48 protein-coding genes and 2 pseudogenes (1 of these 50 running past the window's edge) are annotated in these 57,671 nt (G+C 46.8%); 28 read left to right on the forward strand and 22 right to left on the reverse strand.

Annotation, left to right across the window (positions count from 1 at the left end; all coding sequences use genetic code 11):
• Positions 1-204: 204 nt before the first annotated feature.
• From H515_RS0103530 to H515_RS0103540, 3 genes are all read right to left on the reverse strand, one after another.
• A complete protein-coding gene (locus H515_RS0103530) occupies positions 205-741 on the reverse strand; it encodes a hypothetical protein (protein ID WP_154653631.1) in 537 nt (178 codons plus the stop codon).
• Between the two features lie 201 nt (positions 742-942).
• Complete coding sequence (locus tag H515_RS0103535) at positions 943-2,496, reverse strand: PAS domain-containing protein (RefSeq protein ID WP_025875631.1); 1,554 nt, start codon at positions 2,494-2,496, stop codon at positions 943-945.
• 4 nt (positions 2,497-2,500) lie between these two features.
• Positions 2,501-2,803, reverse strand: a complete 303-nt coding sequence (locus H515_RS0103540) for a cupin domain-containing protein (protein WP_028901587.1) — start codon at positions 2,801-2,803, stop codon at positions 2,501-2,503.
• 192 nt (positions 2,804-2,995) lie between these two features.
• Between H515_RS0103540 and H515_RS12875 the strand changes: the two genes are divergently transcribed.
• Positions 2,996-3,280, forward strand: a complete 285-nt coding sequence (locus H515_RS12875; protein WP_051274639.1) for a hypothetical protein — start codon at positions 2,996-2,998, stop codon at positions 3,278-3,280.
• Between the two features lie 173 nt (positions 3,281-3,453).
• Positions 3,454-4,400 (forward strand): annotated as a pseudogene (locus tag H515_RS15350) (IS256 family transposase, variant Zn-binding type).
• A gap of 434 nt (positions 4,401-4,834) precedes the next feature.
• Here the strand turns inward: H515_RS15350 and H515_RS0103555 are convergent.
• The 3 genes and pseudogenes from H515_RS0103555 to H515_RS0103560 form a co-directional block, all read right to left on the reverse strand.
• Positions 4,835-5,152, reverse strand: a complete 318-nt coding sequence (locus H515_RS0103555; protein ID WP_025875636.1) for a hypothetical protein — start codon at positions 5,150-5,152, stop codon at positions 4,835-4,837.
• A 220-nt stretch (positions 5,153-5,372) separates the two neighbouring features.
• A pseudogene (locus H515_RS15010) lies at positions 5,373-5,528 on the reverse strand (IS30 family transposase); the annotation flags it as partial.
• Between the two features lie 518 nt (positions 5,529-6,046).
• Positions 6,047-6,526: a hypothetical protein gene (locus tag H515_RS0103560; RefSeq protein ID WP_025875638.1), complete on the reverse strand. Its 480-nt coding sequence runs from the start codon at positions 6,524-6,526 to the stop codon at positions 6,047-6,049.
• Between the two features lie 147 nt (positions 6,527-6,673).
• Here H515_RS0103560 and H515_RS0103565 point away from each other — a divergent pair, with 147 nt between their 5' ends.
• The 3 genes from H515_RS0103565 to dusB all read left to right on the forward strand — a co-directional run bounded on the left by H515_RS0103565 (position 6,674) and on the right by dusB (position 12,480).
• Positions 6,674-8,317, forward strand: coding sequence for a glycogen/starch synthase (locus H515_RS0103565; protein ID WP_028901588.1), 1,644 nt, complete (start codon positions 6,674-6,676; stop codon positions 8,315-8,317).
• 78 nt (positions 8,318-8,395) lie between these two features.
• Positions 8,396-10,954, forward strand: a complete 2,559-nt coding sequence (glgP, locus tag H515_RS0103570) for an alpha-glucan family phosphorylase (protein ID WP_028901589.1) — start codon at positions 8,396-8,398, stop codon at positions 10,952-10,954.
• A gap of 566 nt (positions 10,955-11,520) precedes the next feature.
• Positions 11,521-12,480, forward strand: a complete 960-nt coding sequence (gene dusB / locus H515_RS0103585; protein ID WP_025875640.1) for a tRNA dihydrouridine synthase DusB — start codon at positions 11,521-11,523, stop codon at positions 12,478-12,480.
• Positions 12,481-12,568: 88 nt separating this feature from the next.
• Here the strand turns inward: dusB and H515_RS0103590 are convergent, their stop codons facing one another.
• From H515_RS0103590 to aroQ, 7 genes are all read right to left on the reverse strand, one after another.
• A complete protein-coding gene (locus H515_RS0103590) occupies positions 12,569-13,489 on the reverse strand; it encodes a tetratricopeptide repeat protein (protein WP_028901590.1) in 921 nt (306 codons plus the stop codon).
• Positions 13,490-13,794: 305 nt separating this feature from the next.
• Entirely contained in the window at positions 13,795-15,366 is a 1,572-nt protein-coding gene (locus tag H515_RS12885; protein ID WP_025875642.1) for a M56 family metallopeptidase, read from the reverse strand.
• 114 nt (positions 15,367-15,480) lie between these two features.
• The gene (locus H515_RS0103600; protein WP_025875644.1) at positions 15,481-15,843 is read right to left on the reverse strand and encodes a BlaI/MecI/CopY family transcriptional regulator; all 363 of its coding nucleotides are present in this window, start codon (positions 15,841-15,843) and stop codon (positions 15,481-15,483) included.
• Positions 15,844-16,234: 391 nt separating this feature from the next.
• The gene (locus tag H515_RS0103605; protein ID WP_025875646.1) at positions 16,235-17,464 is read right to left on the reverse strand and encodes an FtsX-like permease family protein; all 1,230 of its coding nucleotides are present in this window, start codon (positions 17,462-17,464) and stop codon (positions 16,235-16,237) included.
• A gap of 73 nt (positions 17,465-17,537) precedes the next feature.
• Positions 17,538-17,873 (reverse strand): 30S ribosome-binding factor RbfA, encoded by a 336-nt coding sequence (rbfA, locus tag H515_RS0103610; protein WP_025875648.1) that lies wholly within the window; start codon positions 17,871-17,873, stop codon positions 17,538-17,540.
• Positions 17,874-17,994: 121 nt separating this feature from the next.
• On the reverse strand, positions 17,995-18,633 hold the full coding sequence (locus H515_RS0103615; protein WP_028901591.1) for an O-methyltransferase: 639 nt from the start codon (positions 18,631-18,633) through the stop codon (positions 17,995-17,997).
• Positions 18,634-18,686: 53 nt separating this feature from the next.
• Positions 18,687-19,103 carry a type II 3-dehydroquinate dehydratase gene (gene aroQ, locus H515_RS0103620; protein WP_028901592.1) on the reverse strand — a complete coding sequence of 139 codons (417 nt, stop codon included), beginning with the start codon at positions 19,101-19,103 and terminating at the stop codon, positions 18,687-18,689.
• A gap of 42 nt (positions 19,104-19,145) precedes the next feature.
• Here aroQ and H515_RS0103625 point away from each other — a divergent pair, with 42 nt between their 5' ends.
• The 9 genes from H515_RS0103625 to H515_RS0103670 all read left to right on the forward strand — a co-directional run bounded on the left by H515_RS0103625 (position 19,146) and on the right by H515_RS0103670 (position 33,437).
• Positions 19,146-20,069 (forward strand): site-specific tyrosine recombinase, encoded by a 924-nt coding sequence (locus H515_RS0103625; protein ID WP_025875650.1) that lies wholly within the window; start codon positions 19,146-19,148, stop codon positions 20,067-20,069.
• Positions 20,070-20,290: 221 nt separating this feature from the next.
• Positions 20,291-23,107 (forward strand): M16 family metallopeptidase, encoded by a 2,817-nt coding sequence (locus H515_RS0103630; protein WP_028901593.1) that lies wholly within the window; start codon positions 20,291-20,293, stop codon positions 23,105-23,107.
• Between the two features lie 599 nt (positions 23,108-23,706).
• Entirely contained in the window at positions 23,707-24,060 is a 354-nt protein-coding gene (locus tag H515_RS13700) for a hypothetical protein (RefSeq protein ID WP_025875654.1), read from the forward strand.
• 260 nt (positions 24,061-24,320) lie between these two features.
• On the forward strand, positions 24,321-26,498 hold the full coding sequence (locus H515_RS0103645; RefSeq protein ID WP_028901594.1) for a TonB-dependent receptor: 2,178 nt from the start codon (positions 24,321-24,323) through the stop codon (positions 26,496-26,498).
• 68 nt (positions 26,499-26,566) lie between these two features.
• Complete coding sequence (locus tag H515_RS0103650; RefSeq protein ID WP_028901595.1) at positions 26,567-27,322, forward strand: DUF4625 domain-containing protein; 756 nt, start codon at positions 26,567-26,569, stop codon at positions 27,320-27,322.
• Between the two features lie 127 nt (positions 27,323-27,449).
• Positions 27,450-27,944, forward strand: a complete 495-nt coding sequence (locus tag H515_RS0103655) for a DUF4625 domain-containing protein (protein WP_028901596.1) — start codon at positions 27,450-27,452, stop codon at positions 27,942-27,944.
• A 487-nt stretch (positions 27,945-28,431) separates the two neighbouring features.
• Entirely contained in the window at positions 28,432-29,658 is a 1,227-nt protein-coding gene (locus H515_RS0103660) for a nucleoside recognition domain-containing protein (protein WP_028901597.1), read from the forward strand.
• Between the two features lie 22 nt (positions 29,659-29,680).
• The gene (locus tag H515_RS0103665) at positions 29,681-31,162 is read left to right on the forward strand and encodes an oligosaccharide flippase family protein (RefSeq protein ID WP_025875658.1); all 1,482 of its coding nucleotides are present in this window, start codon (positions 29,681-29,683) and stop codon (positions 31,160-31,162) included.
• Between the two features lie 154 nt (positions 31,163-31,316).
• The gene (locus H515_RS0103670; RefSeq protein WP_028901598.1) at positions 31,317-33,437 is read left to right on the forward strand and encodes a S46 family peptidase; all 2,121 of its coding nucleotides are present in this window, start codon (positions 31,317-31,319) and stop codon (positions 33,435-33,437) included.
• 148 nt (positions 33,438-33,585) lie between these two features.
• On the opposite strand, the gene H515_RS0103675 is transcribed toward H515_RS0103670, so the two are convergent.
• The 3 genes from H515_RS0103675 to H515_RS0103695 all read right to left on the reverse strand — a co-directional run bounded on the left by H515_RS0103675 (position 33,586) and on the right by H515_RS0103695 (position 35,941).
• The gene (locus tag H515_RS0103675) at positions 33,586-33,975 is read right to left on the reverse strand and encodes a hypothetical protein (RefSeq protein ID WP_025875660.1); all 390 of its coding nucleotides are present in this window, start codon (positions 33,973-33,975) and stop codon (positions 33,586-33,588) included.
• 727 nt (positions 33,976-34,702) lie between these two features.
• On the reverse strand, positions 34,703-35,257 hold the full coding sequence (locus tag H515_RS0103690) for a DUF3332 domain-containing protein (RefSeq protein ID WP_028901599.1): 555 nt from the start codon (positions 35,255-35,257) through the stop codon (positions 34,703-34,705).
• A 144-nt stretch (positions 35,258-35,401) separates the two neighbouring features.
• Positions 35,402-35,941 (reverse strand): LOG family protein, encoded by a 540-nt coding sequence (locus H515_RS0103695; RefSeq protein WP_025875662.1) that lies wholly within the window; start codon positions 35,939-35,941, stop codon positions 35,402-35,404.
• 568 nt (positions 35,942-36,509) lie between these two features.
• Here H515_RS0103695 and H515_RS0103700 point away from each other — a divergent pair.
• The 3 genes from H515_RS0103700 (at position 36,510) to H515_RS0103705 (ending at position 39,410) form a co-directional block, all read left to right on the forward strand.
• Positions 36,510-38,387: a DEAD/DEAH box helicase gene (locus H515_RS0103700; protein ID WP_028901600.1), complete on the forward strand. Its 1,878-nt coding sequence runs from the start codon at positions 36,510-36,512 to the stop codon at positions 38,385-38,387.
• Positions 38,388-38,392: 5 nt separating this feature from the next.
• Positions 38,393-38,584 (forward strand): hypothetical protein, encoded by a 192-nt coding sequence (locus H515_RS14420; RefSeq protein ID WP_154653632.1) that lies wholly within the window; start codon positions 38,393-38,395, stop codon positions 38,582-38,584.
• 211 nt (positions 38,585-38,795) lie between these two features.
• Positions 38,796-39,410 (forward strand): agmatine deiminase family protein, encoded by a 615-nt coding sequence (locus H515_RS0103705; protein ID WP_025875664.1) that lies wholly within the window; start codon positions 38,796-38,798, stop codon positions 39,408-39,410.
• Positions 39,411-39,433: 23 nt separating this feature from the next.
• Here H515_RS0103705 and H515_RS0103710 read toward each other — a convergent pair whose 3' ends face one another.
• From H515_RS0103710 to rnr, 4 genes are all read right to left on the reverse strand, one after another.
• Entirely contained in the window at positions 39,434-39,619 is a 186-nt protein-coding gene (locus H515_RS0103710; protein ID WP_025875665.1) for a hypothetical protein, read from the reverse strand.
• Positions 39,620-39,832: 213 nt separating this feature from the next.
• Positions 39,833-40,678: a hypothetical protein gene (locus H515_RS0103715; protein ID WP_025875667.1), complete on the reverse strand. Its 846-nt coding sequence runs from the start codon at positions 40,676-40,678 to the stop codon at positions 39,833-39,835.
• A gap of 21 nt (positions 40,679-40,699) precedes the next feature.
• Positions 40,700-41,347, reverse strand: coding sequence for a PAQR family membrane homeostasis protein TrhA (gene trhA / locus H515_RS0103720; RefSeq protein ID WP_025875669.1), 648 nt, complete (start codon positions 41,345-41,347; stop codon positions 40,700-40,702).
• 63 nt (positions 41,348-41,410) lie between these two features.
• Positions 41,411-43,729 (reverse strand): ribonuclease R, encoded by a 2,319-nt coding sequence (gene rnr / locus H515_RS0103725; RefSeq protein WP_028901601.1) that lies wholly within the window; start codon positions 43,727-43,729, stop codon positions 41,411-41,413.
• A gap of 75 nt (positions 43,730-43,804) precedes the next feature.
• On the opposite strand from rnr, the gene H515_RS0103730 reads away from it, so the two are divergent.
• The 3 genes from H515_RS0103730 (at position 43,805) to H515_RS0103740 (ending at position 46,576) form a co-directional block, all read left to right on the forward strand.
• On the forward strand, positions 43,805-44,845 hold the full coding sequence (locus H515_RS0103730; RefSeq protein ID WP_025875671.1) for an NAD-dependent epimerase/dehydratase family protein: 1,041 nt from the start codon (positions 43,805-43,807) through the stop codon (positions 44,843-44,845).
• Positions 44,846-44,985: 140 nt separating this feature from the next.
• Positions 44,986-46,005 (forward strand): phosphatase PAP2 family protein, encoded by a 1,020-nt coding sequence (locus tag H515_RS12895; protein ID WP_025875673.1) that lies wholly within the window; start codon positions 44,986-44,988, stop codon positions 46,003-46,005.
• Entirely contained in the window at positions 45,995-46,576 is a 582-nt protein-coding gene (locus tag H515_RS0103740; RefSeq protein ID WP_025875675.1) for an isochorismatase family protein, read from the forward strand. Before H515_RS12895 ends, H515_RS0103740 begins: the two co-directional genes overlap by 11 nt.
• On the opposite strand, the gene H515_RS14425 is transcribed toward H515_RS0103740, so the two are convergent.
• On the reverse strand, positions 46,551-46,778 hold the full coding sequence (locus tag H515_RS14425; RefSeq protein ID WP_154653633.1) for a hypothetical protein: 228 nt from the start codon (positions 46,776-46,778) through the stop codon (positions 46,551-46,553). The two genes, H515_RS0103740 and H515_RS14425, sit on opposite strands and share 26 nt — an antisense overlap.
• 417 nt (positions 46,779-47,195) lie before the next feature.
• Here H515_RS14425 and rimP point away from each other — a divergent pair, with 417 nt between their 5' ends.
• The 8 genes from rimP to H515_RS0103780 all read left to right on the forward strand — a co-directional run bounded on the left by rimP (position 47,196) and on the right by H515_RS0103780 (position 57,445).
• Positions 47,196-47,663: a ribosome assembly cofactor RimP gene (gene rimP / locus H515_RS0103745; protein ID WP_025875677.1), complete on the forward strand. Its 468-nt coding sequence runs from the start codon at positions 47,196-47,198 to the stop codon at positions 47,661-47,663.
• 4 nt (positions 47,664-47,667) lie between these two features.
• Complete coding sequence (gene nusA, locus H515_RS0103750; RefSeq protein WP_028901602.1) at positions 47,668-48,930, forward strand: transcription termination factor NusA; 1,263 nt, start codon at positions 47,668-47,670, stop codon at positions 48,928-48,930.
• 46 nt (positions 48,931-48,976) lie between these two features.
• Positions 48,977-51,910, forward strand: a complete 2,934-nt coding sequence (infB, locus tag H515_RS0103755) for a translation initiation factor IF-2 (protein WP_028901603.1) — start codon at positions 48,977-48,979, stop codon at positions 51,908-51,910.
• Positions 51,911-52,071: 161 nt separating this feature from the next.
• Complete coding sequence (sufB, locus tag H515_RS0103760; protein WP_025875679.1) at positions 52,072-53,517, forward strand: Fe-S cluster assembly protein SufB; 1,446 nt, start codon at positions 52,072-52,074, stop codon at positions 53,515-53,517.
• Between the two features lie 10 nt (positions 53,518-53,527).
• A complete protein-coding gene (locus tag H515_RS0103765) occupies positions 53,528-53,932 on the forward strand; it encodes a hypothetical protein (protein ID WP_025875680.1) in 405 nt (134 codons plus the stop codon).
• Between the two features lie 12 nt (positions 53,933-53,944).
• Positions 53,945-54,700 (forward strand): Fe-S cluster assembly ATPase SufC, encoded by a 756-nt coding sequence (gene sufC / locus H515_RS0103770; protein ID WP_028901604.1) that lies wholly within the window; start codon positions 53,945-53,947, stop codon positions 54,698-54,700.
• A gap of 98 nt (positions 54,701-54,798) precedes the next feature.
• Positions 54,799-56,142, forward strand: coding sequence for a Fe-S cluster assembly protein SufD (gene sufD / locus H515_RS0103775; RefSeq protein WP_025875681.1), 1,344 nt, complete (start codon positions 54,799-54,801; stop codon positions 56,140-56,142).
• Between the two features lie 64 nt (positions 56,143-56,206).
• On the forward strand, positions 56,207-57,445 hold the full coding sequence (locus H515_RS0103780) for an aminotransferase class V-fold PLP-dependent enzyme (protein ID WP_025875682.1): 1,239 nt from the start codon (positions 56,207-56,209) through the stop codon (positions 57,443-57,445).
• 10 nt (positions 57,446-57,455) lie between these two features.
• Here H515_RS0103780 and H515_RS0103785 read toward each other — a convergent pair whose 3' ends face one another.
• Positions 57,456-57,671, reverse strand: partial view of a hypothetical protein gene (locus tag H515_RS0103785; RefSeq protein WP_025875683.1) — the 3' portion only. Its footprint extends 84 nt past the window's final position; 216 of the gene's 300 nt are visible here — the last part of the coding sequence; its start codon lies off the right edge, out of view — the gene reads right to left on this strand; it ends in the stop codon at positions 57,456-57,458.

The raw sequence follows: 57,671 nt of genomic DNA on the forward strand, positions 1-57,671 counted from the left end.
CTTGTGTAATTCGAAAGAATTTCCGAAATTTGCGAATGTGTAAGTTTCATTTTTTTTCTTTTTTATAGTTTACAAATACAAAGATAAGAAAAAAAGGAGCTTACACACTTTTATAGGACAGTACCGAGTGGATTCCAACTTTAACGAAACAAAGGTGTTCTCCAATACCATTTGTTGGTTGTAAGTTGGGTTCTTGAGGGACAACTAGTTAAACCTTAAAGAACTTAGAAAAGTATCAAGATCCTGTTTCCACAGAGAACTTTCACTCTCTCGATAACTAACTGTTATTGTAACAAGATGGTCTGTAAAGAAAAACTTATATTCTTTGACATTAACAAATCCACCTTTAGGAGATGTTCTCTTATACATTGAGAGCAATGCATATTTCCCATCAACTTTAACCCTTTTAAGTGGGAACCATTTTATTGTTTGACCAGTCCCGAAGAGACTAAAACTTTCTATAGCCTGCTTTTTAAAAATCGCATCAATCTCCTTAATATCAGTATTTGTTGCCTTTGCTATATCATTCTGAGTAGGGAAATCTCCATTAAAATCAGCTATTAAAATTCTAGAGTATACAGATGTGGCCTTTTTAACAAGTTCTTTGTCAGTCGAGTTGAGACCTTTAGGCTGAAATTTAATTTCTCTATCAGCAAGATTATCTCCAAATCTTATTAAAAACTTATTGACCAATTTATTAAGAACCATACCTGCCTCAGAATCAATATCTCTTAATTCCATCGTTGGTGGAATTCTAAAAGAGCATATATTGCCGAAGGTGTATATATCCCAATTCTCTTGACCAAACACTTGACACTGAAATAGAAATATAAATATAGTTACTAGAATTGCTCTATGCTTCATTGCGTTTTCTTCTTATGTATGTTACAAACATAGTGTCCCCCCCCCCACTTTGTTCTCTGTTATTTTAGGATAAGAAATTTATTCCTCTCGCTTATACTTAGCGATGAGTTCTTTTAACATAGAAAGTATGTCATCAAGAGGAACCCCACTGCGTTTGCTCATCATGGCAATGGTTGCTTTAGGAATGATGATGCGTGCAAGAGGAGAATTGAGCATTTTGAAAGCAGAGTTCATACTTGGCAAATCTTTCCGTAGCTGTGGGTAAATTTTTAACAAATCCTGTAAGCGAGTGTCGGCAGAGAGTTCTATTGTCGAATCTTCTTTTGTAACAGACGTATCATTTGGAGTACAGTTTTGCGCCTCCTTCGATTTTACTACTTGTGTATCATTTGACCAGGTCAGCAGTGTTCGTGAACCTTGAAGTTCACGAATGCGACTACAATCTTGCATCATTTCGAGTACACCTCTGAATCTTCCTTCTGCATCACGCACGGCTACATAATATATATAGATGAACACACCTGGTTTGTTAATCCAAAAATCTACACTATCCTGCTCACCCGAACGGAATTTGGCTATAATTTCCTCAACAAGGTGGACGCTGGTGCGCGGATGACAGTTCTTCACATCACGTCCGATAACATTCTTGCTGCGTGGGAAGATGCGGTGGTTGGTATCTGAATAGAAGCGAACTAGTTCGTTTTCGTCTACATAAGATATATCTACAGGAAGATGCTTGTATATGAGGTTGATTTGTTCGAGAGAAAGTTTTCCTGTCGTGACGTCGAAAACTCGGTCTGTATCGTTTCCTCCAAGCTCATATTTAGCAAGAAGCGCAGATAGTTCTGAGACAAAACCGTCAGGAGCTGTTGTTGGCTGGGTTACTGTTTTATCCGCATTTTGGAATCCTTCTACATCAATCCATGCAAAGCCAATTTCGTAATCTCCCGAACGCATCTGTTCGAATTCTTCGGGAGTAATCATTGCCAAAGCAGTTGGGTATAGTACAGATTCTTCTTTCTGTAAAAGATCCCGCACATCTGCCACAATGGTAGGCTGCATTGCCAAAAATTCTTCTTCTTTATCTTCCTCAATAAGTTTTTTAGCATCACGTATTTCGTCTCGCACAAAGTCATCGAGCAGCCACATCGTAGTCGTGGGGCGATCAAATCCTTTCTGTTCGAGTATGGAATAGAGCTGGTTCTGCTTACGTGAAAGGTGAATGCGAAAAGCCGCTATTTTGTCGTACAATTCGATCCACTGATTCTTGATAATCGGATATTGTACAAGATCTTCTATAGAGAGCATAAGGCGACGCATTTCATCGTTCTCTCTGTAGTAACACATGATAGGGTGATCAAGAGGAAGATTTGGTCGACTGGTGTCCATCACTTCATCAAACAGCTCAATCATCTTTTGAATATCCTCCTTTTGGCACTCATCCTCTTCAATGGTTTTGAGTTCCTGTTCTGCCAATGCTATTTCATAAGGACGGATTTTCCCAACTTGCTTTCTTATTCGGGCTCTGCCCTCCTCTAATGAAATATCTCCTCGTTGGTATGCTTCTTTGATTTCGAGTATTTTGCTGAGTTTCTCAAGGTCAACACTCGGCAAATATTTTTTCATATCCATAGCATTATTGTCTATTGATGAGGTAAACGAAAAAATCACTCTCTTCTATGGCTTTTACGCTTACATGAGCTTCGCCGGGGAAATGTAGAACAGTGCCTGTGCTGATACGATGTACCTCGGTATCGTTAAGAGTAACCTCTACAGTTCCTTTCACTATGGTGAAGAATACTTCCCGTCCTGTATGGTCGTGTGAAGGTATTTGTTCTCCACTTTTCAGATGCAAGTGTACAAGCATGAGTTCCTTGTTGTTAATTACCTTACCTAAAGTATTGATTTCCTGCCCAATGGGGTTAATTACTTGTTTCATAATTCTTCTTTATTTGGTTATGATTAATGCTTGTTGACTATAAAAATACGCAAAACAATTGAATAACTTTCATTTTGATATTATACTTTTATATGATAGATTTAACTTCAAAATGCAAGTACGTTTGCAAATTTAAGAAAAATTTCTCACTTGATGTTCAGAATCCCAACTTTTTTGTCTTGCATTTATTTTATGTTGCAACCTGTCTTCATCAGGACAGACGCATCGCGCAAAACCAATAATGTCAAGCAGCAGCCGACTTCTCCCAAGCAAGTCCGCCGCTTCTCTTGGACACACTTCATCGAACTCACTATCCTTCTTTCCGTCGTTATCGGTGTCATTTGGCTTATCTCGAAGATGGTAACGCCACAAGTCGTAACTGCCATCTCAGTCATTGCAGGTTTTCTAATACTACGCTTTATAGTCAGTGTAATTCTGAAAGTGAAATTTAGACCTATAGCTCATTTTGCAGGCTGAAAAGTGTCATGCCATTCGATATATACACATGTTTCGCCCATTCAAGATACCTTCAGCACTAAATTGACGATTCACATTGCTCAATAGCTCATTTTGCAGGCTGAGACATAGGTGTCTTTCCGATGTATACTAACTTTATGGGCATTTAAGTTTCCTAAAAATTCAAAGTTAGTATGTTCAAAATGAGATGACGTGCGTGTGGTAGTACGCACACGAAAAAGAATGGTGTTCGCAAAGGTGTACAACTGTATAAATGTCAGGATTGCGGCTATCAGTTTCGCTCCGGTTTCCAAGTGCGCGATGATGAATTGTGGACTGCTTATCAACAACAGAAGCAGACGATCAATGAACTATCGGTACGCTTCAGGATAAGCCTCTCTACGGTCAAGCGTAGGTTGCATGACATCAAGTGTGAGTGGGTGCAACCTCCACTAAACGGAAGCGGTTTTGTCCATCTGGACGTAACGTATTGGGGTCGAAACTTCGGTGTGCTGCTCGCATTGGATACGGAGAGCGGAAAGCCTCTCTATCTGTCCTTTGTAAAGAGCGAGACAGTGAAGGGCTATGAAGACGCATTCGTCAGTATTGAGAAGCGTGGATATGTCATACGCGGTCTGATTATTGACGGGAAAAAGAGCCTCTTCAAGTCTTTCTCTGAGTACCATGTACAGATGTGCTAGTTCCACATGAAGCAGATTGTCAGAAGGTATCTTACGCAGAATCCGAGAATACTGGCCAGCCAGGATTTAAAGGCTCTTTTGGACAGGCAGCATCGAATCCACGAGGCTGATTTCAGGAGCGAATATCAAGCATGGAAGGAAAAGTGGAAGGGTACGATAGAACACCGCAGCCTGCACAAGGACGGCAGGCTGCATTATACGCACCGACGGTTGAGGTCAGCCATGAACAGCCTTGATTTCTACTTGCCTTATCTCTTTACCTGTCAGCGGGAGGAATGCCCAATACTAACAACAAGATTGAGGGAACATTCACTGACCTGAAGAAAAACTTGAACAATCATAGCGGACTTACACAAGAGAATCGCAAAAGGTTCATCAATGGGTTTTTCTTGGCATTGATAGAAACTCAAAGTATGAAAAAGCAGGAACCACACCCATAGTGGATCCTGCTCATACTTGTCGTTTTACACAATCCTATTCCTCATGGAGTTGCTCCCCAGCAGAGCCCCATTATGCTTCAGACTGCATGGCAAAGGTATATAAACTCTTTGAATATTCTGAATAAAGCCAGCCTGCAATTTGAGCTATTGAACACCTAACCCAAAAAAATAGCCTGCAAAATGAGCTATACGCCTATATTATCTTCTGTGATTCAGGTATTACATAATTCCAACTTTTGTACTCAGAAAGTTATCTCTCCAAGACCTCTCTCTTAAGCACACCGAATCAGAGGCAGGGACATTTGGGGACAAATGATACATAGTCATTCCTCGTTTGAAGAGCGACATACGCATAAAATAAAAAAGAATGTGTGGAAAGTAAGCGATGATGAAATGCGAGATCGTCTGCAAACGCCTGCCACAACTCCATGGGGCTAATTGGAAAGCTTTCTGAGTTTGGAGCGAAGTTTTAACGCTTTCTCAACCTCTTTCAGTTCTTTCTTACGTTGCTTGCGAAGTTTGTTCAGTTCTTTGTATTCTTTTTGTTTGGCTTTATATTCTTTTTGAGCGTTTTTGAGCTCGTCTTTTGTCTTGTCGGCTCTACTTTTCACATCGTCGTACTTCTGTCTTTTTTGCTCAGCCATTGCCTGAATCTGTTCCGCGGATAAGGTGCGATAGTTTATGCTTTGCGCGTTGAGTTGATTGCCACCAACGATGGTGAAGAATAATGCAAAGATGAAATATTTCTTCATGTCTTTTGTTGATTAATGACCCGTAACCTCGATGCTGTTTTCTTCATGTCGCAAATTTGCTTTTGCCCAAAAACAGCCCTTGTCGCGTCTCTTTCGATAAAATAGTGTTTCTATTAATGTATGCAAAGATAGCCATTTATAATGAATTAAACAGAGAAAGGATGCGTTTTTTTTGCGAATGAACTTCCGCAGAGTCAACCAGCAAGTTCAAAATTAAAAAAACGTATTTGAAGAATTCGCACTTTGGTGTAGAAAAGTTTAATTTTTCTCTCGGTCTTTCGTTCAATTTCTTTTGTATCGACATAATTCTCTTGTCTATATGGTTTTCAAACGATTCCTTTTTAGAGATATATTGTCTGGTTAGTTTATTATTGCTGTTCGTTTAACCCAATAAAACTTTTATCAGACAGTAACATTTCAAAACCTAAGCTTTTGCAATATAATAGGTGAGCTTTCATTGTTCAAAAGCTCACCTATTGCAAAGTCGTTGCTTAGCTTTCATCGGAGAAGGGTAAGGGTGTTAGGAAGAATAGACGGGTAATCGGCCTGGCAAGTGTGCCGAAACAGTGAAAAAAGACCGATGTCGGAACCTTGCATGGCAGTTTCGACACCGGTATTGCTTATCCCTTAGGATACTAAAATAAAGCGATAAGGTCGTTGAGTGTTTCCGATATTGTTGAGTGAGTGAATATCTGATACTTCAGGTATGCTGCGAGTATTATGTTGTTCTTTGTTATTCCGACCTATGACAGTGGCGGATAGGTGAACACGGTTATGGGTATCGGTTGTCTGTCGTTGTGTTTTCGCCGGCTTTCGCCGAGCAATTTGTCGCTTACGATGCGATAGTCGTCGCGTGCCATGTGTATGAATTGAAGGGATAACGGAAATGTTGCCTTACTTTTCCTTTGTAAATATCATTTTTTTGGGCAATTTGACCCACTTGTTGTTTACCACAATCTTGATGGTACTTCCCGATTTCTGTTCAAAAGTGTAGGTGCCGTCCTTGTTGGCCGTCAGCAGCGCTTCGAGATCTTCGCTGCCATAATCGTTCGTTATGGTCAGCAACGCTTTGTTTCCGTCAATCACCGAGTCGAGTATTAGCCATTTTCGGGTGTCGCGTTTTGCGCCGATATACCCTGGCATCTCACCTAAAACCTCCTGATTGGGCACCTTAATGTTTCGTTTGTACAAGTCGATGTCAATCCAAACTTGATATTCGGCGTTTGAAATGTGAGTGCTGAAGGGATGTTCCTCAGCTGCTATAGTCTTGTTCACCCGGTTCGAATCCATCGGTTCTGAGCTTTTTCTGTTCTCAGTTGCCCATAATGCAGCGCATGAGAACATGAGCGCAAGTGCAAATACAATCTTCTTCATGTCGTCTAATATTTATTGATGCAAAGATAGTCTTTTTTTCTTTACTAATTCTTTGACGGACTGAAATATGTGAGGTTTAATATTGTCTGTTCATTATTTTTTATTACCTTTGCAACGATTGATTAGTTGTATATTTAAGAGTAAAAGATGTTTCCGGATTTTATTTTTGAAACAAGTTGGGAAGTATGTAATAAGGTAGGAGGAATTTATACAGTGCTCTCAACAAGGGCAATGACTTTGCAGAAAAGGATGCATGACCACGTAATATTCATAGGTCCTGATTGCTGGAAAGATAAGGAAAATCCCTTTTTCAAAGAAGATGTCTCACTGTTTGCCGACTGGAAACAGTCAGCGGCGAATGAAGGACTGGGAGTGAAGGTTGGACGATGGGATATCCCTGGTCAGCCGATAGCTTTCATGGTTGACTTCCGAGCACATGAATCTGAAAAAAACAAGATATATGGGCAACTTTGGGAAGATTTCAAAGTTGACAGCTTGCATGCGTATGGTGATTATGACGACTCTGCTCTCTTTGCCTATGCTACAGCGTTGGTGGTGGAGAGTTTCTATAAATATTATCTGAATGCCAGTCAGCGCGTTGTTTTCCATGCCAATGAGTGGCAGACGGGATTTGCGTTGCTGCTCTTGCAGAAACGGGTTCCGCAGATAGCCTCTGTCTTTACCACCCATGCCACTTGCATAGGGCGCAGCATTGCTGGCAACAACAAACCGCTCTACGAGTATCTCTGGGCATATAACGGCGACCAAATGGCTGCCGAACTTAATATGCAGAGCAAGCATTCGATAGAAAAACAGACGGCTCACCACGCTGATTGTTTCACCACTGTGAGCGAGATAACCGCTATCGAGTGCAAGGAATTGCTTGACAGAAAGGTTGATGTTGTGCTGCCCAATGGCTTTGAGGATGGTTTCGTTCCCCAGAATATCCAGTTCAACAACAAAAGGAAGAAGGCCCGCATCCGGCTTTTGGACATAGCGTCTGCCCTGACAGGCGAGAAGCTGGGGCAAGATACAATCATTGTCTCCACAAGTGGTCGTTATGAGTTCCGCAACAAAGGACTTGACGTCTTCATTGAGGCTATGAGCCGCTTGAACAAAGACCACCGGCTTGAGAAGAATGTTGTTGCTTTCATAGAGGTTCCGGGATGGGTCGCTGAACCCAGAAAAGACCTTCAGGAACGACTTGCGTCCACACAGACATACGAAACTCCGCTGGATCAGCCCCTGATCACCCACTGGTTGCACGACATGGAGGATGATAAGGTGATGAAGATGCTAAGAAGCCTTGATATCAAGAATGAGAAGAGCGACAAGGTTAAGCTTGTTTTCATCCCCTGTTATCTCATCGGTGATGATGGGATTGTCAATCTTCCTTACTATGATATGGTATTGGGCAACGACCTCTGTGTCTATCCTTCGTACTACGAACCATGGGGATACACACCGCTGGAGTCCATTGCTTTCAAGGTGCCTTGTATCACAACAGACCTCGCAGGTTTCGGTTTGTGGGCCAATGAAGCAAAAGACGGCTACAGTTGCCTGGAGGATGGTGTGAAGGTTGTTCATCGGACGGACTACAACTACTCGGAGGTGGCTGATGAGATAAAGGAAACCGTTCTCTCGTTTACGACCTTCAGCAAGACAAAGTTCAGCCAATGTCGTCGAAAGGCCTCAGAGCTTTCAAGGAGAGCCTTGTGGAGCGAGTTTATTACACATTATGAAAAAGCCTATGAGCTGGCACTTGAGAACATGAAAAAGAGAAACGGATAGTTGGCAAACAATAAGCAACAGTTCAAGATAACGAGGAATTATTCAAGATAACATAACGCTAAATTAATAGAGAAAATTATGAAAATTAAATCTGACTATTCAAATGAGCCAAATTGGATTGAGTTGAATGTGAAGTCAAGTCTCCCCAAGGAACTTAGCTGTCTCGACGAACTTGCTCACAACATGTGGTGGGGCTGGAACTATGAGGCAAGGAACATGTTTAAGAGTTTGGACGAGACTCTCTACGAAGAAGTAGGACATAATCCGGTGTTGTTGCTCGAACGCTTGAGTTACGATCGCAAACAGGCCATCGTTAAGGACAAGACGCTGATGAAGAAGGTGAACGATGTTTACAAGATGTTTACTGACTATATGAGTGTCAAGCCAAATACGCAACGCCCATCGGTGGCTTATTTCTCCATGGAATATGGTCTCAATCAAGTGCTCAAGATATATTCCGGCGGTCTGGGAATGCTCGCCGGCGATTATTTGAAGGAGGCTTCCGACTCCAATGTTGACCTTTGCGCGGTAGGATTCTTGTACCGTTTCGGATATTTCCGTCAGAGTCTGTCGATGGATGGTCAGCAGCTGGCTAAATACGATGCACAGAATTTCAACTCACTGCCCATCGAACGCGTCCTCGACAAGGATGGCAATCAGGTGGTTGTTGATGTTCCGTATAGCAATTATCACGTGCATGCGTTAGTATGGGTGGCAAACGTGGGGCGCATCAAGCTCTATTTGCTCGACACTGACCACGACATGAACTCCGAGTTCGACAAGTCAATCACTCATGCCCTTTACGGCGGCGACTGGGAGAACCGCATCAAGCAGGAGGTTCTTCTCGGTATCGGTGGCATGCTCACACTGAAGAAGCTCGGAATCAAAAAAGATGTCTATCACTGTAACGAGGGGCATGCGGCGCTCTGTAACCTTCAGCGTTTATGCGATTACATAGAAGAGGGACTTACCTTCAATCAGGCAATGGAGTTGGTTCGTGCTTCTTCGATCTACACCGTTCACACACCGGTTCCGGCAGGACACGACTACTTCGATGAGGAGCTTTTCGGCAAATACATGGGTGCATATCCCGCCAAGTTGGGCATCTCTTGGGATGAGTTTATCGGCATGGGACGCACCAATCCCGAAGATCACAGTGAGCGTTTCTGCATGAGTACGTTCGCGTGCAACACATCGCAGGAAATCAACGGTGTGTCGAAACTTCATGGTTGGGTGAGCCAGAAGATGTTCGCTCCGCTGTGGAAGGGGTATTTCCCTGAGGAAAACAGTGTGGGTTATGTCACCAACGGTGTTCACTTGCCTACATGGACGGCGACCGAATGGCGCAAGGTGTATGATAAATATTTCGACAAGAGTTTCATGTGCGACCAGAGTAATGAGGAAATCTGGCATGCCATCTATAATGTTTCGGACGAGGAATTCTGGAACACGCGTATGGCCTTGAAGAACAAGCTCATCAAATATATCCGCGATAAGTTCACCCAACAATGGCTCCGCAACCAAGGCGACCCTGCGAAGGTTGTCTCCATACTTGAGAAAATCAACCCCAATGCGCTGATGATAGGCTTCTGCCGCCGTTTTGCGACTTACAAGCGGGCACATCTTCTCTTCACCGACCTCGACCGGCTCGATAGGATTGTCAACAACCCCGACCGTCCGGTGCTCTTCTTCTTCTCAGGAAAGGCTCACCCGGCAGACGGTGCCGGTCAGGGATTGATCAAGCGCATATTTGAGATTTCACGCATGCCGCAGTTCCTTGGCAAGATTATCTTCCTCGAAGATTACGACATGCAGCTGGCGCGTCGTCTTGTTTCGGGTGTGGATATCTGGATGAACACGCCGACTCGCCCGCTCGAAGCCAGTGGTACATCAGGCGAGAAGGCTGAGCTTAACGGTGTTGTCAATCTCTCTGTCCTCGACGGATGGTGGGTGGAAGGTTATCGTGAGGGCGCTGGTTGGGCGCTTCCGCAGAAGCGTACCTATGAGAACCAGGCGCATCAGGACCAGTTGGATGCGGCTACCATCTACAGTCTGCTCGAAAACGAGATCACTCCGCTCTATTTCAGCAAGACAAAGGGCAAGGACTATTCAGCCGACTGGGTGAAGGTGGTGAAGAATTCCATCGCAACCATTGCGCCTCACTATACGATGAAGCGTCAGTTGGATGACTATTACTCTAAGTTCTATGAGAAATTGGCTGTCCGCTCCCGTGAATTGCATGCCAATGACAACAAACTTGCCAAGGAGATTGCAGGTTGGAAGGAAGTCGTAGCCGAGCGTTGGGACAGCATCTGCGTGGCAGAGAGCAACATCAGCACGCTGCAAGACGGTGTTACTGGTGAGCCGAAGACCATCACCTACACCATCGACGAGAAGGGGCTGCAGGACGCAGTTGGCTTGGAGCTTGTAGTTCTCGACAACAATCCATCCGATGACATCTCCGTCCACAAGGTATTGCCATTCTCTCTTGTCAAGAACGAGGGCAACCTGTACACCTTCCGTCTCGATTTCCAGCCCGATGAGGCTGGCGCCTACAAGTGTGCCGTGCGAATGTATCCCAAGAGTGAACTGCTGCCGCATCGTCAGGACTTCGCTTATGTGAAGTGGCTCGGCTAAAAGATGGCGAAGGCAAAGCCGAAATATGTTGAGACCTCTCTCGGACTAATCTCCGGGAGAGGTCTTTTCATTCCGCCCTTTTGTCTTTTCCATGCCCCCGTATCTGGTGGAAAATCGACTGGAGAAAGACAAAAGAATTTACTGCTGATGCTCAATGTTATGTTCGTTTTTGAATTTTGATTATTCGTTTCCAGCAAAAGGATTATACGTGTCCATTAAAAAGTACGTACTTTTTCACTGAAACGTACGTACTTTTTTGCCAAAACGTACGTACTTTCTTAATGAATCGAACGCTGCTTCCTTATTCCGCTGTATCGTTTTCGTTTGGAAAGCACTGTAAGTCAGCTTGTTTGCAGGGCTATTCCCACGACGTATTATGGGCAAAAGCTCTCTTGGTCTTGGCCTGACCGATTTGTATTTATGCAAGTGCAAGGATTTCAAGTCTGACCTATATAATGTCAATGGCGGTCTTTTTGATAATTGATTGTCTATGTTTCAATCTGTTGCCGAGTGAGAAATTGTCAGTAAAAACCGCCTTTCAAAATAAAATCCCTACCTTTGCAGTCATGAAAATAGGAACAATAGATTTGGGAGAACGGCCGTTATTCCTTGCTCCGATGGAAGATGTGACGGATATCGGATTCCGCAAGATGTGCAAACGGTTTGGCGCGGCAATGGTCTATACGGAATTCGTGTCGGCTGACGCCGTTATTCGCAGCATCAAATCAACATTGAACAAGATTGTGATTGACGACGAAGAGCGCCCTGTCGGCATACAGATATATGGGAAAGACGTGGAATCGATGGTCGAAGCTGCCAAGATTGTTGAGCAAGTGCACCCCGACGTGATAGATATAAATTTCGGTTGCCCAGTGAAGAAAGTCGCGAACAAAGGAGCCGGATCGGGAATGCTGAGGAACATTCCCCTGTTGCTTGAGATAACGCGAGAGGTCGTTAAGGCTGTGAAAACACCGGTTACCGTAAAGACCCGCTTAGGCTGGGATGCCAACAATCTCATCATCATCGAATTGGCGGAACAGCTGCAAGACTGCGGCATAAAGGCCCTGACAATCCATGGCCGGACGCGGGCGCAGATGTACACAGGGGAAGCCGACTGGACGCTGATAGGTGCCGTTAAGCAAAATCCTCGCATACATATCCCAATCATTGGCAATGGCGATGTTGCGAGCAGGGAAGAGGCCAGCGAGCGTTTCGACCGCTACGGCGTGGATGCGGTGATGATTGGCAGGGCAACCTTTGGCTGTCCGTGGATTTTCAGCCAGCCATCGCAAGGCAATTCTTTGTCGATTGATGACAAAATCGACGTGCTTGAAGAGATGCTCCGTATCAACGTCGAGCGCATTGACGAGTACCGGGGCATCCTACACACCCGCAGGCATCTGGCAGCATCGCCCATTTTCAAGGGGATTCCCGACTTCAAACAGACAAGAATCTCCATGCTGCGCGCCACAAAGATGGATGATTTGCTGACGATACTGGAGGAATGCCGCAACAGGTTGAGATGATTTTTTGTCTGTTTTGCCATTCTCCGTTCTCCCAGATGAGGCTTCTGCATGATGGCGCCCTTGATGTTTTGTTATCGATACGTTGCCTTTATTTCAGTGCTTGCCGTCTTTTGGCAAGCTCCGGGTCGTCTCTGTAGGCCAGAGCGTACCCCCAATACAAGTCGGCGCCTTTGATATCTTTCAGATTGAACTTAGCGTCGCCCATGTTTTTATAGATGATAAACATGATGAACTTGCTGGGTTCGTAGAGCGTGGCTGCGTTGTGAAGATATTTCAGCGCATTCTCGTAATGCCCCAGTTGGTTCTCGACCACTCCCAACCTATAGTTTCCCACCGCCATCTTGGGCGCCCGCTCCACGGCTCGTGTGAAATAGAAGGCCGCAGAGTCGAGCTGATTCAAGTATTCGAATGCTCCTCCCATATAATAAAGTGAGTTATAGGTGGTGTCTTTCTCAGCAAAGAGCCTTCGGTAGGTGGCAACACATCTCTCATAGTCCTTGTTCAGGAAGTAGGCTTCGCCCAAAGCGCGGTTCACCTCTATGTTAGTGGAATCTATCAGACAGTAATCTTGCCCGTAACTAACGGCTACCTCAGGCTTGTCGTAACTGTCGCTGACGAGAAGTCCCATGACGTCGGCGATAATCTTGCTGTCCATCGGATACCTTATTTTGATATACGTGCCCCAATAAAGTTGTTCCGACGTGTTCTTCATCGCACTATTGGAATAATAGAGTTGCCGGAGGGCATTGTGGTTAAGGCTGTCTGACGGCACCTTGTCCAGCACATCGGAGCATCCATGATAATCGTTTCGCTGATAGAAGCATTCGGCCAGCTTCAGCCTGACTTTGTTCTCTGTCCGTATTTGCTGTGCCTGCTGATAGTGTTGGATGGCGTGAAAGAAGTCGTATTCACGCATACAACTGTCGCCGAGCGCTACAAGCTGCTGCCGGTTTTGAGCATAGACATTCATTGCCATGCTTATTAAAAGGATGAGTGATAACTTTTTCATACGTAATATCTGAATAGTTGGACCGTCCACTTGTAGCAAGAGCTGTGTCAATTGCTTTTAATTGCGACAAATCCATTTAGGCATAGAGACAACAACTCGCAGTGCTTCTTTGTCTAATGCCAGTGTTTTATGTTTTATCCTAACCACAAACCAATGTTTGCACCGGTTCCAAAGCGATTAAACAATTTATGACTCACGAAGCGTCTTGATATTCATTCTGAGATGCTTTGAAATATGAAAAACCAAGAAGCAGTATCAAGCACCTTTCATAATGTTGGTCTTGATACTGCCCACCATGAGAGGATTTATTTCTTTAGTTGAAAGACAATTGCCCCATCCTTGGCACGATCACCATACTTGTCCACAGCTTGTTGTCCTTTCAGCACGGTCATGCTCTCGATTTGATTCAGATCAAGTTTGTTGATGTCGTATTCTCCGGAAGCATATTCTTTCCCATCAATGACGTAAAGAATATTTTTCTTTGCCGGCATGGCAGTGTTCTCTTTTGCCTGCTCGCCACCTTCCAGTCTAAACGTTATGGGTACAGCGTAATTTGTCCTGACAGCCTTCCCGTTTTGTTTGCCCGGATTCCATTTAGGCATGGCTTTTACCACACGCAAGGCCTCTGCATCGAGCAAGGGAGATACCCCACGTATTATCTCAGGGTTGCTGATTTCTCCCGTTTCGCTAACGATAAATTTCACGATAACGCGTCCCTGTTGTTTTTGCTTGACAGCTTGTTCAGGATATTTCATGTTCTTCATAATCCATACGTTGATATTCCCAGGGAACGTGGGCATCACTTCCGCAAGGTTAAACACCTCTTCCGGATTTCTGGAAGCCTCTTCATTAACTTTTTTCATCGCTTCCGTTGTGCTATCGGTTGGCAGGGGTGCCACAGTCTTCGTGGCGGTTGTGGTGTTTATTTCCGTTTGAACCTTGTTGAATACGTTGGACACTTTTTGTGTTAAACCAGAAAGTTCCGGAATGTTATTTACTGTTCTCGTCATTTCTCTTGCCACGGTCTCGATGTTGCTCACAAGCAAGAGAGCTGCTATCAGTGGCATGAAAAGCGCATATTTGGCTTTTCCTATTGCCTTTGTACGTTTCTTATTCATCATTTTAATTCTTTTTTTTAGGGGTGAAACATTAAAATTATTTGATACTGTAGCTACGTTCTTTTTGTATGTGAGGCCGAGCAAGTGATACTGGTATTGCTTACTGTCGAAGCCTGTTGCCAGTGTTCGATTGTCGGCGATAAACTCAAGGTTGATTCGCACCTCGCGTTTGAGCAGCCATGCGAATGGGTTGAGCCAAAAGCAGATGCCGAAGAGTTCGGCAAACAGAATGTCGAGCGAGTGCTTTTGCCGACAATGTGTTTGCTCATGTATCAATATCTCCTTCAATTCCTTACCGTTGTGTCTCGCCGGATTGACGAATATCCAGTTGAAGAATGAGAAAGGACCTTGGTCGCCCGGTAATTGGCAGATGCGTGTGCCGTTGATTTCCGTTTCCCGGCACTTCCTTTTCAGTAGGAAGATTGATGTCAACTGCCATAACAATTTCAATAACAGCGCTGCAACAACCAAAGAGTAGGTCCATATAAAGACGGTCTGCCAACTTGTGGCATGAGCCTTCTCTGGTGTGATGGTCACTGACGGCAGCACGTAGTTGGCATAGGAGCTGGCCATTGATGTCATTTCAGCATTCGTGCTTACCCAGTATGAGAAGTTAAGACTGGGAACAAGCATCGCCAAGATGTAAATACTGATGAGAATAGCCCGCTTCCATGTGAAGAAGGTGTCGTTTGCAAATATCAGCTTGTAAAAGCCGTACAGTAGGATGAGTGCAACGTTTATTTTGATGAGGTAAACCATAGAACTTTGTTTGGTTGGTTGTCGGTTGTAGGGGTAGTGTATGGCTGCCGATTGGCGACAGGTATCGATGAGCTGGGCAAAGGAAGCCGTCGTGCTTTCTGCCCTTTTGGCTGACTACTCCTTGCCTTTCTCAATTTCGGCAATGATATCCTTCAGGTCGTCGGGTGAAATCTTATGCTCTTTAGCAAAGAAAGAGACCATTTCCTGAAACGAGTCTTTGAAGTAATTGCCTACAAATTTGGTCATGTAGGCTTTCTTATACTCGCTTTTCTTTATCTTCGGCTTGTAGATGTAAGTAAGTCCCGACTGCCTTGCGGTTAGATATGCCTTGTGTTTCAATTTGCTGAAGATAGAGGCGAGGGTGGTGTAGGGCGGTTTTGGGTCGTCCATTTCCTCAAGCACCTGTTTTACGGTGCACGAATCGAACTTCCACACGTGCAGCATCACTTCTTCTTCTTGTCTTGTCAATTCTTCCATGATTGATAGATAGATTGTTTATCGATGGCAAAGCTACGAAAAGTTCGTAGCTATTGCAAAGTAATTAAGATAAAAAATGTTAATGATGAAATATTAATCATTGAGCAACGGTATATTACGAAACTTTCGTTGATATGTCTTGCTTTGACAAATGTCTCTTTAAACAATTCTGATGTTTGTCAAATTATTTCAGAAACGTTTGCTCGTTCCTCAGCTTTTGTGCAGTGATAGGTGAGCTATCACACCGTGATAAGATAGCTTTGGGCATGCCGTAGCTGACCTTTTGTTGATGGTGTTTTAAGGCATTGTAAGTCAGCGATTTGCAATCTTTTCCAGAAAGGTTGCTTTTGTCAAGAAAATTCATGAGATTCGGCTTGTCGTTGCCGGAGGATTATTTTGTCAGGCGTTTGCTCATATAACGCACGGGATACCAAACGGCAAGCCATCCAACAATGATGACGGTGAAGAAGATAGCCACGATGTCCCAGGGGTGAACGCTGATGGGGTAGGCGCTGACGACAAAGTTGCTGGCTTGGTCGCCCAGTTTGACGATACCGAAAGTCTGTTGCAGCCAACACAGCAGCAGTCCGATGCCAATGCCGATAACGGCGCCGGCAGCCGATATCATTCGCCCTTCGAAGAGGAACACCTGATTGATTTGTCTGTCGGTTGCGCCCAAGTTTCGCAAGGTTTGAATGTCTGGTTTCTTGTCAATCATCAGCATTGAGAGCGATCCGATGATGTTAAAGCAAGCCACCATTAATATAAAGGTGAGGAAAATGTAGGCGAAGAGTTTCTCGATGCGCATGATGTTGAACGTGTCGGCCTGCTGTTCGTAGCGGTCCTTCACCAGGAACTGGTCGCCGGCAAGCCTTTCTATTTCCTTCTTGGTCTTTTCGATGTCCTCTCCAGCCTTGAGTCGCAGCTCCAGCGACGTGATTTGCCCTTGTCGGTTGAACAGTCGCCGTGCGAAGTCGATGGAGGTGATGATGTAGTTGCGGTCGTATTTGTTCTGTTTCACCTGAAACACTACGCCAGGCGATATGAGAGAGTCGGAGACGAATGCCGCTGCGGGGTTCGACATGTCGTATTGTCCTTTGCGCTGGGGAGCATAGATGTGGAGAAAGTCCTGCCACATCACGGTGGTGTTGAGCGTTTGAGCCAGCCCTATGCCGATAACCCCATATTCGAGATTGGCCAAGCGTAACTTGAATTCGCCGTCGCCGTAGAGTATGTCGCTGATATGGGTGAGTGAGTCGAAGTTCTGCTCTACTCCTTTCACCATCACCATGGCCTGTTTGCCATGATAGGTGGCCAGTGCCTGGTCGGTGACGCACTCTGTCGCCACCTCGACGCTGGTCAGTGCCTTGATTTTGGCAATGGTCGGGTCGTCGGCAGCTATGACTTTGCCCTTCGCAGCCTCTATCTTCAGCTGCGGATCGAAGTTGGTGAAGAATGAGGCGACAAGGTCAGAAAAACCGTTGAAGCCGCTTAGCACGACCACCAGTGCCATAGTGGCCACGGCAACGCCAATCACTGAAATCAGACTGATGACATTGATGGCGTGGGTGCTCTTCTTGGAGAAGAGGTAACGTCGTGCGATGTAGAAGGGAAAGTTCATGTTGTGCGAAGCTCCAGTCGGTGGTCCGCATCCCGTCACGCAGCTGATGGGGCGGGATGGCGACGTGAAGTTGTCATTTCTTTAAAAGCTCGTCAATTCTCTCGATATAGTCCAGCGAGTCGTCGATGAAGAAACGCAGTTCGGGGATGATGCGCAACTGGTTGCGAACGCGCTGTCCGAGGTTGTAGCGGATGGTTTTCTCATTGGCGTTGATGTTCTTCAGCAGCTCCTCGCTCTTGTCCGACGGGAAAATGCTCAGGTAGGCCGTGCAGATGCTGAGGTCTGGGCTCACCTTCGTGCGGGTAACACTCACCAAGACCCCGTGCATGGCGCGGGTCTGGCTCTGGAAAATGCTTGCCAACTCCTTCTGGAGCAAGCGTGCTATTCGGTTTTGTCTTGTTTCTTGCATATTGTATGGCTTTGTATTTGTTCCTGAACAGCTGCTCCCTTGTTCCTGTCTCGATGGGGCATCGGCTGGCATGTTCAGTTTGATGGTGCAAAGGTAGATATTCTTTGCGATATATGGAAACTTATTTTTTGCGAATGATGGTCAGTCCGTCGCGCAGCGGCAATATGACTTTCTCTACCCGTGGGTCTTCAGCAACGAAATCGTTGAAGTCGCAGATGCCCAGCGTCTGTTGGTCGTGGTCGTAGGCTGGGTCAGTGACATGTCCGTCCCAGAGGGTGTTGTCGGCAAGTATGAAACCGCCGGGGCGGAGAATGGATAGCGCCATCTCGTAGGTCTGGAGATAGCTTCGCTTGTCGCCGTCGATGAATGCCATGTCGAACGTGATGCCAAGTTTCGGAGCTTCGGTGTTGGCGTCTCCAATACGGAAGTCGATTTTGTCTGCCACCGCTGAGCCTTCAATCCATGGGCGCGTGAAATCCTCCATCTCATCGTTGATTTCGAAAGTATATAACTTGCCACCTTCGGGTAGTCCCTCTGCGAGGCAGATGGCCGAATAGCCACTGAATGTCCCCACTTCCAGCACGTTTTTGGGCTGCGCCATCTCTACAATGAGCTTGAGAAAACGGCCTTGGATATGGCCACTCGCCATCCTGCCGTGTATGGTGTGGATGTTCGTGGCTCGGTAGAGACGATAGAGATAATCGCCTTCGGGGTCGATATGAGAACGGATGTAATTGTCGAGGACTTCTGTTTCGTTCATTGTTTTCTACTTGTTGCTGTGGTGTTCCTTGTCCACACGGGCTGAGTTCTTTCTCAGCCCATGAAGCTTTCGATGGCCAAACGATAGCTGTCGAGTCCGAATCCTTGGATGGTCCCTTTGCAGCCAGGGGCAATTACCGAGTGGTGGCGGAATTCCTCACGACCATTCACGTTGCTGATGTGAACCTCGACGACGGGAGTGCTGATGGAACGGATGCAGTCGAGCAGCGCAATGCTCGTGTGGGTGTAAGCACCGGCATTGAGAACAATACCGTCGTAGGAGAAGCCAGCTTGTTGCATTTTGTCGATGAGCTCGCCTTCGATGTTGCTTTGGTAGTACTCTATCTCGATATTGGGGAATCGCTTGCGGAGCCTTGCCAGATAATCGTCCATCGATTCATTACCATAGACGGATGGTTCACGAGTTCCCAAGAGGTTAAGGTTCGGGCCATTGATGATGATTATTTTCATATTACGCTGAAATTGCTTATCTTTGCAAAAATACATAATTAAATGGAAACGGGCAAGGATTCATCCTCTAATCTTAAACGCAAGTACCAGCGTTACCTGAAGTTGGAGAAAGGATATTCGGATAATACGCTCGATGCCTACCTGCGCGACCTTGACAAGCTACTGGCTTATCTGGCAAGTGAGAGTGTTGATCCGCTGGAGGCCAGGTTGGAGCATATCGAACATTTTGCCGGAGCTGTTTGCGACCTTGGGATTGGTGCGCGCTCGCTGGCCCGGATACTGAGTGGCGTGCGACAGTTCTACCGTTATCTGGTGCTCGATGGTTACATCAAGGATAATCCTACCGAACTGCTCGAAACGCCGAAACTGCCCCAGCATCTTCCTGAGGTGCTCTCTACCGCAGAGGTGGATATGCTTGAGGCTGCCATAGACTTGAGTAAGTGGGAGGGACAACGAAACAAGGCCATCATTGAGGTACTCTTTTCCTGTGGACTGCGTGTCTCTGAACTGACCAATCTAAAGATTTCCAACCTCTATAAGGAAGAACGCTTCGTGCGAGTGATGGGCAAAGGCTCAAAGGAGCGCCTCGTTCCCATTTCCCCCCGTGCGCTTGAGGAACTCGAATACTGGTTCATCGATCGCAATTCAATGACCATCAAGCCTGGCGAAGAGGACTATGTGTTCCTCAATCGCCGTGGGGCGCACCTCACTCGCACCATGGTTCTCATCATGATCAAGAACTATGCGCACGATGCTGGCATAGAGAAGGTTATATCTCCGCACACCCTCCGGCATTCATTCGCCACCGCCTTGCTCGAAGGAGGTGCCGATTTGCGGGCTATTCAGGCCATGCTTGGACACGAAAGCATAGGAACGACGGAGATTTACACACACATCGACACTAAAACCCTCCGTCAGGAGATACTGGAACATCATCCAAGAAACATAAAATACCGTCAATCGTGACTCGTCTCAAAGCTTCTGGATGCCCTGTCTCAGCCCTCTGAAACCACCACACACCATACACGGAACGCAGTTCGTTCCACGTTTGCTCGCCAACAAGCTCTGTTTTAATTTATAATTTCTTAAGAACGGGGAAAAAAGTACCGAAAAAGTTATTATCTTTAAGGAATTTATGTACCTTTGTCGCAAATGAATAATTAATGTATTTTTTAACCTGTAATGAAATGAAACTTAAACATTTGTTTTTAGTTGCTTTTCTTTTTGTTGCTGGTATGGTATCAGCCCAACAGCTGGGCTCAATTCCAGTGAACAAGAACGTAAGGCAAGGTAAACTCAGTAATGGGCTGACTTATTACATTTTGCATAATGAGTGGCCAGAGCATGTTGCCAATTTCTACATCGCACAGCGAGTAGGCTCAATTCAGGAAGAAGAGAACCAGCGAGGGTTAGCTCACTTCCTTGAGCACATGGCTTTCAACGGCTCGGAGCATTTCCCTGACTCTGCGCTTCTGGAGTTCACCCGTTCTCTTGGAGTTGAGTTCGGTAGCGATTTGAATGCTTACACCTCCATTGAAGAAACTGTTTATCGTGTTTGCAATGTGCCAACACAACGCCAGTCGGCACTCGACTCATGCCTGTTGATCATGAAGGACTGGTCGAATGGTCTGACGCTGGCTGACAAGGAAATCGATAAGGAACGTGGTGTAATCCATCAGGAGTGGCAGTTGGGACAGAATCCTATCATGCGCATCTACAACCGTGCTCTGCCCAAGCTCTATCCAGGTTCGAAATATGGTCTCCGACTTCCGATTGGCTTGATGAGCGTCGTTGATAACTTCAAGTATCAGGCTCTTCGCGACTACTACCACAAGTGGTATCGCCCTGACAACCAGTGTATCATTGTCGTTGGTGATGTCGATGTTGACCATACGGAAGCCGAAATCAAGAAATTGTGGGCCAATGTCACAGTTCCCGCTGATGCTGCACAAGTTGTCGAAGAGCAAGTGCCTGACAATCCCCAACCTATTTATGTGTTTGACAAGGATAAGGAGATGCAGAATTCATCGGTTGGTTTCGCTATGAAGCATGATCCTTTCCCGAAAGCAATGAAGGGCAATCAGGCATATTACATCGATAGCTATCTGAAGGAAATGATTTCGATGATGCTCAACCAGCGCTTGCGGGAAATGTCTCAGAAGGCTGACTGCCCGTTTACGAGTGCATATAGTTACGATGGGGATTATATCCTTTCAAGTACGAAGGCCGCATTTCAGTTTGGCGCTACTGCAAAGGAAGGTAAGGATCTTGAGACACTTGCTGCTCTCTATCGTGAGGCTCAACGTGTGCGCCAGTATGGTTTCACACCAGGTGAGTTTGACCGTATGAAGGCAGAGTATATGTCACAATTGGATGCGCAGTATGCCAACCGCAATAAAATAAAGAACGACCAATATGGCGACGAGCTTCGTGATTACTATCTTAACAACGAACCTATTCCAGGCAAGGAAGAAGAATATCAGATTATGAAGCAGCTCATAGACATGCCAGTACTTAACATTGATGTTGCCAATGAATATGCTAAAGAACTGATTTCTGACAACGACAGTAATTTCGTTGCATTCATCTATGCACAGGAAAAAGCAGGTAAAGTTTATCCGACAGAGGACAAGATGGCGCAGACCATCAAGGCTGTTCGTGCTGAGAAGTTAGAACCTTATGTTGACAATGTGAAGAGTGAGCCTATCCTCGACGAGAAAAAGTTGCCAAAGGCAGGAAAGATTGTCAAGGAAACCGAGAACAAAACTTTCGGCTACAAGGAACTCACATTGAGCAACGGCGCACGTGTCATCCTGAAAAAAACAGATTTCAAGGATAATGAGATTCGTTTCAGCGCATCGGCAAAGGGCGGTTCAGGTTCGTATGGAAAAGCCGACTTCGATAATCTGCAGCTCTTCAACTCGGTAATCTCTGTCAGCGGATTGGGTAACTTCTCACATCAGGAGTTACAGAAAGCCCTCTCTGGCAAGCAGGTGAGTACGGGTGTCGGACTCTCTTCTTACTATCAGAGCATCTCAGGTAACTCTGTGCCAAAGGATATTGAGACAATGCTCCAGTTGGTTTACCTCAAGTTCACCAACATTACAAAGGATCAGGAGGCTTTCAATGCCATGATGACACAGTACGAGCAGGCTTTGAAGAACAAGCACCTCTCACCAGAGAGCGTATTCTCTGACTCACTCACATTAACTATCTACGATCACAACCCTCGTTATGCACCACTCTCTGTCAACACGTTGAAGGGTGTTAACTACGACCGTATCCTTCAGATATGGAAAGAGCGCTTCGCTAATCCAGGACAGTTCGTTTACTACTTCGTGGGTAACTTCGATGAGGCTACACTTCGCCCATTGATTGAGAAGTACATCGGTTGCTTGCCAAAGGGCAAGGCCGAGAATTGGACTAACGTTACTGGCTTCGCTAAGGGCAAAAGGGAGAACAAGTTTACCCTCAAGTCTGAAGTACCAAAGGCTATCGCCATGGAATTGTGGCACCAACCATTGGCTTACAATGTTGAGAACTATGTTTTGGCCGACGCTGCGGCACAGATATTGTCGATGGTCTATCTGAAGAATATCCGCGAGGATGAAGGTGCGGCTTACTCTGTTGGAGCAAGCGGTGCCCTGAACCGTCGTGGCGACGAGACATTGGCACTGATGCAGGCTTATTGTCCTATGGATCCGAATAAGGCCGACTTAGCCGTGAAGCTCCTCAACGATGGAATCAAGGAAAACTCTATCAAGGTTGATGAGGACAAACTTCAGAAGGTGAAGGACTTTATGCTCAAGCAGGCCGATATAGACGCTAAGAGCAACGGTCACTGGCTGAATGTAATCGACGAATACATCTGGTCGGGCGTTGACATTCAGAGTGGTTACAAGGCTGCCGTTCAGGGCCTGACAACTGCAAAGATTGCAGCCTACCTCAAGGGATTGCTCGCTGCGGGCAATCACTGTGAGATTGTTATGACACCCGCCAAGTAAGAAAAGGCTTTCCTGAAATCAGGGAAAGTGAACAATAGAGGGAGGGTGTTTCAACACTCCAAATATTAATAACTAAAAACTCGTTGTACGTTCTTGTGTAGATGTACAGCGAGTTTTTGATTTCCAGTCAATCGCGCATCTGTCTCAGGCTGCCGTTGGTAGTGTAAGAACAAAAGTGTAACTGTGTCATAGTTGAAATTTTCTATGGTCTGAAGTTACTGCATTTGACTCTGAAAAACAGTGTAGAAAATGGGATGCATAACATGTTGGTAATCAGTATAAAAGAACTCGTTACACAAAAGCTGACCTTTTGCATTGCAAAAGGTCAGCTTTTATCACGCAATAGGTCATCTTTTACTCGTTATCGCTTACGAACGAAATTCTACTTGGAAAGCAGAGAGAACCCCACCAGCTTCATTCAAGACGAGGAGAAAGAAGGCAGATTCCTCTGAAATAGTTGAGTTACCAATCAGATAGCCTTGCGTAGAGGCCCTTTCCATTACATAGAAATATTGTTAAATAATCAACATTATTATTTAATGTTTTGTGTAATCATGAAAAGTTCTTAACTTTGCAGTTCGACTGAAGTTATATTACTGATGACAAACAGATACTTACACGATAAAAAACGAGCGCTTGTCGCTTGGTGGCTTTTGGCAGTTTTCACGTTGCCATTGATCATCTGTACGTTCCATGTTTGTCAGATCGGCAATGAATTTGGGGGCACAGGAGCAGTGGTTTATCCGGCACAACATTCCGCTGGTCATCATGCAGACACCTGTCCTATCTGTCACTTCTCCTTTTTCAGTTTTTTAAAGCCTGTTTCTTTGCATGTTGAGGCAATTGCCCTAACATGTATTGTAGGCATCCTTCTTTTTACTACCGTAGGTTTCTATTGTACGACAAGCGAAACACACGGTCTTCGCGCACCACCGGCATTGGCTATGGTTTAATTCCCGTATTATGGGATTAACATAGCGTTTTTCTAATTGCTCAGAATACCACCAAAAACCAGCTAAACGACAAAGTCGTATCGGCTGGTTGTCAAGTGTGGGGATATGTTGGCGTACTGCACTTTTATCGAAGTGTGGTATTACGGTCGGCAGCACCCTTTTATTCCGAAAGCAATAGTGTGAATCCACTCTTTCACTCATTAGCTAATTTCTACAGATGAGCGAGGGTAAATAGCAAACCATCTATTTAAATCATCGAAATGAATAAAGCTTTGAAAGTCCTTATTCTATCTTTGACCACATACTGCTTATGGGGCGGAATGTCCGCAAATGCAGCAACAGTGCATCAGTTCAGTGCAACCGATGCCGGGAAGTTACAAAAGCCCGACACGATGGTTGTCATGAAAGATGTAACTGTGGTCGGAAATCGGCAACACGATTTCCAAATGAGGACATCAGTTAACAATATTAATATTGACCGCAGTTACCTTCATGACAATTTTGCAGGAAGTCTTATGCAGACTCTCGGCGGAGTTCCTGGAGTCAAGGCCATGAATGTGGGCTCTGGACAATCCAAGCCTGCTATCCGTGGACTGGGATTCAATCGCATGGTAGTAGCCTTGGATGGAATCAAGCACGAGGGACAGCAGTGGGGCGATGAGCATGGACTTGAAATCGACCAGTTTTCCATCGACAGGATAGACATTGTCAAAGGTCCGGCAGCCTTGCTCTATGGCTCTGATGCCATCGGAGGTGTTATCAACTTGTACAATAATTATATACCCACAAAGCCCTATCAGGGCAGCGTTTCCATCTTTTCTCGTTCCAACAATGAGTCTATTGGCGCATCGGCACGATTGGAGGGCAAGGCCGGAAATTTCTTCTGGCGCACCAACTTCACGCTTATCGATTACGCTGATTTCAAGGTTCCAACAGATAGTATTCAGTACTATTCATACTATATCCACTTAAAAAACAGACGTCTGCGTAATACGGCAGGCAAAGAGAGGGACGGAAGCATAACGCTGGGATATAAAAGCTACAATTTTAGGACCGATCTGAAGATTTCTAATTCAAACATTAAGAGCGGATTTTTTGCCAACGCACATGGCATTGAGGTGTTGTTGTCACAAATTGACTATGACAAAAGCCGTCGAGATATCGACCTTCCCTATCAGGAAGTGAACCATCTCACGCTGATGAACCACACCACGTACCAACTTAAGGGTGTGATGCTGGAAGCGAACCTCGCCTACCAAGACAATAAGCGCAGGGAATTTTCCGAACCGCAGTCGCATGGCTACATGCCCATGCCCCAAGGGACGTTAGAACGGGAATTCAACAAGAGCACCTACACGGCCAATCTTGGTATGAAAGCACAGCTTGGCGAGAAGCACGAGCTGAATTCAGGCGTCAACGTGGAGCATCAGCACAACCGCAGGGCTGGTTGGGGATTCGTCATACCCGACTTCGGGACACTCTCTTTGGGCGTCTATACGTTCGATCGCTACACAATCACGAAGAATCTCATTGTGAATGCTGGTGTACGCTATGATTTCGTGCGGACAAGGATAGACAGTTATTTCGATTGGTACAAGACACCTATTGGCGTAGCGGACTCTATCTACAAGGAACGCTCAAGCAACATCAGGCGCACGTTTAACTGTGCCACCTGGTCAGCAGGTGTGAACTACACCAATGGCAAATGGCTCTTGAAGGCAAACATCGGCAAAAGTTTCCGGGTGCCCATTGCAAAGGAACTTGGAGCTGACGGAGTGAACTACAATATCTTCAGATACGAGAAGGGTAACTCAGAACTCAAACCTGAAGAGTCATATCAGATGGATGCAGGGATCAACTGGGACAACGGTGTGCTGAGCTTTCAGCTCGACCCATACGTGAATTATTTCCCAAATTATATTTATATGAACCCAACTTCCGGCTATTACGAGGGACTGCAGCTCTACCACTACACACAGAGCAAGGTGTTGCGATGGGGCTTCGAGGCCACCGTCAACTGGAAGATTCTCGACAATCTCGAAGCCGACTTGAAGGGCGAGTATCTTTATGCCAGACAACTGTCGGGCGAGAAGAAAGGCTACACTTTGCCATTCTCAACTCCTTTCTCCATCGATGCCAGCCTGAAGTACTCCTTCTGCCAGAACAAACCAGACAATGAGGGCTATGTGTCGCTAAGTGGGCACATCGTCGGCGCTCAGAACGATATCGTTCCGCCTGAGAAACCCACACCGGGCTATTTCACTCTCAACATGACCGCAGGCAAGGAGTTTAAGTTCGACAAATACACGCTGAAGATAGGCATCAATGCTGAGAATCTTCTCAACCGAAAATACTATGACCACACGAGCTACTATCGGCTTATTGACGTACCAGAACCTGGTAGAAACGTGGCTGTCATGGTGGGATTGGACTTTTAATCATTACAATAATAAATAAAAATTAATTACAAACCATGGGACGTAGTCCCAACAAAAAAATCATTAAAATGGAAAAAAAACTAATGAACTGCGCAATTGCGCTTTTAGCAGTGTTTGCTTTGACAATGACATCATGCAGCAAGGACGATGAGACAACACCGAAAATCGAATTCCAAAATGTAGAAATTGGGCATGGAGGTACAGCGATAATTGGCAAGGACATCCACTTGGAATGTAAGATATTTGCTGAGGCAAAGGTCAAATATATTGATGTCTCCATGAAACAGAAAGGTGGAAGCAGCACTTTAGGAAAGCTTTACAATGATTCAAAGTATGTAAACGTGATTGATCCGGTGTTCCATGAGCATCTCATTTTGCCGGAAACATTGGCGGAAGGTGTGTATGTTGTGACAATCTCTGTGAAGGACATGGTCGGAACCACAAAAAGTGTTTCTCAGGAAGTAAAATTGACGAAACAGAGTTCTACTGCCCCAGTTGTCACCAATTTGGAAATTCTCAATCCCAAGACAAGGTTAGGTGTGGTAAAAGCTAAGGCTGGCGACATGGTGCTGGTGAAGGCGCACATCGAAGCTGCTAAAATCATTAAGGATATGGAGCTTGAATTCCACGGAAAAGATGAGAAGTCTGTCGCACTCACTGACGCTCAACTGAAGAAGTACATAGGCAAGAAGAGTGTAGATTTTGCAGAACAAATCATGGTTCCTGCCGATGCTCCTGCCGGCGAGTATCATTTCCATTTCACCGTTGAGGATGAGAAGGGGCAATCAGCCACTGGCGAGTTGGAAAGCTTTCAAATACAGTAAGATTTTCTGTCTGGGTGAAATGTGGATTCGGCGAGCAATCCCTCCCATCGGCACCCAGACGGCATTGATAAACCAAAAAGCTGGGGATGGGAAACCTCATTCCCGCTTTTGCAAAACTTAAGAAAAAATGAAAAAAATCAGCACATTTATCTTGTTGGCAGCATTGACCTTGTCGTTCTCTGCATGCAGCAGTGACGATGATAATGTGGTAATAGACACGGAAAAGCCAACCATTACCAGCGAGGGCATCGTGGCTATGCCCATCAACTGCCAGACTTACGAACTGGGTTCTGAAATACCCGTGCGCTATATCCTCAAGGATAATGTAGAGCTGGGTAATTACAACATTGAAATCCATAACAATTTCAATCACCATACCCACAGTACCGATGCCGGCGATTGTAAGCTGGATCCGATGAAGGATGCTGCTGCCAATGTGTGGGTTTTCAACCACGACTACACCATTCCCGCAGGAAGCAAGACCTATAAGATTGAGGAGAATATCAAAATTCCCGCTGACAGACAGCCGGGCGACTATCATTTCATGATACGTTTCACTGATGCCGCAGGGCATCAGGAGCTGAAGGCCGTCAGCATTAAACTGATTAAGCCTGTGGTGTGATTCTGCTTTTTGTCAAGTATTTTCACAATCGGCAGTCGGGAACATGACTTTTCGCACGGCGAAAGGTCAGCAATGACCCGGCAAAAGGTGACCTTTCATCATGCAAAAGGTCACCTTTTATGATGCAGCTTGTAAGTAGCAGATAACAAGCTGTTTAGAAGAGACTGGCGGAATGGGGTTCTGTCAAATATTTTCATTTGCTCTCCGTGTTTCCATAACTTAACGAGCGGTTGCGGAAAGTAGTCATGAAAGAAATTCGTCAGTTTTCAAGTGATAAGACTTGTTGAGGCTGGTGGTTGTCTTTCCTGCATTTTCAACTTGAAATTATCAAAAAACCGCGGTTTCATCGGTGACAATCGGTCTTGTGAGCCCTGCGCCACTATGCTCCTATCATACGTTTTGCATTCTTTTCAGCTTGATTTATTGCGATTGTGCGCAAAATGTATTACTTTTGTGTACTGAATACAAATTTCCGCATACTCAACCTATGGTTTTAAACTACATTTGGATTGCTTTCTTCCTGATAGCCTTTATCTTCGGAATCATTGGGCTCTGCATGGGCGACACAACAATCTTTCAGAAGATGGTCGATGCTACTTTCGACTCGTCGAAGACGGCTTTCGAGGTCTCTCTTGGCCTTACGGGAGTGCTGGCCTTGTGGTTGGGCATCATGAAGATAGGCGAACGCGCTGGTGCGGTGAACGTTTTGGCGCGGATGCTGAGTCCGCTCTTCACGAAACTGTTCCCCGATATTCCGAAAAACCACCCTGTCATGGGCTCTATCTTCATGAATATCGCTTCGAACATGCTCGGACTCGACAATGCAGCTACCCCGACGGGGCTGAAAGCCATGTCGCAGATGCAAGAATTGAACACGAGGAAGGACACGGCTACCAATCCGATGATTATGTTTCTCGTGCTGAACACCTCCGGACTGACCATCATTCCCACGAGCATACTGGCTTTCAGGAGCGCCAATGGCGCAGCATCGCCTACCGATGTGTTCATCCCGATACTGCTGGCGACCACCGTTGCCACGATTGCGGGCATCATTATTACGTCGATTTGGCAACGCATCAATATCTTTCAGCCTGTGTTACTGGCCACGATTGTTGGTCTGATGGGTGCTGTAGGTCTTGTGATTTGGGGATTCGGACAGATGGATCAGCCAACCATTGACGTGGTGACGTCGGTGGCTTCCAACCTGATTCTGATGTCGATTATCGTCCTTTTCATCGCCGCAGGCTTCTACAAACGCATCAATGTCTATGACTCGTTTATCGAAGGGGCGAAAGAAGGCTTCACCACAGCCGTGCGAATCATCCCCTATCTCGTTGCCATCCTCGTTGCTGTGGGGGTCTTTCGAGCATCGGGGGCGATGGATATGCTCATTGAGGGTGTCAGATGGTGCATTGAGGTGTGTGGCCTCGACACGAAATTCGTCGATGGATTGCCCACAGCCTTCATGAAACCACTCTCAGGCAGTGGGGCACGGGGGCTGATGCTTGAGACAATGAAGCATTTTGGTGCCGACTCTTTTGCCGGACGGCTCAGCTGCGTGTTCCAAGGATCTACCGATACGACATTCTATGTGTTGGCCGTTTATTTCGGAAGTGTGAGCATCCGCTATACAAGGCATGCCGTTGCGTGTGGCCTGCTTGCCGATTTGGCCGGTGTTATTGCAGCCATCGGCGTCTGTTACGTGTTTTTTTAAGAAGTAAAGTAAGGAAAATCAAATGGCAAACTTGAAATCATTGGCAAAAGATACGGCAATCTACGGACTCAGTAGCATTGCCGCACGTTTCATCAACTATCTGCTCGTGCCGATACAGACAGACCGGTTCAATTCCGCTGGCGGACAGTATGGAATCATTACCAACGTGTATGCCTATGTGGCCTTACTGATTGTGGTCCTGACTTACGGCATGGAGACGACGTTCTTCCGCTTTATGAGCAAGGAAGGCGAAAATCCCGACAGAGTATATGCCACCACTTTGAAGATGGTGGGAATGACATCGCTGCTCTTTATGGCGGTGGTGATCCTCTTTAATCAGCCCATTGCCTCGGTTTTGGGTTATTCTGACCACCCCGAATACATCCTCATCATGTATGTGACGGTGGCCATCGACGCTTTTGCAGCCATACCGTTTGCCTATCTTCGCTGCAAGCACAGACCCATAAAGTTCGCCACGCTGAAGATGTTGAACATCACGTTCAATATCGTTCTCAACCTGCTTTATCTCGTAGTGCTGCCGTATTTCAAGATCAATCCTTTCGGAATCTACGATGATCGCTTCACGCTCGATGTCGTATGGGTGTTCTATATCAACCTGTTCTGCACCATCGCCACGCTGTTGATGCTCTGGAAAGAACTCGCTGGTATCCGTTACAAATTTGATATGGTAACTTGCAGGCGCATGCTCTCATACACTTTCCCGCTGTTGATAATGGGACTGGCGGGACAGCTGAACCAATGCGCCTCGCAGATCATCTTTCCCTATGTCTTTAATGGGACACCCGAAGAGGCTCGCATGCAATTGGGCATCTATGGAGCATGTATCAAGATTGCAATGATCATGGTAATGATAACGCAGGCTTTCCGTTACGCCTACGAGCCCTTTGTGTTTGGAAAGTCGAAAGACAAGGACAACAAGGATACCTATGCCAAAGCCATGAAGTTCTATATCATTTTCACCCTTCTTGCGTTTCTCTCCGTAATGGGATATATGGACGTTCTCCGTCACGTGGTTGGCCGGAGTTACTGGGAAGGCTTGGAGATTGTCCCCATTGTGATGGCTGCCGAAATCATGTTCGGCATCTTTTTCAATCTGAGTTTTTGGTACAAGCTCACCGATCGTACCATCTGGGGAGCTTATTTTTCAGGAATCGGGGCCGCTGTGCTCATCGTTATGGATATTTTGCTCATCCCTCGCATGAGCTATTGGGCCTGTGCGTGGGCTGGTTTCGTGTCTTATGCCGTGAGTATGGTCATCAGCTATTACTTCGGGCAGAAGTATTATCCCATCAAATATCCCGTGAGGGACATCCTCATCTATGTTGTCATAGCTACGGTGCTTTTCGGAGGCATCACGGTATCTAACGAAATGTTGCCAACATGGGCAGCCTTGTCCGTTAATACGCTCATCTTGTTGGTCTTCATGGGTGTCATAGTGAAGCGCGATTTCCCATTGAGCAGGTTGAGAGGAATGAGGAAATAGAAGCCGTGGCTGGCTGACGGGGGCATGGGTAGTCAACCCCGATGATGCCTTATCTCCCTGACGACAGGGTAAGGCTGATGCCTGACAGAACGAAAGGACAATAATAATTTGCAAATAAGCATCATATCAAGTTTCACCATTAAACCAAATAATTATGAAAAAATCAACTTTAGTCCTTGCCGGACTACTCGCCATGAGTACGGCGCATGCCGATGAAGGCATGTGGACTCTCTACAATCTTCCAGACGCTGTCTATAGACAGATGGTAGATTATGGTTTCCAATTGCCTTGCGACATGCTTTACAATGACCCGAATGCCATTAGCAACTACGTTGTCAACTTCTCCGGTTTCTGTTCGGGCGTCGTTGTGTCGCCCGATGGTTTGGTGTTTACCAACCACCACTGTGGTTTCGGTGCCATCAACGCACATTCCACCGTGGAACACGACTACATGCGTGATGGCTTTTATGCCAAAAGTTTCAGCGAGGAGTTGCCTAACGAGGACATGTTCGTATCTTTCATGCGCAGTCAGCAGGACATTACGCCCCGCGTCAACAAGCTTATAGCAGACAAGAGTGCAGCTGAGCAGGAAAATATCCTCGACTCTCTCACCAATGTGCTGAGCGATTCGGTGAAGAACATCGACAAAACGCTCCGCGTTGAGGTAAAGCCTTTCTATGAGGGCAACAAGTATTACGCTACGACTTATCAGGACTTCACCGACATTCGTTTGGTGTTCACTGTGCCAAAGAGCATGGGTAAGTTCGGCGGCGACACCGATAACTGGATGTGGCCTCGCCAAACGTGCGACTTCTCTGTGTTCCGCATCTACGCTGATCCAAAAACGAACGGCCCGGCAACTTACTCCAAGGATAACGTGCCTTACCATCCGGAGCATTGGGCACCAGTCAGCATGCAGGGATACAAGGACAAAGACTTTGCCATGACAATCGGTTATCCTGGCAGTACCAGCCGTTACCTCTCGTCTTATGGCATCCAGCAGCGCCGTGACATTGAGAATACGGGGCGTGTTCAGACACGCGACATTAAATTGGCCATCATGAAGAAATACATGGATGCTGACGAAGCGACACGTATTCAGTATGAGGACGGCTACGCAAGCTCTGCCAACTATTGGAAAAACTCAATGGGAATGAACAAATGTATCGATTCCATCGGTCTTATTCGTCAGAAAGCGGAGTACGAGGCACGCATAAAGGACTGGCTCAGCAAACAGGAGGTGAAGAATCCTGCTACCAACGTGGACTTCGATGAGTTGGAAAAACTCTATGGTGAGAGCCGTCCGTTGTTGAATGCGCTCAACTACTGGGGGGAGTCGTTCTGGAAAACGTCTGAGTTCTTTACCCGTGCAATCAGGCTCAATCTCGGAATGCAGATCAAAGGTCCAAAGGACAATCCTAAAAAGCAGTACTGCGAGTTCGCTGACAACAGCGACAAGTGGAACTATGCTCTCGACAAGGAGATGACCGCTGCCATGATGAAGAACTATGCCAAGATGATGCCTGCAGAATATCACCCTGCTTTCTTCAAGACTGTCAACAAAAAGTTCGGTGGCGACTTCGATAAATACACCGAATGGCTCTACAAGAAGAGCAAGTTGCTCAAGAAAGGCGCTAAGTTCTATCAGAACAACCGCAAGAAATACATGAAAGATCCAGGCGTATGCATTGGTATCGACCTTATGGAGACTTACGCTGCAGTGGGTTCCAAGGTCGGTCCAGTGATGGAAAAGATACAAGCGGAGGAGAAAAAGCTCTGCGAAGCCAAGATACAGATGGAAATGGGCATGCCGCACTACAGCGATGCCAACTTCACCATGCGTATGAGCTACGGTCAAGTGGGAGGCTACATGATTGGAAACTTCAACAGTGGCTACTACACCACGGCAGAAAGCATTGTCGAGAAGTTCAAAAAGGCCGATGAAATTGCCGACTACAAGGCTGAACCTATCATGCACGAGCTCTTGAGTGCTTCCGATTACGGTCGCTATGCCGACAAGACCACGGGTAAAATGCAGCTCTGTTTCCTCACTAACAACGACATTACTGGCGGAAACTCAGGCTCACCGATTTTCGACGGCAAGGGACGCCTCATCGGTCTCGCATTCGACGGCAACTGGGACAGTCTCAGTTCCGACATCAATTTTGACCGCAACCTTGCCCGTTGCATCGGTGTTGATATCCGTTTCGTGCTCTACATGATGGATAAGTGGGGACATGCCGACCGTTTAATTAAAGAAATCAATCCACAGTAAATATGAGATGTGCGGTTGGTGCGAACACACCAACTCACCCTCATACAACCATAGAAAAAGGGTTCGGAAGATATTTCCGAACCCTTTGTTATTTCCGATTTCCCAAACGGCCAACTCCTGTCCGCCGTCCGTCGGGCCTTTCGCCTGCTTATCGTGTGCAGTTGGCCGTCCAGCTCTCACCTCCCTTTACAACCAGCATGGTCAGTTTGGAAGCAGTGATTGTGATTCCGCTCAAGCCTGTTCCGACACTGATGTAGGTGTTGTCGTCTTTCTTCTCGAACTTCACATTGTTCAAGTCGGGAATATCATTTGAGAAGTGGAACGAATAGGTTGAGCCCACTTTGTTGACTATCACCTTTCCGTTCTCCGTACTGATGTTTTTGGCGGGTTTGATGTTGGTATAGCCGATGTGTCCCTTATAAGTGCCGACGAAGAGGTCAACGTCTGCCGGGTCAGTGTCTTTACTACACGAGGTGAATACTGCTGTTGTCATCAACAGGCAAAACAGAATTGAAAAGATTCTCAATACTTTTTTCATAATTAAAAAATTTAGTTATACTTTGAGTCAAATTATAATTTTGACAGCAAATGTATGATGATTGTTTAATGATCTGATGCAAAAGATTTGATATTTCTGATAGTTTAACAGATAGATACTGCCCTTAAACAAATAAAATCTATTGTTTTCGACTATTAAAACTATCAAATTTTTGTTCAATAGTTGCAGTATGAGCTTCTTCTACAGCTAAAAATGGTGCTGCCTCCTTGCTGTACGGCCGTTCGATAGACGGCTTTTATCTGCTTGTCTTAATCTTTTCTGCGTTATCCCTCAATCTTGGGCGCTGCGTCTCCGACTGAATAGCAGACTATCAGTTGAACAATCGCTTTGCAATAGGTGACCTATGGCCGTGCGATTGGTCACCTTTCAGGCTGCAAAAGCTCACCTTTTACAAGTTGATTGCTATTGTGTTGATTTTCAGTGGCTTGCAAAACGACCTTTGAAAGAGGATGAATGGGTAAGAAAAACATCGATGAAACCGTGCTTTTTTGAATGAAAAGCACTTCCGTTGGTGCACATTTTTTCTCTGCTTGCCAAACGGTTTTCGGACTGATTATTGAGATTCTGCGTGCCCTTGCCGAGGCTTTCGCCTTGCGACGATCGAACAACTGAGCACAGTCTGCACGTATCGGGCGAACGAGAAAGGAGCAAAAACAGCCGGTTTGCCATGCTGTTCTTGCTCCTGTACCAATATTTTAGCGTTTGTCTATCGAACTGCCATGAAGTAGCTGGTGCCCGCCTGTGCCTGGCGGAGCTGATAAACGCCCATTGCATCTGGGGTGACATCAACCGTCAGACCGTTGTTGAGGAATGCCTTGATGGTTCCGTCGCCGTTGAAATGGATGAGTTTCTTCTCCTGACCATCGACATTCATGTACCAGTTGTTCTCCGTCTTGTTATAGGTAAGGTAGAACACGTCGCCGTTAGGCTTGGTTATCTCGTAGCCGTTCTCCAGATACTTCACTGCGTAGATGAGCCCATCATCGCCCTTTATGTTCTTGGTCTTGCCGATGTTCTTGGCCATTGGATTGTCACCGGTCCAAAACTCTATGGTGTTGAGCACCAATGCATCGGCCATACCTGCGAAGGCGTACGCCGGTGAGATGACGATGAATATCAATTCGTTGAGAAACTTAGAGTCGGTAGCACGCTTGTTCCAGCTTGCCAGCTTGTTAAACATAGCAAACGAACCCACGCATGAGCTCATCAACACTGTGCCTGTCATGAGGCAAACTGCTGTCTTTAATCCTTTTCTTTTCATAATGAATGTCTTTTGGGTTTATTCTAAATCGCTACAAATATACAGAATATTTTGTAAAAATAGAGTTTATGCTCCACTTTTGATATTTTTTGATTGCCTGATGGGTAGAATAGGATGTCGAAAGTCGATACTTCCGATCCGTTTTTATTGCGCTTTCTCAATCAGTTCGACCAATTCTTGTTGGTTGTTGGCTATTTGAATGTAGTTCTGATAGTTGCCTCGTATGAAGCCTCGCTCCTGTAAATCTTCGAGAAGGTTGACGAGTTGATTCCAGAAACCCTTCATGTTGTAGAGTATCACCTTTTTCTTATGGTAGCCAATGGTAGCCGATGCCGCAACGGTGAATAGCTCATCGAGCGTCCCGATGCCACCAGGCAATGCCACGAACACATCGCTGCGCAGCATCATGATGTCCTTCCGGTCTGTAAGACAGTCGCATGGTATTTCAATATCGATGGAATCGCTCTTTTTTCCACCTTCCTCGATAATCCTTGGCACAACACCTATTGTTGATCCGCCCGCATTCCGTACCGCCGTGCCAATGCATTCCATGAGCCCTATGTTGCATCCTCCATATACAAGGGTGTGTCCGTTTGCACCCATCCATTTCCCGAAATCTGCTGACAGCTGAAAGAAGTCTGGGTCGATATTCTCGTTTGCCGAGCAGTAAACTGCAATTTTCATATTATTGTGTGTTATAAACAAATGTTGTTTTGTTACCTATATACAACTTCAACATCCTTTTTTTATTGTTGTAGCAATCCAAATAATTACCGATTGCTGGTCGGTTGGAATCAAACAAGACAAGAACCGTATCGTTAATTTATATTATTTACGTTACTTTTTTCACAATTTACTTTTGCAGACAACATCTTTTTTCTTATCTTTGCACAACAATAAACAATTAGTCGTTATTAAAGTTAATTATTTGAGTTAGTAAAAAGTAAAACTTTAGGCGTAAAGGTTTAAAGTAAAATAGCATCTCGCAGTGATTGCGAGATGTTATTTTTTTATCACTACTGTGCGTAAAAACCTCCTTGTTTCTGATATTTTTAACACAAATCTTTGATTTATAGCGAGTTTTATTTGTCAGTTCAAATGCAATAATGTAACTTTGCACCCGAAAAAGAAGAAAGACGTCATCAGGTTAAGCTTGCAATTCTTCGGGAACTGTAAGCTTTTAGTGTCTTTAAGTGGGTTCGTTTGATGACAATATTTCTTTTATAATAGTTAGAAAATAAATTAAACGAATTTGAAAACATTTGAAGAATTAGGCGTAAGCGAAGAGATTCGCAAGGCCATTGATGAGCTCGGATTTGAACAACCGATGCCAGTTCAGGAAGAAGTAATCCCTTATTTGCTTGGAAACAGAAACGATGTGATTGCGCTCGCACAGACAGGGACGGGCAAGACCGCAGCATTCGGCATTCCGCTCCTACAGCGAATTAATATCGAAAGTAAGGAAACGCAAGCCGTGGTGCTCAGTCCGACCCGCGAACTCTGCTTGCAGATAGCCGATGACTTAAAAGACTTCGGCAAATACTTACCACACCTCCACATTGCCGCAGTGTACGGAGGAGCATCTATTGAGACCCAGATAAAGCAGCTCCGCCGTGGTGTGCAGATTATTGTGGCTACGCCAGGCCGTTTGATAGATTTGATGCACCGTGGCAAAGCAAAGTTGGAGAATGTGCACAATGTTGTGCTCGATGAAGCTGACGAAATGCTGAACATGGGTTTCCAAGAGAGCATCACAGAGATACTCACCGACGTGCCGGAAGACCGTAATACGCTGCTCTTTTCGGCAACAATGAGCCGCGAGGTGGAACGTGTGGCGAAAGGTTACCTGCACGATTACAAGGAGATTGTCGTGGGTTCGCGCAACGAAGGAGCAGAGAACGTCAACCATATCTACTACATGGTCAATGCGAAAGACAAGTATTTGGCCCTTAAAAGACTTGTTGACTTCTATCCGAAGATTTACGGAATCGTCTTCTGCCGTACGAAAGTGGAGACGCAAGAGGTAGCCGACAAGCTCATAAAGGACGGCTACAACGCCGAATCGCTCCACGGTGACCTGTCGCAGCAGCAGCGTGACTTGACCATGCAGAAGTTCCGCTCACATCTTACGCAACTGTTGGTAGCAACGGACGTCGCCGCCCGTGGACTAGACGTGAACGACCTGACGCACGTCATCAACTATGGCTTGCCCGACGATGTGGAAAACTACACCCACCGTTCAGGAAGAACGGGCCGTGCGGGGAAGAAGGGTACATCGCTATCTATCATTCACACCCGCGAAAGGTCGAAGGTGCGCAACATAGAGAAGATAATCGGCAAGGAGTTTGTTGACGGAACGTTACCATCGGCTGAGGAAATATGCAAGAAACAGTTGTTCAAGACCATGGACAGCATACTGAAAACCGATGTTGATGAGGAGCAAATTGCGCCTTATGTGGCAGATATCAAGCGCCAGTTTGAATATATCGACAAGGAAGACATCATCAAGAAAATTGTTACGGTCACCTTCGGCCGGTTCCTTGACTACTACAAGAATGCTCCAGAAATAGAGAAGCCATCTACAAGGCGCAGCAAAGGCGGTGATGGTCGTGGCTCACGAGGCGAGGGCAAAGGCTATCGGGAACGCTCCCGTGGACCTCGGCAGGCCGAAGCGGGCTTTACCCGCCTGTTCATCAATCTCGGAAAGACCGACGGTTTCTATCCGGGCGAGGTGATGCAGTTCATCAACAAGCATGTGCAAGGCCGTCAGGAGGTCGGACATATCGATCTATTGCAGAAGCAGAGCTATGTCGAGGTGCCTGAAAAGGATGCCAAGAAGGTAATGAATGCTCTTGATGGATTGACCTACAAGGGTCGAAAGGTTCGATGCAATGATGCCAACGAGGGCGGATCTGGCAGCAGAGGACACCGTCGGGGCAGTGACGAGCGGCGAAATGGTCGGGAAAATAACCGTCGTCAGCGTGGTTTTGATGACGATTTTATGCCACAACGCAAATACAGGAAGGACGACTGGAAAGAGCTGATGAGAGGTCAGTCGGGCCAATTGAAGGGCGAGGAGCCCGACTTCTCTGAAGAAGGGTGGGCCCGCCGCCGTCCGAAGAAGAAATAAACTCGATGTTTCTAATCATAGAGACATCCCCTTTGCAAAGTCTGTTCAGTCGAACAGGCTTTTTTGCTGTCGGGTATCCATCTCTGATAGCTGCCACACCCCACTATCATGTTTCAGCCAGTCTGCCTTCCCGATGCAAGGATAGTGTCGGACTGCACGACCGACGACCGACTGATGAATGGCGAAAAGGCGCATGAGTGATAGCAGAAAATGGTCGGCATGTTCGGTTTTGTGTACTCAATGATACCCGATGCAACGTAAAAACCTCAATTTGAAGCACTTTTTTGACCCTTTTTTCATGTTTTTGATGAATTATTGGAAAAAACTTAGGAAGTTGTTGAATTATTTGTATCTTTGCAATTAAATCTATTACTATCAGCAATTTAAACTCATAATACCCAGAACACTATGGAAAACTTGAAGGAAATTAGTTTGTCGCAAGAGATCTTTTCTTGTGAGCATTTGAATGCCAACAAGGTTTATTTCTCTGAAAAAGTATTAGACGACAACCGTATCATGCCCGTTTATCACCAACTATGCATGCTACTTGACATTTATGATGTAAAACACGAATTGAAGGAAGAGAAAAGCAAAACGATCAAGACGGTATGGCATGCCAGCAACGGCTGCGATATGTCGAGACATCACGACAGTCTTGTGCGTTACATCGGCGACAACAAAGTGCTGATGACCAACTGCGCAGAATACGATGCAGAGTTGGCTACAGCTCTCAAAGCAAAACTTGAGGCAGACGGCTATGAAGTCAAGGAACTTGCTTACGATTCGTGTACCGCCCCACGCAATTATGCCGATCATAGCTGGGCTTATATCAACTATATTCAGACCTCAAAGGTCATCATCGTTCCTATGCAGCGTGCGCAAGAGGACAAGGAAGCCCTCCGACAGATTAAGGATTGTTTCCCAAACCTTGCCGTTGTTGGAGTCTATGCCAATCCGTTCTTCAGCGATGGTGGCGAGTTCAAATGCTATAGCCAGTCAATCGTGGAAAATTCGGCTTCTTGATGACCAAAGTTATGGCTGATATACTAATTATAACAGAATGAGTATCTTGTCGGGACTGTGCTGGATTGGTCCTGACTCGATGGGAGGTGCGCTTCGTGCGTGCCTCCTTTTTCTTTCTTGTCGGTATGTCTTTTGCCAGCAGCCGACACCCTTTTGCCAACCGTTCCGCCCGTGTATGGTCGCAGGCGAGCAGAGGCAAGGTCGGCCATGATTGTCAAATATTTTCTCAGACGTCGAACGAAACCTAATCTATTACAAGGCGAAAGGTTATCTATCGCAAGGTGAGAGGTGAGCTTTCACCATGCGATTGATGACCTTTCGTAGGGTGATTTCTATCGTCTTGAAAATCAAACGATTGTAAATTTGATTGGAATAACTGGTTTGTAAAATTTTTTCCAGTGGTGTTTCGTTAGAAAATGGAATTAGTATTCCACCATTTTCCCCCATGCCTTCTTGACGCTACTCTCCAATTCTGGAACCGATTTGGGAATAGAAAAAGTCCAATCGTGGTTCTTTTTCTTCTTGATTCTCCTCATTTCTTTTTCCGAAATCACAGTTTTCTCCGTCACAAAGAACTCGCTGTACACGTCAATCCGCTCATCTTCGTCCTCCCCTCGGTAATGAGCAAGATAAGTCTGGTGCTTGCTGCTCGACAGAATCTTGTCGAGCGTGTAGGCAGTGTTTGAGGTTAGATAAGTCTCACTCTCATCGAATCGGGTCATACGGGCCACGATACCATACATTTTCAGTTGGCTCATGTCAATCTGATGCTTGTTCTGTCCCATGAGATTGTCAATCTCCACCGTGGTGGTGCCCACCAATTGCCCGTCAACCTTCTGCTTCTGTGTATAGATTCTTCCGCATTTGTCAGCCCATCGATAGACGTCGCCATTGTTTCGGGTGGAATAAACATCGCTTTTGATACTCTCAATTAACGTGACCGACTCAAGATTGGGCATATTCATCCGAACAAACGTGTCGTCGCCATTGGCCTGTGGTGCCTTGCGGCGGCGCTCTCCGAAAAACTTCCGACCAATGAACACCGATCTCTTCCTGGCTCTGTCGTCAGCTTGCGCCTGTGAACTGGGTGGATTGGAGAAGGGAGCATACATCTCCACCATACCGTCAACGAAGTAACTGAGCATGGAATTGGTGGCCTGATAGACGCGATAGTAGCCTTTCAGACGCCAAAACTGTTGCTCCTGCGCATGAAGAGGGATTGAAATGTAGAGAAAGAGTGCAGCGATGCTAATGCCGAGTTGCTTCATTCTGAATTGTTTCGGTTGTTGTTAGTTGATAATCTGCCACACGGCTACCAAGTGGCAGATGGTGCCTGATAGGACAAAGAAATGGAATACTGTGTGCATGTACTTGCGTTTGTGCAGCGAATAGAACACAGCACCTGTGATGTACATCACCCCTTCTGCGATAATCCATCCCACTGTGGAGAAATTAATGGCATGTAGCAGTGGTTTGAAGGCCACGAGCACGGCGAGTCCCATGCCCACGAACGTGATAGTCTCAAGATTGCTGTGGTCTTTCAGCTTGTGAAACGACGAAATGGTGCCCAAAATGGCAAAAATCCATACGAAAGCAAATAGTCCCCACCCCCAGAACTGCTCGTACAGCAAGGCGATGAGGGCTATTGGGGAATACGATCCTGCGATATGCCAGTAGATGGCTGCGTGGTCGAATTTCCGGAGGATAAGTTTCCACCGAGATTGCGGTGGCAGACTGTGGTAGGCGGTCGAGGCTATGTAGCTGCCCAGCATGCCAAAGAGATAGAGAACGACACAAAATGCCGACCAATGGTTGTCTTCCCGAAGGCAATGGGTCAGGAACACGGCACCGCAGATGACTCCCAGTAATACGCCTCCTGCGTGACTCCAAGTGTTCCAGAGCTCTTCTTCGTGTGTGAAGTATGGTTTCTTTTCCATTTCTTTTGAATGACGGATGGCTCAACGCAGTGTCTGGCGGACGTTGGCTGGCCTAACGTCACGTTATCTTCTGCGTCTTTTGCCGCCTTTTGCCGCCTTCGACTTGTTTTTACCAGCAGTTTTTCGAGCCGTTTCGTCAGCCGGGTGATTGTTGTGGCCCATCTTCCTGTTGGTCTTCTCCTCGTCGTCGTCAGCCAGTGTGAAGTCAAGTTGCTTGCGTTCCAGATTGGCCTTTGCCACTTGGATTCTGATAGGGTCGCCCAGTTGATAGACATGGTGGCGGCGACGGCCGACAAGACAATAGTTTTTCTCATCGAAGTCGTAATAATCATCGTCCAAATCGCGCATCGGAATCATGCCTTCGCAATGGTTTTCGTCAATCTCGGCATAAATTCCGTAGCTCTGTATGCCACTGATATGTGCGTCGAAGCATTCGCCCAAGTGCTCTCCCATGAACTCGACCATCTTGTATTTGATGGAGTCGCGTTCGGCATTCTGAGCCACTTGTTCCATGTCAGAGCAATGTTCGCACTGCTCTTCTATGTAATCTTGGTTGGCTGAGCGCCCGCCTTGTTGGTAACGGGTGATCAGTCGGTGGACCATTGTGTCGGGATAACGGCGGATGGGCGATGTGAAATGGGTGTAATAGTCGAATGCCAGACCAAAGTGCCCGATGTTGTGGGTGGTGTATTTTGCCTTCATCATTGACCTCAGGGCAATCGTCTGGATGACTTTCTGCTCCTTTTTGCCCTCCACTTCGTCCATCAGGGCATTCAGCGCGCGTGCCGTAGCTCCCTTGGTGCTCGACGATTTCAACCTATAGCCGAACTTAGCGGTGAACTGCCTGAGATTTTCGAACTTCTGTGGGTCGGGATTGTCGTGCACACGGTAGGGCAGAGTCTTGGATTTCTTGCCACGAGCGACCTTCCCTACACTCTGCGCAACATATCGGTTGGCCAGCAACATGAACTCCTCGATGAGTTTGTTGGCATCCTTCGACACCTTGAAATAGCAGCGTGTGGGCTTGCCTTTCTCATCAATGTCGAAGTGAAGCTCCTCTGAATCGAACTTCACACTTCCGTTCTTGAAGCGCTGTTTGCGGATAATCTTGGCCAGTCGGTCAAGTGTGATGATTTCTTCGGCGAACTCCCCTTTGTAGCCACTTGCCCCCGGAGCTGGCGCAGGTTCGCCTTTGCCGTCAATCACTCCGTTGTCCTCAAGCAGTTGCTGAGCTTCCTCATAGGCATAGCGGCGGTTGCTCTTGATGATGGTATGGACAATGCGATAGCTTTTCACGTTGGCGTCGTCATCAAGGTTGAAGATTACGCTGAAAGTCAGCTTCTCTTCGCCAGGGCGCAGTGAGCAAACGAAGTTGCAAAGGCGCTCTGGCAGCATTGGGATGGTGCGGTCAACGAGATAGATGGAGGTGGCGCGTTTCTGTGCTTCCTTGTCTATGATGTCGCCCTCCTTGACGTAGTGCGACACGTCGGCTATGTGAACACCTACTTCCCATAACCCATTCTCAAGCTTTCGAATAGACAATGCGTCGTCAAAGTCCTTTGCATCTTTCGGGTCGATGGTGCAAGTCCAGACGTTGCGGAAGTCCTCGCGCTCCGAGAAATCTTTCTCGGTAATCTCTCCGCTGATCTTTTCGGCGGCATCCTCGACTTTTTTCGGATACTTGTATGGCAGACCGTATTGCGCTAGAATAGTGTTCATTTCCACATCGTTATCTCCTGCGCGTCCAAGCACATCGATGACTTCACCGACGAGGTTCTTGTGACTTGCATCGGGCCACTTTGTGATTCTGACCAGTGCACGGTCATCAGTCTGTCCGCCATTTAAAGCCTTCTTGGGGATGATGATATCGTGAACAAAGAGGTTCTCTTGTGTTACGAGGAATGCAATGTCTGTCTCCACTTGCAGGCGTCCCACGAAAGTTTCCTTCTTCCTTTGCAGGATTTCGATGACCATTGCCTCCTTGATATGGTTGCGACGCCGTGCAAGGAACTGTACTTTCACACGGTCGCCGTTCAGTGCTGACATAGAGTTTCGTTCAGAAACGAAGATGGGAGTTCCGCCGTCGTCAGGTTGGAATGAGTTCTTGCCGTTCGATTTCCGAATAAAGACACCCTCTTGCACCTGTCCTTTGGTGTTGAGCGAATAGGCATATTCGCCCACTTTGGCAAGAAAGTCGTCCCAGGCCATCTCCTCCATGATGTCAATGGCCAGCATTTTCTGTGGATGAGTCGTCAGTTTCAGGGCGCGGAAGACCTGCTTAAAACTGAAAGTCTCTTCGGGTTGACTCTGGAAAAAGCCCGTCAACTTCTCGTAAAGTTGAGCTTTGTTCAATCGTTTTCCACCTTTCTTTTCTTTTCCCATAGTAAATTGCACTTTGATTATAGACACAAAGTAACAAAAAAGTTTGTATCTTTGCAAGCGTTTCACATTATTTTAATGAAAAAGATTTTAATAACAGGAGCATCGGGGTTCATCGGCTCGTTCATTGTTGAGGAGGCTTTGCGTCTAAATATGGAGACTTGGGCAGCCATTCGCCCCACTTCCTCGCGCCGATACCTACAGGATTCGCGCATACATTTCATCGAATTGGACTTCTCGTCTGAGGAAAAGCTCCGCCAACAGTTGGAACCGCATCAATTCAACTATATCGTCCATGCTGCGGGCGTTACCAAATGTTTGCATAGCGAGGACTTCTATCGCATCAATACTGAGGGTACGAAGAATCTTGTCCAAGCAGTCAGGTCGCTCGACATGCCCTTGGAACGGTTCGTTTACCTGTCAAGTCTAAGCGTGTTCGGAGCCATCCGCGAGCAACCGCCCTACCATGATATCAAGGAGGACGACAATCCTAACCCTAATACGGCATACGGCAAGAGCAAGTTGATGGCCGAAAATATTCTTTTCTCGACAGTCGGTGAGGACAAGAGTGACGGAACGCCAGCCGATGGCTGTGCCAAGTCTTTTCCCTTCGTCATCTTGCGTCCGACGGGCGTTTACGGTCCGCGTGAAAAAGACTATTTTCTCATGGTGAAATCCATTAAGGAACACACCGACTTCGCTGTGGGATTCAAGCAGCAGGACATCACTTTTGTGTATGTGAAGGACGTCGTTCAGGCGGTGTTCTTGGCCCTGCGGAACGGAAAGAGTGGCCGGGCATATTTTCTTTCCGATGGAAAGGTCTATCAGAGCAGCACGTTCAGCAACCTCATACGGGAGCAGCTCGGACATCCTTGGTGGATTCGTATCACCGCACCGATATGGCTTCTGCGTGTCATCACTTTCGTCGGCGACCTCGTCGGACGGCTCACGGGCAGGCAGACACCGCTCAACAACGACAAATACATGATCATGCGACAACGAAACTGGCGCTGTGATATAGGTCCAGCCATCGACGAGTTGGGCTTCCGCCCCGAATATGACCTCGAACGGGGTGTGAAGGAGACCGTTAAATGGTACAAAGACAACAAATGGATTTAGAAACGCCAAGATGTCAGGAGACTTGAATCGGATTCCTCTGACCGCATACTTGTTCTGTTAGATGCACGGATGCACAGCCGAATGAGACGGACAGTCGGGCCAAGCAAGACCTCTCCCAATACTTCAGACAACAATCAACTATGCAAGAATTTATAAAAAAACTTTTTCAACTTGAGAAAAAACCGCTCAAAGGTCTCATGGCACTTGAGTGGGCCATGCTGGCGTACATGCTGTTTACGCTCATCCTCACCTTCTTCCTTTACACAAAGATGGAGAATCCGCAAGCAATGATTCTCGGACGACTGCGTGTTCTGGCCATGACCGCAGCCCTGTGGCTCGTCTATCGCATCTTTCCCTGCCGGCTCACCCGTTTTGTGCGCGTCGGAGCGCAGCTGGGGCTTCTGGCATGGTGGTATCCCGACACCTATGAATTCAACCGTCTGTTCCCCAATCTCGACCACTTGTTTGCGCAATGGGAGCAAAACTGGTTCGGCATGCAACCAGCCCTGCTCTTTTCCAAAGAGTTGCCCGACGTCATTTTCAGCGAACTCTTCGACATGGGCTATGCGGCATATTACCCGATGATAGCACTCACCGTTTTCTACTATTTCATCTGGCAGTACAAGGAGTTCGAACGTGTGGCGTTCATCATGCTCGCATCGTTCTTTATCTATTATGTCATCTTCATTTTCATTCCTGTCGCAGGTCCGACCTTCTACTATAAGGCCGTTGGAATAGAGAAAATTACGGCCGGAATTTTCCCCAATATACACGATTACTTCAATCACCATCAGGATTGCTTGCCCAGTCCAGGGTTCACCGATGGCTTTTTCTATCGTCTTGTCGAGGATGCCAAGGCTGCTGGTGAACGTCCGACGGCTGCTTTTCCCAGCTCACATGTGGGAATCAGCACCATTTGTATGCTCCTGATGTGGCATTCTGGCAACCGGAAGCTACTTTGCGCACTCGCTCCGTTCTACTTCTTGCTCTGTTGTGCTACGGTCTATATACAGGCTCATTATCTTGTGGATGCCTTGGCTGGAGTCGTTTCCGCTCTGTTGGTCTATATCCCGTTGTTCTATTTCAGCCGCAGCATGGTAAAAGTAGAGGAGAAAAAGCGTGTAAGCTCAAAATCAAAACCCCTGAAGTATGGAAAATAAGAGACTACTACTCATCATTGACCCACAAATCGACTTTATCAGCGGAACGCTGCCAGTGCCCAATGCTGGCGAGGCCATGGCGGAACTGGCACGATACGTGGCCAACCAAGGCAGCAACTATGCCACAATCGTTGCGACAACCGACTGGCATCCCTATCACCACATGTCGTTTGCAAGCGAAAACGGACCGTGGCCAGTGCATTGCGTTCAAAATTCGATCGGGGCAGCTCTTCCCGACGACCTCATAGATGCCTGCAGCAACAGCGGTTGTCCGTTTGTCGTCCTCCGTAAGGGTAATTCCGCCGATCGTGAGGAGTACTCCATCATGCAGAACGCAGCGTCCGCAGCGCTCCTCGACGAGATAATCGGCAAGGAAGGTATAACGGAGATACACGTCTGTGGACTGGCTGGAAACATCTGCGTGCTGAACACGCTCAGAGACCTGGTCGGAAAATATGGCAAGGCTATGTTGCGAGTGCTCGCAGATTACGCACCTTCCCTCGACGACGGAACGGAACTTGCGCAGTATCTCAGCGAGAACGGTATCATGACACTGCGTTCCAGAATGTAATCCATTCTTTTTTTTGTAAAATAATTTCACAACCGATTACCGAAAGCTGACCTTTCTCCATGCGATAAGTCAGCTTTTGCGCTTCAATAGCTGACCTATCAGCCAATGATAGCTTATCTTTTAAAGAGCAAGACCTATCCGGCTGGAAGTCAGTGTCTAATGGAAGAAAGTTCTGAAAGATGGGATTGTAAATATTTTTCATGTTTTTCTTATTTCGCTCGGCTTAGTGATAATCAATCGCTCATTCAACCGCACGTTCACAATTTGGTGATTGCAAATATGATTTCCTACTCTCCATTCATTGCCACCGTCATCAAGGGTAGGCTCATTTTCCGTTCCTTCATGCCATTTTATTATCCCCCCTTCGGCTAAAAGTGCAAGTCAGATCAGTCATATAGTCCGCAGCGCCCATTCGCTCGCTAACACTTTGTTCTTGAAGGAAAAGTAAAAGCAGACAAGATCAATTACCTGAATCCGCCTTAAACTATTACAATCTAATGAATATTTACGCAAAAATGCGGATTTTTTTTTGATATTCTCAATTTTATTTGTATCTTTGCAACGTTCAGTGGAATGAGGGGCTTTTCGGAAGTCCCTCATTTTTCATATTAAAACGCGTATGATAGATAAAAACGTTGTAAGAAAAATCGTTGACGAGTGGTTAGAGGACAAGGATTATTTTCTCGTTGACATTCAGCTGAGTCCCGACGGCAAGATTGTCGTTGAAATAGACCATGCCGATGGTGTGTGGATCGAGGACTGCGTAGAATTGAGCAAATTTATAGAGGAACGTCTCTCACGCGACGATGAGGACTACGAGCTTGAGGTGGGTTCTGCCGGATTGGGGCAACCTTTCAAGGTTCCGCAGCAGTACATCAACTTCATAGGCAAGGAAGTGGAGGTGCTCGACAAGGACGGAAAGAAAGTGAAGGGCATCCTGAAGAGCGTTGACGGCAACGACTTCGTGGTGTCGGTCAATGAAAAAGTGCAGGTAGAGGGTAAGAAACGTCCAGTGAAGATGGATGTTGACCATGCCTACAAAATGGATGAGGTAAAATATACAAAATATATAATAAGTTTCAAGTAAAGCTATGGCAGCAAAAAAAGAAGAAGAACGTCCGAACATGATCGAGACTTTCAAGGAGTTTAAAGACACCAAGAGTATCGATCGCACGACGTTGATAAGCGTGCTGGAGGAGAGTTTTCGTAACGTGATTGCCAAGAATTTTGGTTCAGATGAGAACTTTGACGTTATCGTCAATCCAGACAAGGGCGACTTTGAAATCTACCGCAACCGTGTCGTTGTTGCAGACGGCGAGGTGCAGGATGAAAATAAGGAAATCAGCTTGACAGATGCAAGGAAGATAGAGTCGGATTATGAGGTGGGTGAAGAGGTTTCGGAAGAAATCGACTTTGCGAAGTTCGGCCGTCGTGCCATCCTCAACCTGCGTCAGACCCTCGCATCAAAGGTGCTGGAGCTTGAACACGACTCCCTGTACAATAAATACAAGGATCGTGTGGGGCAGATCATCTCTGGTGAGGTCTATCAGACATGGAAACGCGAGGTGCTGCTCGTAGATGAGGAGAACAACGAGCTGATTCTGCCAAAGGGCGAGCAGATTCCGCGCGACATGTATCGCAAGGGCGAGACCATTCGTGCCGTCATCTTGCGTGTTGACAACGAGAACAACAACCCGAAGATTATCCTCTCGCGCACTGCACCGGAGTTCTTGGAGCGCCTGCTTGAGGCTGAGGTGCCCGAAATCAGCGATGGGCTGATAGCTATCAAGCGCATTGCCCGTATGCCGGGTGAGCGTGCGAAGATAGCCGTTGAGAGTTACGACGACCGCATTGACCCCGTGGGTGCATGTGTCGGAGTGCGTGGAAGCCGTGTTCATGGCATTGTACGCGAACTCTGCAACGAGAACATCGACGTAATCAACTGGACCGACAACACCAAGTTGTTCATTCAGCGCGCATTGTCGCCAGCCAAGGTGAGCAGCCTGATGGTTGACGAGGAGAATAAGAGGGCTGAAGTGTATCTGCAGCCAGAAGAAGTGAGTCTGGCAATCGGACGAGGCGGTATGAACATCAAGTTGGCAAGTATGCTGACGGGCTACACCATCGACGTGTTCCGCGAGCTCGACGAACAGGAGTCAGAGGAGGATATCTACTTGGATGAGTTCTCTGACGAAATCGACAGTTGGGTTATCGACGCCATCAAGAACATCGGTCTCGATACAGCTAAGCAAGTACTGAACGCTCCTCGTGAAATGCTGATTGAAAAAGCCGACCTCGAAGAAGAGACGGTGGATAACGTATTGAACATATTAAAAGCAGAATTTGAGGGTTGATCGGCAACCGATGAACCTTGCAATCAAAAAAGAAAGATAAATATTAATGAGCATCAGATTAAACAAAGCAATTCGAGAACTGAATATAGGTCTCCAAACGGCAGTGGAGTTCCTGGAAAAAAGACAAGACTTGGGTGAGGTTAAGGACGACCTTAGCTTCAAGCTCAGCGATGAACAATACCAAGCGCTGGTGAAGGAGTTCAAGGGCGACATGGCTGTGAAGACCGATGCCGTCAAGATATTCCAGAAGAAGCAGAAGGAAAAAGAACACACACCAAAGTCAGTTGAGCACAAGGCTGAGGATATCCTTAGAAAGGATAGACCACAGTTCAAGCCTATAGGCAAGATAGATCTCGACCAGCTGAACAAGCCGGCCGCTAAGTCTGCTGCTACAAAGTCAGCTGATGCCAAGGAAGCGGGCGCTGCCGTAAGCCCGAAGGCAGAGGTGAAAACTGAAACAAAGGTGGTTGAGACTCCAGAGACGGTGGAGACGAAGGTTGAAAAAATAGTTGAGCCAACCCCAGTGAAAGAGGAACAACAGAAAGAGCCTAAGGCTGCGGTTACTGAACCAGAAAAGCCCAAAGCTGAAAGTAAGGAAAAGGTGGAGGAAAAGCCCACGAGGGTTGAACCAGAGAATAAAGAACAACCTGTGAGCGAGACGCCGAAGGTGGAGGCTCCAGTTCAAGAGAATGTCTTAGAAACTGAAAAAAACAAAAAGGAAATGGAGTCCGACAACAGTGGCATCTTCCAGACCTCTCATGAGAAAAAGATGCTCAACCAGCCGAAGGTGAATGTCTTGGGTAAGATTGACCTGAGTTCGCTGAACCAAAGCACAAGGCCTAAGAAGAAAACCAAGGAGGAACGTCGCAAAGAACGCGAGGATAAAACTGCCCAGAAAGCACAGGGCAAGAAGAAACGCGTGCGTATCAACAAGGAACGCGTCGATATCAATGCGGCAGCTAATCAACAAGGTGGAAGGCCTGGCTTCGGTAAGAAAAACAATAACAATAACAATAAAAACAATGCCGGAACAGGAAAACGCTCTCGCAACAATCGCAATCAGAGACCATTGGAAGTCGATGATGAGGCAGTAGCACGTCAGGTAAAAGAGACGCTTGCACGTCTGACCAGCAAGACGCAGAACAAGAAAGGTGCGAAATACCGCAGAGAGAAGCGCGATGCTGTTCAGGAACGCTTGAGTGCCGAAGCAAAGGCAGAACGCAAGGAGAGCAAGACGCTGAAACTGACGGAGTTTGTGACTGTTTCGGAATTGGCAACGATGATGAACGTTCCGGTGACAAATGTCATCTCAACCCTGATGTCTGTTGGTATCATGGTATCCATCAACCAACGCCTCGACGCTGAGACCATCAATCTGGTGGCTGAGGAGTTTGATTACAAGACGGAGTATGTCAGTGCTGAGGTACAGGAAGCCGTCAGCGAGGAGATTGACGACGAGAATGACCTTGTTACACGTGCCCCTATCGTAACGGTGATGGGCCATGTTGACCACGGTAAGACTTCGTTGCTCGACCATATCCGCAGCACCAATGTGATTGCTGGTGAGGCTGGTGGCATTACGCAGCACATCGGGGCCTACGGTGTGACGCTGGCCAATGGCCGTAAGGTTACTTTCCTTGATACTCCAGGTCACGAAGCCTTCACTGCCATGCGTGCCCGCGGTACTCAGGTGACCGATATCGCCATCATTATCATTGCAGCCGATGACTCGGTGATGCCTACCACTAAGGAGGCGATTGCCCATGCGCAGGCTGCTGGTGTGCCAATGGTGTTCGCCATCAACAAGATCGATAAGCCAGGAGCTAATCCTGATAAGATACGCGAGGACTTGAGCCAAATGAATTTGCTCGTTGAGGAGTGGGGCGGAAAGTACCAGTGTCAGGAAATCAGTGCGAAAAAGGGCATTGGCGTAGCCGACTTGCTCGACAAGGTATTGCTCGAAGCCGATATGCTCGACCTGAAGGCTAATCCAAACCGCAAGGCGACGGGAACAATCATAGAGTCATCGTTGGACAAAGGCCGTGGCTATGTAAGTACGGTACTTGTCTCCAATGGTACTTTGAATGTCGGCGACATTGTGATTGCCGGTACATCATGGGGCCGAATCAAGGCAATGTTCAACGAACGCAACCAGCGCATCGAGAAAGCTGCCCCATCTGAACCTGCTATCATCCTCGGATTGAACGGTGCTCCTACAGCTGGCGATACCTTCCATGTGATGGAAACAGAACAAGAGGCACGCGAGATAGCCAATAAGCGCGAGCAGTTGCAGCGCGAGCAGGGCTTGCGTACGCAGACACGATTGACACTTTCTGATATTTCTCATCGCATCGCACGAGGCGAGTTCCACGAAATGAACATCATCGTGAAGGGTGATACTGACGGCTCAATCGAGGCTCTGTCTGACTCGTTCATCAAACTGTCAACTGAAAAAGTGAATGTGAATGTCATTAACAAGGCGGTAGGACAGATTTCAGAGAACGATGTCATGCTGGCGGCTGCATCTGACGCGATTATTGTAGGCTTCCAAGTTCGCCCGTCGGCTGATGCCCGTAAGCTCGCCGACCGAGATGGAGTTGAAATCAACACCTATTCTGTCATCTACGATGCCATCGACGATGTCACTTCGGCCATGGTTGGTATGCTCGACAAGGTGAAGAAGGAGGTTGTTACTGGTCAGGTTGATGTGCAACAGGTGTTCAAGATTTCCAAGGTGGGTACTGTAGCTGGTGGCCTTGTTACCGAAGGAAAGGTGCATAGCAAGGACAAGGGCCGCATTATTCGCGATGGTATTGTAATCCATACGGCACCTATCAGTGCGCTGAAGCGGTATAAAGACGATGTGAAGGAAGTTGTAACAGGATTGGAATGTGGTATTTCGCTTGTCAACTTCAACGATATACAGGCCGGTGACGTGATTGAGACGTTCACCGAGATTGAAGTAGAGCAGAAACTATAACGTACCAACCGCCTCTCTTCTCCGAAAGGAAAAGAAAGGCGGTTCGTGCCTGATGGCAACAATTGTGACCATTGTGCTCGTTGGCATGCTATTTGTTCCTGTGTGATGTGTGTAAAGGTCTTGTCAGACTCCTTCTGATAGGATCGCAAAGGTAAAAAGTAATGTCAGAAAAAAAGAATAACGAGTATGTAAAGAAGGTGGCCGAGCAGAAATACGAGTTCGGATTCACAACTGATGTGCATACCGACATCATTCCGAAAGGTCTGAACGAGGACGTCGTCAGACTCATTTCGCAGAAGAAAGGGGAGCCAGAATGGCTTCTCGATTTTCGTTTGAAGGCCTTTCGACATTGGCAGACGCTTGAAATGCCGACATGGGGGCATTTGCATTTGCCAGAGATAGATTATCAGGCTATTTCCTATTATGCTGATCCATTGGCAAAGAAGCCAAAGAACAAGGAAATGGATCCTGAATTAGAGAAAACTTTTGATAAACTGGGCATTCCCCTTGAGGAACGTTTGGCACTCAGTGGGACCGCCGTTGATGCCATCATGGATTCCGTATCGGTGAAGACTACTTTTAAGAAACAGCTTGCTGAGAAAGGCATCATTTTCTGTTCCATCGGTGAGGCGGTGAAAGAACATCCCGAACTGATTAGGCAGTATCTTGGTACGGTTGTCCCATATAAGGATAATTTCACTGCAGCCCTTAATTCAGCAGTGTTCAGCGATGGCTCGTTCGTGTATATTCCTAAGGGTGTTCGTTGTCCGATGGAGCTAAGCTCTTATTTCCGTATCAATGCAATCAATACTGGACAGTTCGAGCGTACTCTTATCGTTGCTGACGATGATTCATACGTTAGCTACCTCGAAGGGTGTACCGCTCCTATGCGAGACGAGAATCAATTGCATGCTGCCATCGTGGAAATCGTGGTGCTCAACAATGCGGAGGTGAAGTATTCGACTGTTCAGAACTGGTATCCTGGTGATGAGAATGGTAAGGGTGGAGTGCTCAACCTTGTGACAAAACGCGGTGATTTGCGAGGTGTCAACTCCAAACTATCGTGGACGCAGGTTGAGACAGGTTCTGCAATAACATGGAAATATCCATCATGTATTCTCCGTGGTGACAACTCGCAGGCTGAGTTCTATTCGGTTGCCGTGACAAACAACTACCAAGAGGCGGACACCGGTACGAAAATGATTCACATGGGCAAGAATACCAAGAGCACTATCATCTCCAAAGGTATTTCTGCTGGGCACAGCCAGAACTCGTATCGTGGTCTTGTTCGTGCTACTCCCAATGCCGATAATGCGCGAAACTACAGCTCCTGCGACTCACTGCTTTTGGGTTCGGAATGCGGTGCACATACATTTCCATATATGGACATCCACAACGATACGGCCATTATTGAGCACGAGGCCACCACTTCTAAGATTAGTGAGGACCAACTCTTCTATTGTAATCAACGAGGCATCCCTACCGAAGACGCCATAGGTCTAATAGTCAACGGATATGCAAAAGATGTGCTGAACAAACTCCCAATGGAATTTGCGGTAGAGGCTCAGAAACTCCTATCGGTAACTTTGGAAGGAACGGTCGGATAATTATCAGAATATGAGAAAGATAACGATACTTGCAGCTTGTTTGCTTTTCGCTTTGATGTCGCAGGCTCAGTCATGGGATCTACAACCTTGGCAAAAGTATCTGATTTCAGAGAGCGTCAAGGTTGACACCATTAAGCAAGGCAATTCTCTTCTTTCGGTAAAGTTGAATTCCCCTCAGCCCTATGATACTAGACTCTTTCGCTGTACGACCAGTGCCACCTTTGACAAGGCACTGCCCAAATTCAAGAAACTCAAAAAGAGTAATTTCGGAGACGGCAACAGCGAGTCCATGTTTGAAGAGCAGGACAGACAAAGGGAAATGGAGAGGATAGCCCGCGAAGGCTACACCAAGTCAGATTTGATATGTGATATCCTGTCGGATATTGTGAATATCTTCCTACTTAAAAGTAAATAAAACAAGAACATTATGTTAGAAGTTAAAGATCTGCATGCTACGATTGCAGGAAAAGAAATATTAAGGGGCATCAATTTGACCATCAACGATGGTGAGATTCATGCTATCATGGGCCCAAACGGCTCTGGAAAGTCAACTTTGAGTGCCGTTCTCACAGGCAATCCCCTCTATGAGGTTACAAGTGGTACGGCGTTCTTCAATGGTAAGAATCTTTTGGAAATGAAACCAGAGGATCGTGCTCATGAAGGGCTGTTTCTTTCGTTCCAATATCCAGTGGAAATCCCAGGAGTCAGTATGACCAACTTCATGAAAGCCGCCATCAATGCCAAGCGCAAATACGAGGGGTTGGAGCCTTTGAAGGCTGCTGAGTTCCTGAAACTGATGCGCGAGAAGCGCGATTTGGTGGGCTTGGACTCAAAACTCTCACACCGTAGTGTCAACGAGGGATTCTCAGGTGGCGAGAAGAAACGCAACGAAATCTTCCAAATGGCCATGCTTGAGCCAAAGTTGAGCATTCTTGATGAGACCGATTCAGGGCTCGACGTGGACGCCATGCGCATCGTGGCTGACGGTGTGAATAAGATGCACAATGAAACGACGTCCGCAATCGTCATCACCCATTACGAGCGTCTGCTGGATATGATCAAGCCGAACGTCGTTCACGTTCTCTATCAAGGTCGAATCGTCAAGTCAGGCGGCCATGATCTTGCCAAAGAAATTGAGAAACGCGGTTACGACTGGATCAAGGAAGAGGTAGATGGCAAATAATCAGTAGGGAGTTTGACCGTTAATGGTTGGCAACTTACTGAAAGAATCAGCACCCTTGGCCACCAACTCTCAATTCCCAACTTTCAATTCAGTAAACAATGCAAAGCGAAAAACAATATATAGACTTATATGAGGAAAACCGACAGGTGATAATGCGTCATTCTGCCGATGCTTTGAATACGGTGCGCGATAAGGCTTTCGAGGATTTCAAGGCACAGGGATTCCCCACAAGGAAAGCGGAACGCTATAAATACACTGACATTCCTAAACTTTTTGAACCCGATTACGGACTCAATCTGCGCAGGCTCGACTTTCCGGTAAGTCCGTACAACACGTTCAAATGTGACGTTCCCAACCTGAGCACTTCCTTATACTTTGTTGTTAACGACCAGTTCTATACCAAGCAGTTGCCCAAGGCACAGCTTGGCAATGGAATCATTGTCGATAGCCTGAGCAACGCTGCCCGGAATCATCCGGAAATCATAGCGAAACACTATGCCAAGATTGCCGACACGGAGAAGGATGCGCTCACGGCCTTCAACACAATGCTGGCCCAAGACGGCGTGTTCATCTATGTTCCCAAGAACGTCAAGGCCGACCGCACTATCCAAGTGGTCAATATTCTGCGTTCCGATGTCAATCTGATGGTCAACCGTCGTGTGCTCATCATACTTGAGGAGGGTGCCGAGGCAACGATGCTTTTCTGTGACGACACTGCCAACGACCTTGATTTTCTCACCACACAGGTTATAGAGGCTTATGTTGGCGACAATGCCAGTCTCGAATTGAACTGTCTGGAGGAGACCCACACCAAGAATGTGCGTATTTCCAACGTTTATATCGAGCAGCAGCGAAACAGCCGTGTCAACCATAATGTCATCACATTGCACAACGGTATTACGCGCAACAAACTCGATCTCGTGTTCAAGGGTGAAGGCAGCGAGTGCTTTTGCAACGGTTGTGTAATTGCAGACAAGCACCAGCACGTTGACAACAATACGGTTATCGACCACGCAGTAGGGCATTGCACGAGCAACCAACTATATAAATATGTTCTCGACGATCATGCTGTAGGTGCTTTTGCCGGACTGATTCACGTCGAAAAGAATGCGCAGAAAACCCTCTCTCATGAGGTAAACCAAAATCTGTGTGCGGCAAAGACAGCTCATATTTATACCCAACCCATGTTGGAAATCTATGCCGACGATGTGCAGTGCAGCCACGGCTCAACGGTGGGTCAACTCAACGATGCGGCTCTGTTCTATATGGAGCAGCGCGGAATCGATAAGCGTGAGGCAAAGCTCCTTCTTGAGTTTGCTTTCGTCAACGAGGTGATTGACAAGATGGAACTCATCCCGTTGCGCGACCGCCTCCACCATCTTGTCGAGAAACGCTTCCGTGGAGAACTTGACAAATGTGAGTGCTGTCAACTGTGCAGATAGTTTCCTAATACTGGTCTCCCTCAATCTGGTGATTGAATAGGGAGACTTCCCATTTCTTATAAATATGTACGATATAAATTCCATCCGCAAGGATTTCCCGATTCTCTCACGCACCGTCTACGATAAGCCTTTGGTTTATCTCGACAATGCCGCCACCACCCAGAAGCCTCTCTGTGTGCTCGATGCCATGAGAGATGAATATCTGAATGTCAATGCCAATGTGCATCGTGGCATTCATTGGATGTCGCAACAGGCCACCGACCTCCATGAGGCAGCCCGCGAAACAGTGCGTAAGTTTATCAATGCCCGCTCCACAGCTGAAGTTGTGTTCACGCGCGGCACGACAGAAAGTTTGAATCTCGTTGCATCAAGCTTCGTCGAAGGATTCATGAAACCTGGCGACGAAGTGTTGGTGTCGAATGTCGAGCACCATTCCAACATCGTCCCATGGCAGATATTGGCCCATCGCAGAGGCATCGTGCTGAAAGTCATCCCCGTCTCCGATGAGGGAGTACTGGACATGGAGGCCTACAGTCGGCTGCTGACCGACAAAACCAAACTTGTCAGCGTAGCCCATGTGAGCAATGTTCTCGGAACCATCAACCCCGTCAGGGAAATCATCAAGCAGGCCCATGAACGTGGAATACCTGTAATGCTGGACGGAGCGCAGAGCGTGCCGCATTTCAAGGTGGATGTTCAGGATTTGGATTGTGAGTTTATGGCATTCAGCGGACATAAGGTTTACGGTCCAACTGGCATTGGCATTCTCTATGGCAAGGAAGAATGGCTCGACAAGCTGCCACCGTATCAGGGTGGGGGCGAGATGATAGAGACCGTCAGCTTCAGCGGCACGACTTTCGAGCGCCCGCCGTTGAAATTCGAGGCTGGTACACCCGATTATGTGGCAACCCACGGATTGGGCACGGCCATCGACTATGTTACCAAACTCGGTATCGAAAACATACAGCGTCACGAACAGGAACTCACACGCTATGCCATCCGACAGATGCGTGCCATTCCAGACATCCGTTTCTTCGGCATCTCCAATTCGGCAGACGCACCAGAGACGGAAGACCACGATGCGGTGGTAAGTTTCTTGGTAGGCGATATCCATCCCATGGACCTCGGAACATTGCTCGACCAACTTGGTATTGCCGTGCGGACGGGCCATCATTGTGCGCAACCGCTGATGGAACGATTCGGCATTCCAGGCACAGTAAGAGCCTCGTTTGCACTTTACAATACAAAGGAGGAAATCGACAAACTTGTTGCTGGTATCCAGCGAGTGGTGAAGATGTTTTGAAACCTGTCTGTCAGACACCTGTTTTCTTGCACCTATACACGCTGACGGCAAACCACGCAGCAAAAATGGCCTTAGCCAGCATGACATCCGTGCTTGTGAAGAGCGCCAGCACGAAAGCCAGCTGTGCTTGGGTGATGGAGGAGGCCTGTCGGTAGCTCACTTCTTTCTCCAGCACAGTGCTGTAGTAGCGTCGTAGCCATTCAGCGGGGGCTTTTGTCCAGTTGCT

The organism is Prevotella corporis DSM 18810 = JCM 8529, from assembly GCF_000430525.1.
Taxonomy (GTDB): Bacteria; Bacteroidota; Bacteroidia; order Bacteroidales; family Bacteroidaceae; genus Prevotella; species Prevotella corporis.

What these genes read in the sequence shown, in the direction of transcription:
- H515_RS0103530 (WP_154653631.1), bottom strand. Translation starts at nt 741, where the DNA reads ATGGAATTAAGAGATATTGATTCTGAGGCAGGTATGGTTCTTAATAAA.
- H515_RS0103535 (WP_025875631.1), bottom strand. Translation starts at nt 2,496, where the DNA reads ATGGATATGAAAAAATATTTGCCGAGTGTTGACCTTGAGAAACTCAGC.
- H515_RS0103540 (WP_028901587.1), bottom strand. Translation starts at nt 2,803, where the DNA reads ATGAAACAAGTAATTAACCCCATTGGGCAGGAAATCAATACTTTAGGT.
- H515_RS12875 (WP_051274639.1), top strand. Translation starts at nt 2,996, where the DNA reads ATGTTGCAACCTGTCTTCATCAGGACAGACGCATCGCGCAAAACCAAT.
- H515_RS0103555 (WP_025875636.1), bottom strand. Translation starts at nt 5,152, where the DNA reads ATGAAGAAATATTTCATCTTTGCATTATTCTTCACCATCGTTGGTGGC.
- H515_RS0103560 (WP_025875638.1), bottom strand. Translation starts at nt 6,526, where the DNA reads ATGAAGAAGATTGTATTTGCACTTGCGCTCATGTTCTCATGCGCTGCA.
- H515_RS0103565 (WP_028901588.1), top strand. Translation starts at nt 6,674, where the DNA reads ATGTTTCCGGATTTTATTTTTGAAACAAGTTGGGAAGTATGTAATAAG.
- glgP (WP_028901589.1), top strand. Translation starts at nt 8,396, where the DNA reads ATGAAAATTAAATCTGACTATTCAAATGAGCCAAATTGGATTGAGTTG.
- dusB (WP_025875640.1), top strand. Translation starts at nt 11,521, where the DNA reads ATGAAAATAGGAACAATAGATTTGGGAGAACGGCCGTTATTCCTTGCT.
- H515_RS0103590 (WP_028901590.1), bottom strand. Translation starts at nt 13,489, where the DNA reads ATGAAAAAGTTATCACTCATCCTTTTAATAAGCATGGCAATGAATGTC.
- H515_RS12885 (WP_025875642.1), bottom strand. Translation starts at nt 15,366, where the DNA reads ATGGTTTACCTCATCAAAATAAACGTTGCACTCATCCTACTGTACGGC.
- H515_RS0103600 (WP_025875644.1), bottom strand. Translation starts at nt 15,843, where the DNA reads ATGGAAGAATTGACAAGACAAGAAGAAGAAGTGATGCTGCACGTGTGG.
- H515_RS0103605 (WP_025875646.1), bottom strand. Translation starts at nt 17,464, where the DNA reads ATGAACTTTCCCTTCTACATCGCACGACGTTACCTCTTCTCCAAGAAG.
- rbfA (WP_025875648.1), bottom strand. Translation starts at nt 17,873, where the DNA reads ATGCAAGAAACAAGACAAAACCGAATAGCACGCTTGCTCCAGAAGGAG.
- H515_RS0103615 (WP_028901591.1), bottom strand. Translation starts at nt 18,633, where the DNA reads ATGAACGAAACAGAAGTCCTCGACAATTACATCCGTTCTCATATCGAC.
- aroQ (WP_028901592.1), bottom strand. Translation starts at nt 19,103, where the DNA reads ATGAAAATAATCATCATCAATGGCCCGAACCTTAACCTCTTGGGAACT.
- H515_RS0103625 (WP_025875650.1), top strand. Translation starts at nt 19,146, where the DNA reads ATGGAAACGGGCAAGGATTCATCCTCTAATCTTAAACGCAAGTACCAG.
- H515_RS0103630 (WP_028901593.1), top strand. Translation starts at nt 20,291, where the DNA reads ATGAAACTTAAACATTTGTTTTTAGTTGCTTTTCTTTTTGTTGCTGGT.
- H515_RS13700 (WP_025875654.1), top strand. Translation starts at nt 23,707, where the DNA reads ATGACAAACAGATACTTACACGATAAAAAACGAGCGCTTGTCGCTTGG.
- H515_RS0103645 (WP_028901594.1), top strand. Translation starts at nt 24,321, where the DNA reads ATGAATAAAGCTTTGAAAGTCCTTATTCTATCTTTGACCACATACTGC.
- H515_RS0103650 (WP_028901595.1), top strand. Translation starts at nt 26,567, where the DNA reads ATGGAAAAAAAACTAATGAACTGCGCAATTGCGCTTTTAGCAGTGTTT.
- H515_RS0103655 (WP_028901596.1), top strand. Translation starts at nt 27,450, where the DNA reads ATGAAAAAAATCAGCACATTTATCTTGTTGGCAGCATTGACCTTGTCG.
- H515_RS0103660 (WP_028901597.1), top strand. Translation starts at nt 28,432, where the DNA reads ATGGTTTTAAACTACATTTGGATTGCTTTCTTCCTGATAGCCTTTATC.
- H515_RS0103665 (WP_025875658.1), top strand. Translation starts at nt 29,681, where the DNA reads ATGGCAAACTTGAAATCATTGGCAAAAGATACGGCAATCTACGGACTC.
- H515_RS0103670 (WP_028901598.1), top strand. Translation starts at nt 31,317, where the DNA reads ATGAAAAAATCAACTTTAGTCCTTGCCGGACTACTCGCCATGAGTACG.
- H515_RS0103675 (WP_025875660.1), bottom strand. Translation starts at nt 33,975, where the DNA reads ATGAAAAAAGTATTGAGAATCTTTTCAATTCTGTTTTGCCTGTTGATG.
- H515_RS0103690 (WP_028901599.1), bottom strand. Translation starts at nt 35,257, where the DNA reads ATGAAAAGAAAAGGATTAAAGACAGCAGTTTGCCTCATGACAGGCACA.
- H515_RS0103695 (WP_025875662.1), bottom strand. Translation starts at nt 35,941, where the DNA reads ATGAAAATTGCAGTTTACTGCTCGGCAAACGAGAATATCGACCCAGAC.
- H515_RS14420 (WP_154653632.1), top strand. Translation starts at nt 38,393, where the DNA reads ATGTTTCTAATCATAGAGACATCCCCTTTGCAAAGTCTGTTCAGTCGA.
- H515_RS0103705 (WP_025875664.1), top strand. Translation starts at nt 38,796, where the DNA reads ATGGAAAACTTGAAGGAAATTAGTTTGTCGCAAGAGATCTTTTCTTGT.
- H515_RS0103710 (WP_025875665.1), bottom strand. Translation starts at nt 39,619, where the DNA reads ATGGCCGACCTTGCCTCTGCTCGCCTGCGACCATACACGGGCGGAACG.
- H515_RS0103715 (WP_025875667.1), bottom strand. Translation starts at nt 40,678, where the DNA reads ATGAAGCAACTCGGCATTAGCATCGCTGCACTCTTTCTCTACATTTCA.
- trhA (WP_025875669.1), bottom strand. Translation starts at nt 41,347, where the DNA reads ATGGAAAAGAAACCATACTTCACACACGAAGAAGAGCTCTGGAACACT.
- rnr (WP_028901601.1), bottom strand. Translation starts at nt 43,729, where the DNA reads ATGGGAAAAGAAAAGAAAGGTGGAAAACGATTGAACAAAGCTCAACTT.
- H515_RS0103730 (WP_025875671.1), top strand. Translation starts at nt 43,805, where the DNA reads ATGAAAAAGATTTTAATAACAGGAGCATCGGGGTTCATCGGCTCGTTC.
- H515_RS12895 (WP_025875673.1), top strand. Translation starts at nt 44,986, where the DNA reads ATGCAAGAATTTATAAAAAAACTTTTTCAACTTGAGAAAAAACCGCTC.
- H515_RS0103740 (WP_025875675.1), top strand. Translation starts at nt 45,995, where the DNA reads ATGGAAAATAAGAGACTACTACTCATCATTGACCCACAAATCGACTTT.
- H515_RS14425 (WP_154653633.1), bottom strand. Translation starts at nt 46,778, where the DNA reads ATGAAAAATATTTACAATCCCATCTTTCAGAACTTTCTTCCATTAGAC.
- rimP (WP_025875677.1), top strand. Translation starts at nt 47,196, where the DNA reads ATGATAGATAAAAACGTTGTAAGAAAAATCGTTGACGAGTGGTTAGAG.
- nusA (WP_028901602.1), top strand. Translation starts at nt 47,668, where the DNA reads ATGGCAGCAAAAAAAGAAGAAGAACGTCCGAACATGATCGAGACTTTC.
- infB (WP_028901603.1), top strand. Translation starts at nt 48,977, where the DNA reads ATGAGCATCAGATTAAACAAAGCAATTCGAGAACTGAATATAGGTCTC.
- sufB (WP_025875679.1), top strand. Translation starts at nt 52,072, where the DNA reads ATGTCAGAAAAAAAGAATAACGAGTATGTAAAGAAGGTGGCCGAGCAG.
- H515_RS0103765 (WP_025875680.1), top strand. Translation starts at nt 53,528, where the DNA reads ATGAGAAAGATAACGATACTTGCAGCTTGTTTGCTTTTCGCTTTGATG.
- sufC (WP_028901604.1), top strand. Translation starts at nt 53,945, where the DNA reads ATGTTAGAAGTTAAAGATCTGCATGCTACGATTGCAGGAAAAGAAATA.
- sufD (WP_025875681.1), top strand. Translation starts at nt 54,799, where the DNA reads ATGCAAAGCGAAAAACAATATATAGACTTATATGAGGAAAACCGACAG.
- H515_RS0103780 (WP_025875682.1), top strand. Translation starts at nt 56,207, where the DNA reads ATGTACGATATAAATTCCATCCGCAAGGATTTCCCGATTCTCTCACGC.